The sequence below is a fragment of the Bifidobacterium sp. ESL0784 genome, from assembly GCF_029433295.1.
Classification (GTDB): Bacteria; Actinomycetota; Actinomycetes; order Actinomycetales; family Bifidobacteriaceae; genus Bifidobacterium.
This window is the reverse complement of the sequence record NZ_JAQTHV010000002.1, coordinates 346,029-403,699: the sequence shown is the minus strand read 5'-3', so window position 1 is coordinate 403,699 and position 57,671 is coordinate 346,029. Positions and strand designations below refer to the sequence as shown.

At 54.6% G+C, this 57,671-nt stretch carries 39 protein-coding genes, 2 tRNA genes and 1 pseudogene (2 of these 42 cut by a window edge); 25 read left to right on the top strand and 17 right to left on the bottom strand.

The genetic code is table 11. From position 1 onward, the window contains the following. The 4 genes from PT279_RS04155 to nrdF all read right to left on the bottom strand — a co-directional run. A protein-coding gene (locus PT279_RS04155; protein ID WP_277165736.1) for an InlB B-repeat-containing protein crosses the window boundary here: on the bottom strand, positions 1 to 521 show its 5' portion. 3,388 nt of this gene lie to the left of the window's left edge; only the first 521 of its 3,909 coding nucleotides appear in the window; it begins with the start codon at positions 519 to 521; the stop codon falls past the left edge of the window. Positions 522 to 970: 449 nt separating this feature from the next. Further along, positions 971 to 2,035 (bottom strand): 2,3-butanediol dehydrogenase, encoded by a 1,065-nt coding sequence (locus PT279_RS04150; protein ID WP_277165733.1) that lies wholly within the window; start codon positions 2,033 to 2,035, stop codon positions 971 to 973. 335 nt (positions 2,036 to 2,370) lie between these two features. After that, positions 2,371 to 4,146, bottom strand: coding sequence for an InlB B-repeat-containing protein (locus PT279_RS09270; protein ID WP_277165731.1), 1,776 nt, complete (start codon positions 4,144 to 4,146; stop codon positions 2,371 to 2,373). A gap of 332 nt (positions 4,147 to 4,478) precedes the next feature. Next, positions 4,479 to 5,531 carry a class 1b ribonucleoside-diphosphate reductase subunit beta gene (nrdF, locus tag PT279_RS04140; RefSeq protein WP_277165729.1) on the bottom strand — a complete coding sequence of 351 codons (1,053 nt, stop codon included), beginning with the start codon at positions 5,529 to 5,531 and terminating at the stop codon, positions 4,479 to 4,481. 486 nt (positions 5,532 to 6,017) lie between these two features. Between nrdF and PT279_RS04135 the strand changes: the two genes are divergently transcribed. Both PT279_RS04135 and PT279_RS04130 read left to right on the top strand, forming a co-directional pair. Beyond that, a complete protein-coding gene (locus PT279_RS04135) occupies positions 6,018 to 7,451 on the top strand; it encodes an amino acid permease (RefSeq protein ID WP_277165727.1) in 1,434 nt (477 codons plus the stop codon). Positions 7,452 to 7,466: 15 nt separating this feature from the next. Then, the gene (locus PT279_RS04130; protein ID WP_277165725.1) at positions 7,467 to 8,804 is read left to right on the top strand and encodes an aspartate aminotransferase family protein; all 1,338 of its coding nucleotides are present in this window, start codon (positions 7,467 to 7,469) and stop codon (positions 8,802 to 8,804) included. A 276-nt stretch (positions 8,805 to 9,080) separates the two neighbouring features. Here PT279_RS04130 and PT279_RS04125 read toward each other — a convergent pair whose 3' ends face one another. The 3 genes from PT279_RS04125 to PT279_RS04115 all read right to left on the bottom strand — a co-directional run bounded on the left by PT279_RS04125 (position 9,081) and on the right by PT279_RS04115 (position 13,656). Further along, positions 9,081 to 10,628, bottom strand: a complete 1,548-nt coding sequence (locus tag PT279_RS04125; protein WP_277165723.1) for a sucrose-6-phosphate hydrolase — start codon at positions 10,626 to 10,628, stop codon at positions 9,081 to 9,083. A gap of 157 nt (positions 10,629 to 10,785) precedes the next feature. Then, positions 10,786 to 12,147 (bottom strand): MFS transporter, encoded by a 1,362-nt coding sequence (locus PT279_RS04120; protein WP_277165721.1) that lies wholly within the window; start codon positions 12,145 to 12,147, stop codon positions 10,786 to 10,788. Between the two features lie 441 nt (positions 12,148 to 12,588). After that, entirely contained in the window at positions 12,589 to 13,656 is a 1,068-nt protein-coding gene (locus tag PT279_RS04115; protein ID WP_277165719.1) for a LacI family DNA-binding transcriptional regulator, read from the bottom strand. A gap of 229 nt (positions 13,657 to 13,885) precedes the next feature. Between PT279_RS04115 and PT279_RS04110 the strand changes: the two are divergent. The 5 genes and pseudogenes from PT279_RS04110 to PT279_RS04090 form a co-directional block, all read left to right on the top strand. Further along, positions 13,886 to 14,527: pseudogene (locus PT279_RS04110) on the top strand (HNH endonuclease family protein); the annotation flags it as partial. 308 nt (positions 14,528 to 14,835) lie between these two features. Further along, positions 14,836 to 15,885, top strand: coding sequence for an NAD(P)-dependent alcohol dehydrogenase (locus PT279_RS04105; RefSeq protein WP_277165717.1), 1,050 nt, complete (start codon positions 14,836 to 14,838; stop codon positions 15,883 to 15,885). Between the two features lie 218 nt (positions 15,886 to 16,103). Further along, on the top strand, positions 16,104 to 16,463 hold the full coding sequence (locus PT279_RS04100) for a DUF1516 family protein (protein WP_277165715.1): 360 nt from the start codon (positions 16,104 to 16,106) through the stop codon (positions 16,461 to 16,463). Between the two features lie 229 nt (positions 16,464 to 16,692). Further along, a complete protein-coding gene (locus tag PT279_RS04095; protein ID WP_277165713.1) occupies positions 16,693 to 17,067 on the top strand; it encodes a DUF1516 family protein in 375 nt (124 codons plus the stop codon). 102 nt (positions 17,068 to 17,169) lie between these two features. Beyond that, positions 17,170 to 17,242, top strand: a tRNA-Lys gene (locus PT279_RS04090). A gap of 90 nt (positions 17,243 to 17,332) precedes the next feature. On the opposite strand, the gene PT279_RS04085 is transcribed toward PT279_RS04090, so the two are convergent. Together PT279_RS04085 and PT279_RS04080 are read right to left on the bottom strand one after the other, a co-directional pair. Continuing rightward, complete coding sequence (locus PT279_RS04085; RefSeq protein ID WP_277165711.1) at positions 17,333 to 18,370, bottom strand: glycosyltransferase family 2 protein; 1,038 nt, start codon at positions 18,368 to 18,370, stop codon at positions 17,333 to 17,335. 154 nt (positions 18,371 to 18,524) lie between these two features. Continuing rightward, positions 18,525 to 19,277, bottom strand: a complete 753-nt coding sequence (locus PT279_RS04080) for a TetR/AcrR family transcriptional regulator (protein ID WP_277165952.1) — start codon at positions 19,275 to 19,277, stop codon at positions 18,525 to 18,527. 433 nt (positions 19,278 to 19,710) lie between these two features. Here PT279_RS04080 and ftsY point away from each other — a divergent pair, with 433 nt between their 5' ends. The 7 genes from ftsY to PT279_RS04045 all read left to right on the top strand — a co-directional run bounded on the left by ftsY (position 19,711) and on the right by PT279_RS04045 (position 32,290). Next, positions 19,711 to 20,943 carry a signal recognition particle-docking protein FtsY gene (ftsY, locus tag PT279_RS04075; protein WP_277165950.1) on the top strand — a complete coding sequence of 411 codons (1,233 nt, stop codon included), beginning with the start codon at positions 19,711 to 19,713 and terminating at the stop codon, positions 20,941 to 20,943. Between the two features lie 388 nt (positions 20,944 to 21,331). After that, entirely contained in the window at positions 21,332 to 22,627 is a 1,296-nt protein-coding gene (locus PT279_RS04070) for an ammonium transporter (protein ID WP_277165709.1), read from the top strand. Then, a complete protein-coding gene (locus tag PT279_RS04065; protein WP_277165707.1) occupies positions 22,627 to 22,965 on the top strand; it encodes a P-II family nitrogen regulator in 339 nt (112 codons plus the stop codon). The genes PT279_RS04070 and PT279_RS04065 overlap by 1 nt, the downstream gene beginning before the upstream one ends. A gap of 625 nt (positions 22,966 to 23,590) precedes the next feature. Continuing rightward, positions 23,591 to 26,599, top strand: coding sequence for a hypothetical protein (locus PT279_RS04060; RefSeq protein ID WP_277165705.1), 3,009 nt, complete (start codon positions 23,591 to 23,593; stop codon positions 26,597 to 26,599). A 108-nt stretch (positions 26,600 to 26,707) separates the two neighbouring features. Continuing rightward, on the top strand, positions 26,708 to 28,717 hold the full coding sequence (locus PT279_RS04055) for an isopeptide-forming domain-containing fimbrial protein (protein WP_277165702.1): 2,010 nt from the start codon (positions 26,708 to 26,710) through the stop codon (positions 28,715 to 28,717). 575 nt (positions 28,718 to 29,292) lie between these two features. Continuing rightward, positions 29,293 to 30,327 carry a class C sortase gene (locus PT279_RS04050; RefSeq protein WP_277165700.1) on the top strand — a complete coding sequence of 345 codons (1,035 nt, stop codon included), beginning with the start codon at positions 29,293 to 29,295 and terminating at the stop codon, positions 30,325 to 30,327. Positions 30,328 to 30,601: 274 nt separating this feature from the next. Continuing rightward, entirely contained in the window at positions 30,602 to 32,290 is a 1,689-nt protein-coding gene (locus PT279_RS04045) for an exonuclease domain-containing protein (RefSeq protein ID WP_277165698.1), read from the top strand. 193 nt (positions 32,291 to 32,483) lie between these two features. Here the strand turns inward: PT279_RS04045 and PT279_RS04040 are convergent, their stop codons facing one another. The 3 genes from PT279_RS04040 to PT279_RS04030 all read right to left on the bottom strand — a co-directional run bounded on the left by PT279_RS04040 (position 32,484) and on the right by PT279_RS04030 (position 34,576). Next, a complete protein-coding gene (locus PT279_RS04040) occupies positions 32,484 to 33,503 on the bottom strand; it encodes a hypothetical protein (RefSeq protein WP_277165696.1) in 1,020 nt (339 codons plus the stop codon). 239 nt (positions 33,504 to 33,742) lie between these two features. Then, positions 33,743 to 33,830, bottom strand: a tRNA-Ser gene (locus PT279_RS04035). Positions 33,831 to 34,174: 344 nt separating this feature from the next. Next, a complete protein-coding gene (locus PT279_RS04030) occupies positions 34,175 to 34,576 on the bottom strand; it encodes a glycerophosphodiester phosphodiesterase (RefSeq protein WP_277165694.1) in 402 nt (133 codons plus the stop codon). 640 nt (positions 34,577 to 35,216) lie between these two features. Between PT279_RS04030 and PT279_RS04025 the strand changes: the two genes are divergently transcribed. The 4 genes from PT279_RS04025 (at position 35,217) to PT279_RS04010 (ending at position 41,839) form a co-directional block, all read left to right on the top strand. Next, entirely contained in the window at positions 35,217 to 37,448 is a 2,232-nt protein-coding gene (locus tag PT279_RS04025; RefSeq protein ID WP_277165692.1) for an RICIN domain-containing protein, read from the top strand. Between the two features lie 144 nt (positions 37,449 to 37,592). Beyond that, complete coding sequence (locus PT279_RS04020; protein WP_277165690.1) at positions 37,593 to 38,309, top strand: glycosyltransferase family 2 protein; 717 nt, start codon at positions 37,593 to 37,595, stop codon at positions 38,307 to 38,309. A gap of 174 nt (positions 38,310 to 38,483) precedes the next feature. Then, positions 38,484 to 40,598 carry a DUF6020 family protein gene (locus PT279_RS04015; protein ID WP_277165687.1) on the top strand — a complete coding sequence of 705 codons (2,115 nt, stop codon included), beginning with the start codon at positions 38,484 to 38,486 and terminating at the stop codon, positions 40,596 to 40,598. A 107-nt stretch (positions 40,599 to 40,705) separates the two neighbouring features. Then, positions 40,706 to 41,839: an acyltransferase family protein gene (locus PT279_RS04010; protein ID WP_277165685.1), complete on the top strand. Its 1,134-nt coding sequence runs from the start codon at positions 40,706 to 40,708 to the stop codon at positions 41,837 to 41,839. Positions 41,840 to 41,942: 103 nt separating this feature from the next. On the opposite strand, the gene PT279_RS04005 is transcribed toward PT279_RS04010, so the two are convergent. Together PT279_RS04005 and PT279_RS04000 are read right to left on the bottom strand one after the other, a co-directional pair. Further along, a complete protein-coding gene (locus tag PT279_RS04005) occupies positions 41,943 to 43,061 on the bottom strand; it encodes an acyltransferase (RefSeq protein WP_277165683.1) in 1,119 nt (372 codons plus the stop codon). Between the two features lie 85 nt (positions 43,062 to 43,146). Beyond that, the gene (locus PT279_RS04000) at positions 43,147 to 44,271 is read right to left on the bottom strand and encodes a LicD family protein (protein ID WP_277165681.1); all 1,125 of its coding nucleotides are present in this window, start codon (positions 44,269 to 44,271) and stop codon (positions 43,147 to 43,149) included. Positions 44,272 to 44,417: 146 nt separating this feature from the next. Here PT279_RS04000 and PT279_RS03995 point away from each other — a divergent pair, with 146 nt between their 5' ends. Then, entirely contained in the window at positions 44,418 to 46,109 is a 1,692-nt protein-coding gene (locus PT279_RS03995) for a glycosyltransferase (RefSeq protein WP_277165679.1), read from the top strand. 1 nt (position 46,110) lies between these two features. After that, positions 46,111 to 47,046, top strand: a complete 936-nt coding sequence (locus PT279_RS03990; RefSeq protein ID WP_277165677.1) for a glycosyltransferase family 2 protein — start codon at positions 46,111 to 46,113, stop codon at positions 47,044 to 47,046. Between the two features lie 194 nt (positions 47,047 to 47,240). On the opposite strand, the gene PT279_RS03985 is transcribed toward PT279_RS03990, so the two are convergent. Together PT279_RS03985 and PT279_RS03980 are read right to left on the bottom strand one after the other, a co-directional pair. Beyond that, a complete protein-coding gene (locus tag PT279_RS03985; protein WP_277165947.1) occupies positions 47,241 to 48,536 on the bottom strand; it encodes a polysaccharide ABC transporter ATP-binding protein in 1,296 nt (431 codons plus the stop codon). Positions 48,537 to 48,567: 31 nt separating this feature from the next. Beyond that, entirely contained in the window at positions 48,568 to 49,395 is an 828-nt protein-coding gene (locus tag PT279_RS03980) for an ABC transporter permease (protein ID WP_277165675.1), read from the bottom strand. 112 nt (positions 49,396 to 49,507) lie between these two features. Between PT279_RS03980 and PT279_RS03975 the strand changes: the two genes are divergently transcribed. The 4 genes from PT279_RS03975 (at position 49,508) to PT279_RS03960 (ending at position 55,270) form a co-directional block, all read left to right on the top strand. Next, positions 49,508 to 51,805 carry a glycosyltransferase gene (locus PT279_RS03975; RefSeq protein WP_277165673.1) on the top strand — a complete coding sequence of 766 codons (2,298 nt, stop codon included), beginning with the start codon at positions 49,508 to 49,510 and terminating at the stop codon, positions 51,803 to 51,805. A 265-nt stretch (positions 51,806 to 52,070) separates the two neighbouring features. Beyond that, on the top strand, positions 52,071 to 53,201 hold the full coding sequence (gene mvk, locus PT279_RS03970; protein WP_277165670.1) for a mevalonate kinase: 1,131 nt from the start codon (positions 52,071 to 52,073) through the stop codon (positions 53,199 to 53,201). 167 nt (positions 53,202 to 53,368) lie between these two features. Next, positions 53,369 to 54,439: a diphosphomevalonate decarboxylase gene (gene mvaD / locus PT279_RS03965; RefSeq protein ID WP_277165668.1), complete on the top strand. Its 1,071-nt coding sequence runs from the start codon at positions 53,369 to 53,371 to the stop codon at positions 54,437 to 54,439. Between the two features lie 207 nt (positions 54,440 to 54,646). Further along, positions 54,647 to 55,270 carry a GtrA family protein gene (locus tag PT279_RS03960; RefSeq protein WP_277165666.1) on the top strand — a complete coding sequence of 208 codons (624 nt, stop codon included), beginning with the start codon at positions 54,647 to 54,649 and terminating at the stop codon, positions 55,268 to 55,270. Positions 55,271 to 55,526: 256 nt separating this feature from the next. Here PT279_RS03960 and PT279_RS03955 read toward each other — a convergent pair whose 3' ends face one another. Continuing rightward, positions 55,527 to 56,885, bottom strand: coding sequence for an MFS transporter (locus PT279_RS03955; protein ID WP_277165664.1), 1,359 nt, complete (start codon positions 56,883 to 56,885; stop codon positions 55,527 to 55,529). A gap of 379 nt (positions 56,886 to 57,264) precedes the next feature. Here PT279_RS03955 and PT279_RS03950 point away from each other — a divergent pair, with 379 nt between their 5' ends. Continuing rightward, positions 57,265 to 57,671: the 5' portion of a histidine phosphatase family protein gene (locus PT279_RS03950; RefSeq protein WP_277165662.1), read on the top strand. The gene runs 265 nt beyond the window's last position; 407 of the gene's 672 nt are visible here — the first part of the coding sequence; it begins with the start codon at positions 57,265 to 57,267; the stop codon falls past the right edge of the window.

The window sequence follows — 57,671 nt, the reverse complement described above, 5'->3', positions numbered from 1 at the left end:
GCTTGGCTGAAGATGGTGTTGACGGTAGCGTGCCCTGCTTTTGCGACGATTTTCGCTAGGTCGTTGTCCGGGAAGCATTGGGCTATGGTGCTTTCGTCTACGGTGCAGTTGTCTGTGTTTTTTTGCGAAGCTGGCTGGGCGAGAGGCGCTGTGTCGGCTTGCAGGGATGGCTGCGTTGCCGCCTGAGGTATGGAGGGTTGTGCCGGGTGCGGCTGGGCTGGCGTTGTGTGGGGGTCGGAGGCGGCAGGGGTCTGCGTTGTCGCAGGGGATGGTGCGGGCTGGCCTGCTGGAGCGGGCTGTGCTGCAGGTGTCTGGTTGTCTTTTTGGCTGGGCAGAGGTTGGTTATCCGTGGTTTGCTGGTGACTCTGAGTTGTTGTAGGTGCCGAATGCTGCGATGAAGCGGTTGATGGCTGCTGTGCCGAGTTTTGCGGAGGGGCCTGTGCTGCGCTTGTCTGGCTTGCTCCGGGAGGTTGACCTGTGCCGAATTGTACCGTCTGTGCCGAAGCGGTTGGTATCAGCATGGCCATACCTGTGAGCGCGGCTACGCTTGCAACGATTGCTTTACGGACCTTTTGACGAAATGCTTGTTTCCTTGTGCTCATAGCTTTCCTCACGTCGTTCTCTCTGTTCGACTGATGCAAATTCGCGCTACATCGCCGCGAAAATAGCATAATGTAATTAATAATATCTTAATGTAGTTACAAAATGTGTCAGAGAATGTGTTTATGGCTTTTTTTGAGATTGTAAAATGATGTAATTTTAATACATTTTTAACATAGAAGTTGAAAATATTATTCATCTCTATTGTCGGCGAATGTGACCGAATGCAAAAACGCCTCCGGCACCAGCGTCCCGAATCTGTGCTGCAAGAGATTGCGGTTGTGCTGGTGCCGAAGGCGTTTTGAAAGTTGGCTGGGCGGACAGGCGGCTTGCCGCGCAAGGCCCGAAAACCAAGCCAACGGATGAAACTTTAGAGCTCCGGGTCGATCATCACCTTGACCTGGCTCTTGTCGGTAGCGAGGGCCTTGATGCCTTCGATGGCGTCGTCAAGGCCGAGCTTCTTGGTGATGAGCGGCTTGAACTGGTCCTTGTTGGCGGCGATGATGTCGAGCACCGTGTCGAAGCAGTTCTCGTAGGCGAGCGTCGTGGTGATGGTGAAGCCCTGCATGATGACGTCGTCGGTGAAGTTGACGTTCAGCGGCTTGCCGAGGGCGACGAGTTGGACGGTGCCGTTGCGGCGGGTGACCTGCAAGGCGGTGTCGAACGTGGCCTGCACGCCGCCGCACTCGAAGGACACATCCACCCCGTCGGGGCAATCCTTGCGGATGATCGCGTTGACGTCTTCCTTGGTCGGGTTGAGCACATCAGTGAATCCGAGCTCACGGGCCTTGTCCAAGCGGACCTCGGAGACGTCGGAGATGTAGACGCGGGGTGCGCCGGCAATGCGGGCCAGAATCGCGGTGGTCAGGCCGATCGGGCCTGCACCCAACACTGCGACGGTCTGGCCGACGCGCAAGCCGGAGCGCTTGATGCCTTCGAAGGAGACGGAGGTCGGCTCGCAAATCGCGCCCAGCTCGTAATCCAAGCCTTCGGGAAGGTGATGCGCGAAAACGTCGTCGATGTTGGCGTATTCCGCCATGCCACCGTCGTCGGAGAAGCCGAGGAAGTTGCCGGCGCCGTCTTCGGCCACAACCTTGTCGCAGAAGTTGTAGTTGCCGGAGCGGCAGTTGGCGCATTTGCCGCAGGCGATCAGCGGCTCGACCGCGATGCCGTCGCCGACCTTGAAATCGGTGACCGCGCTGCCGACCTTGACGACCTCGCCGGAGAATTCATGGCCCAGCGTGATCGGGACGGTTTTGCCGGTCAGCGGGTGCGGCTGCGTGGGCAGGCCCCAGGCCACTGAATAGGCGTGGAGATCCGAACCGCAGATGCCGCAGTCCTTTACTTTGATTTGCACCTGATCCGGCTTCGGATCGGCAATGGCGACATCTTCGACGCGCACATCGTTCTGACCGTAAATACGAACAGCTTTCATTGTCTATTCCTTTTCTTTACGAAGGCTTTGTTGCCTTCGTCACAATATTTATTATAGAAAAAATGTTATTTAGTATAGACAATAAATTGTTAGCGTTAACAAATATTTGATATAACGATTGAGAGCATGATTCGGAAGTTTGGATAAGTGAAAAGGGCATCTAACAGACAAGAAAAGGCCGGGAAACAAAGGATACGGAACATTCTCAAATTCCGTCTTGTTTCTTGGCCTTTTGCGTTGCCGGATTAGAAATCCGAATCTTTGTCGAAAGGGGCTTCAAGCGATTCTGTTGTCTTGTGTCAGATTCTTGAATCGGGAGCACCGATCAATTGTTGTCAGAACTGCTTCTTGCGGCGACTCAGGACGATGCTTGAAGCGCCGGCAGCTGCAATCAGGGCGATGGCGGCGATGCCGAGAACGGCACTGCCGGTCTGGCCCAGCTGTGCCGGGCCACCTTTGGCGCCTTTGTTTCCATTCGCGCCGTTGCTGTTGTTCGCTTTGGCGTTGTTGTTCCCATTGGCGCCTGGTGCGGTGCCTGCAGCCCCTACGGGGTTCCACTTGGCGTGCAGGGTGATGTCGCTGTTGATCGGGGTGGCGGGATCGAAGTCGACGAGGTTGCCGTTGCCATCATCGATCTGCCATCCGCCAAAGTCATAGCCCGGCTTGGTCGGATGGGTGTCATCGTTGATGGTGCCGCCCGGCGTCACAGTCTGGTCGGGCACGGGGGTGCCGCCGTTGGAGTCGAAGTGCACGGTGTCCTCATGCACTTTCCACTTGGCGTGCAACGTGATGTCGCCAGTGATCGGGGTGTTGAAATCGAAGTCGACGAGGTTGCCGTGGCCGTCGTCAATCTGCCATCCGTCAAAGTCGTAACCCGGCTTGGTCGGATCGCTCGGCTTCGTGGCGTGGCTGTCGTAGGTCAGACCCGTCTGGTCGGGCACGGGGGTGCCGCCGTTGGAGTCGAAATGCACCGTATAATGGTCGGCGCGCCACTTGGCGTAGACGGTCGTATCGTGAGTGATGGGCGTGTTCAGGTTGAAATCGGTAGTGCCGTTGGCGTCTGTAGCCCAGCCTATGAACGTGAATCCGGGGCGGGTCGGTAGCGGACTGGGCTCAACGGCCCTGTGCTGATCCTGGACTTCCTGGTTCGAAGTGTTGAATTGGCCGCCTCCAATATTGAAGGTGCCGCCGTTGCCGTCAAATATCACGTTCCAGTTGCTGGTTTCCTTGGGCTGATTGATGGTCCCGGTATAGATGAAGCTCCTGCCGTTGAGAGTGAAAGACTGGTTGAGAATCAAGGAAATGCCTGTGGTATGCGCGGTCAGGCCGGTCCAAGTGACCTTGCCGGTAGAGTTGTCGAATGTATGAGAAGTATCTGGCTCGTAATCGATCGGCATGATCCAGCTGCCGTCGACACCCTTGGCGACGCTCAGGCTTCCTGTGGTCGCGGTCGTGGGCAGTGGGGTCGGTATGTACACCTGCTCGTTTTTGACCGAGAGGTTGGTGAGGTTTCTCAGTCCGGCCAGCGGCGTGAGATCCATGATGTGATTCTGGTCAATGTTGAGATCGTTCAGCATCGTAAGTCCGCTGAGCGGTGTCAGGGTGTCGGCGGTGTTGTGGCGCAGGCTCAGGGATACCAGGTTGTTCAGCCCGGAAAGTGGTGTGAGGTCGGAGACCGTGTTTTCATCCAAGGTCAGTGAAGTCAGTTCGGTCAGACCGCTTAGCTGGCTGATGGTGTCGATTCGGTTGCCGGTTACGTCGAGGATCTGCAAATGGGGCAGATGCTGAATTCCTTCAAGACTGGTGATTTTCGTCGATGCGTCGGCCAGCGAGTTGTGGGTCAGGCTGGTGATCGCGTTTTGATCGGCGGTGGTGAATGTATCTGTCACGTTTTTGCCGACTTTTTGAGCTACGGTGCTCGCGAGGTTCGCATCCGGGAAGCAACTGCTGATGCTGCTGGTGTCGGGGGTGCAGGTACGCGGTTCGATGGCCTGTGCGCTCGATGGCACCAGCATTGCCAAGGATGCCAAGGCTGCCGCAGCTAAGGTCAGAAGTTTGCCCCCTCTCGGAGCTGTTTGAGAGTGCCGTAACGATGATGTGTCCCTATTCACTGCTTTCTCCTTATCTTCTTACATTCTTGGTCGTTTATTCAGCACGCTTGCAAGCGTGAAATGCGCGTTGTTGAGCATGCCTATTAGTCAGCATAACATAGAATATTATTAATTATTATTTTGGGTTATCTATTTGATGAATCAATTTTTCTTCTAAAACCGCTGTTTCGTGGTTCTGTTGAAAATTTACGACGGACTGACCGTAGATAGATGGTTTTCGTTGCTGTGTCAGGTAAAACGCGGCCCGGGTTGGTAGTTGTAAACGCAAATTGCCCGACCACATGTTGAAACACGTGGTCGGGCAATTTCGTGAATTTTTGAAGGACTGAGGTTTAGAAGTCCCAATCCTCATCGTCGGTCGCCTCGGCGTTGCCGATGACGTAGGAGGAGCCGGAGCCGGAGAAGAAGTCGTGGTTTTCGTCGGCCGAGGGGGAGAGCGCGGCGATGATCTCGGGGCTCACTTTGGTTTCGGCGGCGGAGAACTTGGCCTCATAGCCGAGGTTCATCAAGGTCTTGTTGGCGTTGTAGCGCACGAACGCCTGCACGTCGTCTATGAAGTCGAAGCCTTCATAGACCTGGTCGGAATACTTGACCTCAAGATCATAAAGCTGGTTCAGCAGGTCGTCGGTGTACTTCTTGAGCATTTCCTGGTCGGCGGCGGTGCGGTGCTCGAGGTGGCGCTGGTACTTGTAGCCGGAATAGTAACCGTGGATGGCCTTGTCACGCAGGATGAGGCGAATCATGTCCGCAGTGTTCATCAGCTTCGCGCGGCTGGAGAAGTAGAGCGGCAGGTAGAAGCCCGCGTAGAGCAGCAGCGAGGAAAGCATCACGGCGGCGACCTTGCGTTTCAGCGGGTCCTCAGACTGATACTGCTCCATGACGATGCGCACGCGCTCCTGCACCAGGTCGTTGCCCACGGCCCAGCGGTAGGCCTCGTCGATCTGCTCGGAGGAGCACAGGGTGGAAAAGATGGAGGAATAGGAACGGGCGTGCACCGACTGCATGAAGGCGATGTTGGTGTAGATGGCCTGCTCGTGCTCAGTCAGCGCGTCGGGGATCTGCACGAGCTCGCCCACGGTGGCCTGCTCGGTGTCGAGTGTGGTCAGGCCGGCGAAGACGCGGACCGTGGTGGTGCGTTCGTGCTCGGTCAGGCTGCGCCAGGAGGGGATGTCGTTGGACAGCGGCACCTTTTCAGGCAGCCAGAAGTTGGCGATGAGGCGGTTCCAGACCTCGAGGTCCTTGTCGTCCTGGATGTTGTTCCAGTTGACGGGGCGGATACGCATGGAGTTCGGGTCCGCGCCCTTCGCGAAGGCCGTCGACCACTGCGGGGGTGTCAGCGAATCGGCCATCATCTTGTCATCAGCGAGTTTGACCTCGTTTGTCATGGGTGTTCCTTCTTTTGTGGCGTTCTGATTGTTAAAGTTTCGCAGGTACTCGCCTTACACTTGGGCCAGCTGCTCGCGAATACGTTTAGGAGGGTTCATTCTCCCGTATTCCGTTGACATAGAGCGGCCGGTTGCCGACGTCGACAACACTATATCTAGTGGTCAGGCAATGTGATGCCTCTATATATAGTAATCGGTAGGTTGTGGCTTCGCTTTACGGCACGCGGGGCGAAGTTGTGATGTAGCTAACACGGAATGCGATGTGGCGATCGTACAAGGAACCGGACGGCGAGTACTCTGCACTTGGGCGAAACGATGTGAATGCCGCCGAGACATATATCACTATGCGAACTGATGGTGCGTCATACGGATGGGATGAAGTACCTTGATTTGCAGAGCAGAGAATCGAAAGTGCACAGTAAGGCTGGCGCTATTAAATACGATTTGACATGTTTCGTTGACAATAATCAAAAATGAGGGTGAGTAATGGCGAGTATCAAGGAACGTATTTTCCGAAAAGAGGACCCCAGCGTCTATGAGCAGAAGGACGCCCATCTGAAGCGGACCCTGCGGGTGCGAGACTTTTTGGCCCTTGGCTTGGGGACCGTTTTATCCACGGCTATTTTCACACTGCCTGGAACGGTGGCAGCCCAGCATGCGGGCCCGGCGGTGGTGCTTTCCTTCATAGCCGCCGGTGTAGTCGCTGGTTTGGTGGCGTTCGCCTATGCGGAAATGGCTTCGGCGATGCCGTTCGCCGGTTCTGCGTATTCCTGGATCAACGTCATTTTCGGCGAGTTCTTTGGCTGGATTGCCGGTTGGGCGCTCTTGGCGGAGTATTTCATCGCCGTGGCCTTTGTCGGTTCGGGCTTGTCGGCCAATTTCCGCGGTCTGATCGAACCTTTGGGTTTGACATTGCCGAAGATGTTGGCCAACCCCTTCGGCACCGATGGGGGAATTATCGATCTGGTTTCCGTGGTCGCGATTCTCGCCGTGGCTCTCTTGATTTCCCGAGGAGCCAACCAAACCAGCCGTGTCGAAAACGTTCTGGTGGTTTTGAAGGTAATCGTCATTCTGCTGTTCATCGTGGTAGGATGCACGGCTATCAAGCCGCAAAACTACGTACCGTTTATTCCCAAGTACCATCCCAACCCTGATGGGTCGGCCTTCGGCGGCTGGCAGGGAATCTATGCCGGCGTCTCGATGATCTTCCTGGCATATATCGGCTTCGATTCCATCGCCGCCAATTCCGCCGAAGCCAAGGACCCTGCCAAGACGATGCCGAAGGGGATCATGGGTTCCCTGCTAATCGGCGTCGTGTTGTTCGCGGCCGTCTCGCTGGTTCTGGTCGGTATGTTCCACTATCCGCTCTATGCCAACAACGCCGAACCGGTGGGCTGGGCCTTGCGCAAGAGCGGCCATGTGATCATTGCCACGATCGTGCAGGCAGTGGCCTGCCTGGGTATGTTCGCAGCGTTAATCGGCATGATGATGGCCGGTTCCCGCCTGCTCTATTCCTTCGGGCGCGATGGTCTGCTCCCGCGTTGGCTGGGCAAGATCAACGAGAATCATCTGCCGAACAACGCTTTGCTTGCACTCACGGTCTTCGCCGTGATCATCGGCTCCATCTTCCCGTTCGCGTTCTTAAGCCAGCTGATTTCGGCCGGCACCCTGATTGCCTTCATGTTCGTCTCGCTGGGCATCTACGGTCTGCGCAAGCGCGAAGGTAAGGATATCGCCGAACCTGGCTTCAAGATGCCGTTCTATCCGGTGATGCCCGCCCTGGCTTTCCTCGGTTCTTTGATTGTATTCATCGGGCTGAGCAACGACGCGAAGATTTATGCCTTGGGCTGGTTCATCTTCGGTCTGATTCTGTATTTCTGCTACGGAATGAGACATTCCGCTTTGAACAACAAGAAGTAAAAAGGAGGAGAGAAGTTGGATAACAATCAACAGTTACTGGCTCAGGAAAATGAGGTCCTGTCTCCTGCGGTGCGTATCCAATATTTCGATATCGTCATCCAAAAGGCCAAGGGCGCGCTGCTGAGAGATGCCGACGGCCGTGAATACATTGATCTGCTGGCCAGCGCGTCGGCGACCAATACCGGTCATTGCCACCCCCACGTCGTGGAAGCGATCCAGAAGCAGGCCGCCAATCTGATCCAATACACGCCGGCCTATTTCGCCAGTGGCCCTGAGATCGAACTGGCGCAGCGCCTTGCCAAGCTGGCTCCGATGAGCGGGCCGGTCAAGGTCGCTTGGGGCAATTCCGGCTCGGACGCCAATGACGCGATCATCAAGTATTCGCGTGCCTATACCGGCCGTCAGTACATCGTCAGCTTCACGGGTGCCTACCATGGCTCCACTTACGGTTCGATGTCCATCTCGTCGGTCAGCCTCAATATGAGCCGCAAGATGGCCCCGATGCTGCCGGGAGTAGTGAAGGTGCCGTATCCCGACATTCATGAGCGTCTGCCGCACGAAAGCGAAGACGAGTTCGTCGAGCGCATGATTGCTGCCTTCAAGCTGCCTTTCGAGACCTATCTGCCGGCCGAGGAAGTGGCTGCGATCGTCGTTGAGCCGATTCAGGGCGACGGCGGCATCGTCAAGGCGCCGCAAAAGTATATGGACTTTCTCTGGCAATTCGCCCACGAGCACGGCATTGTGATCGCGATCGACGAGGTCAACCAGGGTATGGGCCGCACCGGCCAATGGTGGTCCATTCAGAACTTCGGCCTCGAGCCCGACCTGATGACCGTCGGCAAGTCCATCGCCTCCGGTCTGCCGTTGAGCGCCATCATTGGCCGCGCCGAAATCATGGACGCCTTGGGTTCTCCGGCCGTCACCTATACCACGGCGGGCAATCCGGTCACCACGGCGGCGGCGAACGCCACGTTGGATGTCATGGAGCAGGAGCACTTGGTCGAGCGCTCGGCGAAGCTGGGCCCCCAAGTCAAGGCCTACTTCGAGAAGAAACGCGAACAGTACGATTTCATCGGCGACATCCGTTTCTACGGTCTCGACGGCGGCATCGACATCATCGACCCCGAAACCGGGAAGGGCGATGAAGAAGCCACCACCAAGCTGATCTATCGCATGTACCAATTGGGTGTCATCATCATCAGCCTTCGTGGCTACATCCTGCGCTTCCAGCCGCCGCTGGTTATCACCGAAGACCAGCTGCAGCAGGCCTTCAAGGCCTTTGACCAAGCGTTGGCCGAGCTGGCTGCGGGCAAGTTGAGCCTGCCCGAGGATGCCGGCAAGATTGGCTGGTAAACAGGCTGCTGAGTCTCTTTAGACGGGCCGTTGACCTTGAGTGGTTGGCGGCCCGCCTTTTTGGCTGTTGATTTGCACCATCAGTTGCAGACAGGCCGCTGAGGGATGCTGAGTGGCCTGAATGTGGCAGAAATGGCTTGGGCTGAGCCATAATAATCGAGCCACTGAGAGATGCTAAAGGGCCGGAATACGGCGGGAAAATATTAATCCGCCGTATTCGGGCCCCTTGGGTTGAGTCAGTGGCTCATTTATGTAGTAAACCCGCTTAAGACCGACTTACTCCAAGCCGATGCTCTTGATGTCGTGGACGGTGAGCTTGTCGATGGCGAGGACGCCGGATTCGGAGGAAAGCTTGACCGCACGCTTGCCCTCGGACGGGTAGCTATAGGAGCTGAGCACATGCAGGCCGTCGTTGACATAGACCTCGACGGAGCCGCGATCGACGTAGACTTGCAGCTTGAGCTGGTCGGCGTCCAGTTCGGCGTCGGTGAGCTTGGCGGCACGATAGCCGCGATCGCCGCGGGCTGCGGCCTGGCGGTCGACGACCACGGTGCCGGCCTGCGCGTCATAGGCGACGTAGGTGTGGGAGCCATCGGGGGTGGCATGGACCTTGAGGCCCGCGCGCTCGGCGGTGGTGTCTTTCAGGTTGATGTTCAGCTCGATTTCCACGGCTTCGGCATCCTCGTCAACGAGCGCCTCTTCGTTGGCCTCGATTGGGCGGGCGACGTGGTCGAAGGTGTTGATGCGCAACTTCTCGATTTCCGGAACCGGCACGGTGTGCAGGTCACCGTCATCGCCGAGGAAGCATTCGCGGGGCAGGGTCATCTGGCCGCACCAGCCGTCGGACTGCATCGGGGCGCTTTCGCTGAACGGGCTCATCCAGCCGTACATGATGCGTCGGCCGTTGGTTTCGAAGGACTGGGGGGCATAGTAATTCGCTCCGCAATCGAGCAGACGGAATTCGGTTTCAGGCTTGAACGCCTCGCCCGGCTTCCAGGTACCGATCATGTAGCCGGCGTTATTTTCGTTGCGGTTCATGTAGCCGCGTGCCTTGGAGCCCATGGCTGAGAAGACGATGACCCACTTGGTGTTGCCGTCTTTGTCTTTCAGCGGGAAGAAGTCGGGGCACTCGAGCATGAAGACGTCCGGATCCGGATCGTCGTAAAGCACGTTCTGGAATTCCCAATGAATCATGTCGGTGGAGGTGTAGTCCCAGATCTGGCCACGGTGGTCGGCGGTGGAGACGCCGTGGACCAGGTGCCAGACGCCGTCCTGCTTCCAGACCTTCGGATCGCGGAAGTGGGAATCGACCTTCTCGCGCGGGCAGTCGATGACCATGCCGAGCTTGTTGAGCTTGGTGGCATCGTCGTCCTCGGCCTCGGCAAGCATCTGGACCTGCCACTGGCCGTCCGTGTCGTCCTTGCCGTTGTTCCAGCGGTGGCCGGTGTAATAGAACTTGAGCTTGCCTTCATCGTCGACTACGGCCGAGCCGGAGAAAACGCCGTCCTTTTCCTGTTCAAGGCTGGGGGCCATGGCGATGGGCTCGCGGCGCCAGGAAACCATGTCGGCGCTGGAGACGTGGCCCCAGTGCATCGGGCCCCACTGCGTGCCGTAGGGATGAAGCTGGTAGTAGACGTGCCAGCGGCCCTTGTAGTAGCACAGGCCGTTAGGATCGTTGATCCAGCCGCCGTTCGAGGCGATATGGTACTTCGGGTACCAGCGGTCGTCGCGTTCGAGGGCGAGCGTTTCGACACCGGCTTCGGCCTTGGCGAGTTCCTTGGCGTGATCGCGTATCGGGGTGTAAACGGGAGATTCAGTAGTCATCTTTGATGCCTTTCTCGTAACTATCATATGATGATTGTTTTTTATTCGCCACAAGGCCCCCACGCCTGAATTGATGGGTGCGGAGGCCTTGTGACGCTATGGAATTTTGCGGAAAGCACCGTGCACAACCAAATGCGTACGGCGCCGGATTAGCGAATCAGGCCGGGAGTTGGTCGCTGGCGGCCTCGGCCTGGATGGCCTCGCCTTCCGCCTCGGCCTTCTTGCGGTCCTTGATGCGTATGAACGGGTCGCCGCCCACCTGTTGGTTATCCCTCTTAATCACGAAGAATCCGTAAATCAGAGCGAGCAAGACGATGCCGGAGATGGTGAAGAAGGTCTTCTGCGGGCCGAGCGCGTCACGCAGTGCACCAAGCGGGTGCGACATGATGACCTGACCGACCTGGGAGGCGATCTGGAAGCCGACCATATACAGCGTCGCCGATAGCTTCGTATCGTAATGCAATGTGAAGTAACGGAAGGCGGGAAGGCTGAAGAGCGGGGTTTCGATGGCGTGGAACATCTTGACGATCGAGATCATCACCGGGTCGTGGAAGACGCCGCACAGGCCGATACGCAGGAACATGGTCAACGCGCCGAGCAGCAGCGAGTTGCGAACGCCGATGTGGTCCATGATTACCGGGACGACGCCCATCATGATTGATTCGCAGAACACCTCGGCAGCGTTGAGGACGGAGTACCATTCCGCGCCTTGGGACGGTGTGGCGAAGAGGCTCTTATAGTAGCTCGGGAACATCTGCTGGTCGAAGACCGTGTAGAAGGTGTTGGTGAAGAGCATGAAGATGATCAGTGCCCACAGCGAGCCCATGCCAAGCACGGAAATCATTTCCTTGGCGGTCGGGTTGGTGCGCGGTGCGTTCGGATCGGCTTCTTTCTTGAGCTCTTCCTTCTGCTCGGCCGGGCGCCAGAACAGGTAGATGCACAGCATGCAGATGCCGAAGAGCGAACCGAGCCAGAAGTTGTACATCATGCTCTTGTTGAAGAGGAAGCCAGCGATAAGGGCCACGACGGCGTAGCCGAAGGAGCCCCAGGCGCGCGACTGACCGTATTCGAAGCCGAAGTGACGGCTGTAACGTTCGGTGATGGCCTCGATCAGCGAGCAACCGGCCATGAAGCCTGCGGAGAGGACGAACGAGCCGAGCAGTACGCCGATGAACTTGGTGGTGCCGCCTGCCGAAAGCAGAGGCTTGTAGATGAATTGCGCGAACGGGCCGACGCATGCGGCGATGCAGGAGACGACGATTACCAAGCGGCGCTTGATGCCAAGGTTGTCTTGGATGATGCCGTAGAAGAACATGATGAACAATGTCACCAATGAGTTGATGGAGTAGATGGTGCCCTGCTCAGCAGCTGTCATACCCATGCCCTTGGGAGCCGGGCTGGTCAGCCAGATTGAGTAGAAGGACCACCAGATGCCCCACGAGCAGAAGAACATGAAGATACCGGTCGAGCTCTGTAGATACGAGGGGTTCCGGTAAGTCTTTGCTCCTTTGATTGCCATTTCGTCACCTTTCTTTTCGGCACCGCTGCCGCGCGATGCCCTTCTTACTTCTGTTCTTGCCGATTTTTGCGGCATTGCCCTAAGCAAGAAACTTACGACAAAATATAGGACGAGAATCGATTCACGTCAAACTGTAAATCGTTTCCGGCGTTTTCAGATGAATAAAAATTATCCGTATAGATTGTTGTTAAATACTTGTCTAATTATTGTGTTGCCATCTGGGGTGGCTGGGTCGCCGCGTGGGTGCCGCGTCGTGGTTTATCGTGTGTTCGGCTGGTGTGTTCGATTGAACCGGTATTTCGCGGTATCCAGTGACTGCTTTCGGCCATGAACGGTTGCGATTGCAAAACCAATCGGCAGGGTTCGGTGAAAGAGCCATTCCGCCTCGGCGTTTGCGTGCTGTGGCACGGCGATTGCTTATAGCCACTGGTTGCTTGTGGCTCAGCGCTTGCCGGCGGCAGTTCCTCGGTTGGCCACGGACCCGCGCTCGATCAGGGTGCAACGGATGCGTACCGGGCTCGCCGCGTCGAGCGGCGGGATCTGCGCGACGGTTTTCCTGTTGCGGCCGGAATCCAAATCGTGGCCCTCGATCATCGAAATCAGCCTGCGTGCACCCCAATAGCCCATTTCGTAATGCGGCAATGCGATGGTGGTCGGCTGCGGCTCGAACGTTTCCTTGATGATGCGGTTGTTGTCGATACCGACCACGGAGATATCGCGGCCGACTTCAAGGCCACGTTGTGCGGCGCATTGATAGACGTACCAAGTGCGGGCGTCGTTGAAGCAGAAGAAGGCGTCCGGCCGCTTGCGCTCGAAGAGATCGGAGACGGCCTTGAGCGCACCGCCGTTCTTGTCCACGTCGACAATGAGTTCCGGGTCTATGGGACGGTCCGCGTCTTTCAGCGCCTTTTCGTAACCTTTCAAACGCAACGATTCTGCCAGCAAACCTTCGCTGCAACCGATGTAGGCGATGCGTTCGGCGCCGGATTGGATGAGATATGCAGTGGCGTCGTAGCCCATGGCGACCTCATCGGGGACGATATACGGGATTTTTTTATCAGACGACGTGGCGTCGATGAGGACGGTGTGCTCGTGTGAGAGGGATTTGGGAACGTTCGAAACCCTGTCGTACATCTTGGCGTAGAGATACCCGTCCACGCCGTATCGTTTGAGTGCTGCGATTTCGCTCGCTTCGTTGCCGTTGCCGTCGGTATTGACCAAAAGCATCATGTAACCCAGCTCGCTGGCAGCGTCCTGAGCGCCCAGAATCATCTCTCCGGCGTAAGGGGTGGTGGCGATTTCCTCGCTGATGAAGCCAATGGTACGCGTGCGGCTGGTGCGCAGCGAGCGGGCGAGGGGGTTGGGGCGGTAGCCCATGGATTTGGCGGTTTTACGGATGTGTTCGGCAAGGTCTTTCTTGACGTGCCCATCTTCGCGATGGTTCAGTGCCATTGAAACGGCGGTCACCGACGCCCCGGACTTCTTGGCTACCTCTTTGATCGTGGTCATGGTTTGTATAATAACGTTCACCCGTGATGCGGCAGGGCTGAGGTGTTGCTGAATATCATTGACGAAACTTGGCGTTGGCTGCTAGTCTCGTCCGTGTTCGTTAGGGGAATATCAAAAGTTATAGAATGATGGTAATTAATTGGTGGGAATGAAAGACGCAAAACAAGTGCAAAAAACTAAGAAATCGCTGAGGGGCGTTTTGAGCGCTTTGCTGGCGGCGTTGTTCACCTTGGCGCTTGCCGTTAGCGTTACTCCCGATCAGGCGCTCGCGGATACCACTGCAGGGGATGGGCAACTGGCTACAACTGTGCTCGAAACGTTGCCGGTCAAGGGACGCGCACCGAAGACCGGATACAAACGCACGCAATTCGGGCGTGCCTGGGTCGACGTGGACCGCAACGGCTGCGACACCCGCAACGACATTTTGGGGCGTGACCTCAAAGATAAGAAATTCAAGGCCGGAACCAATGATTGCAAGGTGATGTCGGGTACGCTTGATGACCCCTACACTGGCAAAACCATTCATTTCAAACAGGGCAAGAAGACTTCGTCCAAAGTGCAGATCGACCACGTCGTTGCGCTTTCCAACGCCTGGCAGACCGGCGCGCAGAAGCTTGGTGCCGAGCAGCGCGAACAGATGGCGAACGATCCGTACAACCTGCTGGCCGTTGACGGAAGGGCGAACCAGCAGAAAAGCGACGGCGATGCCGCCACTTGGCTGCCGAAGAGCAAATCGTATCGCTGCTCGTACGTTTCCCGTCAGATCGGCGTGAAATCCAAGTACGATCTGTGGGTCACCAAGGCAGAAAAGGCCGCGATGCAGCGTGTGCTTGTTTCCTGCCCGACACAGGCGGTGCCGGTTGATGACGGTCCGTTTAAATAAAAACATAAGGACGTAAAAGGTTTTAAAGTAAAATTACGTAAATAGTGCATTTATGTATAGGTATTATATTGCCGATCCTTTGTGTGAGATTGTATACATCTCTTAAAAATATTGATATTGCAACGTTTTCAGCGTTTGCTAAACGAGTATCATAACTGTATAATTTCTTACGTTAATTCAGCCCCAGTGTTGGGACAGAAACGATAAGATAGCGATGTTTGAGCATTCCATTTCAATGCTTTGCAAGTAATTGATTGTTTATGCCTACGCCATCTCACCGATATGAAAGGACAGCTATGAAAGCCGTTGTATTTAAAGCATTCCAGACATTCCCGTCGCTGGAGGAGGTCGACAAGCCTACTCCGGGGCCTGGTGAGGTGCTGCTGAAGGTGGCCGGTGCCGGCTGCTGTCATTCCGATGTTTCCGTATTCCGCGATTACACGCCCGAGAGCGGTACCCATTCGAAGCCTCCGTTCATCCTCGGTCACGAGACCTCTGGCTGGGTTGAGGAGGTCGGCACCGGCGTCACCGGTTTCAAGAAGGGCGATGCCTATCTGGTTTACGGCCCCACCGGCTGCGGCCACTGCAAGCGCTGCGTCGCCGGCGAAGAGAACTACTGCGAGAACATGGCCACCAACAAGTCGCTGGCCATCGGCCTCGGACGTGACGGCGGTATGGCCGAGTACATGACCGTTCCGGCTCGTAACCTCGTGCCGCTGGGCGACGCCGATCCGATCGCCGCGGCCCCGCTCGCCGATGCCGCGCTGACCCCGTACCACGCCATCAAGGCTGCTCTGCCGCATCTGCAGGGCGGCGGCAAGTATGCACTCGTCATCGGCCTCGGTGGCCTGGGCCAGATTGCCATCCAGATCTTGAAGGCCATCACCGGCGCTACCATCATCGCAACCGATATGAAGCCGGAAGCCATGGCCAAGGCCGAGGCAAATGGTGCCATCACGGTCAAGGGCGATGAGAATGAGGTTGCCAATATCCGCAAGATCACCGGTGGCCATGGTGTTGACGCCGCCTTCGATTTCGTGGGCATCGCGCCGACCATCGCTGCTGCGCAGGCTGCTTCCGCCATCGATTCACGCGTGACCATCGTCGGCATCGCCGGCGGCAAGGCCTCCTACGACTGGTACAGCAATCCGTGGCAGCAGGAGCTTACCAGCGTCTACTGGGGCTCCATGCCTGAGCTGCACGAGGTCGCTGCGCTCTATCGCCAAGGCCTGATCACCCCTGAGGTGGAGACCTATTCAATGGACAATGCGCTCGACGCCTACCACAAGCTGGTCGACGGCAAGCTCTCCAAGCGCGCCGTAGTAGTCCCCCACATGGGTGAGTGAGCGGTAGCTTTATCGTCGCTAAGTGGGTGACGAGGTGTTTCTAACGAGCGCCTTGCCACTCGCTTTTTGTGAACGTAATTAGGCTTTTATGATTCGATCAGTAACGGTGCTGTTTCGATTCAATACGCCTTCGATGAGCAATGTTGATAGTGCGGGCCGGGTTCGATATATTGGGCTATAGCGTTATTGATAGTTTTTCTTGATTGCGGGGAGCGGATATGGTTTGGTCTTGGATGCATCTGGTTGTTGGAGTGGTGTTGATTGTCGCGGTGGCCGTGGGGTTGCTAGGGCCGGAGAGAATGACGAAATTCTGGGCGATGATTGCTCGCGTCTGCTATATCCTCATTATTTTGAGCGGTATCTTCCTGATCGTGCATGCTTGGCCGCATATCACGGTGCTGCTGGTGGTGAAGATCATTCTCGCAATTGCGCTCATCGCGCTCGCGGAAATCGGCTTCGCGAAGAAAAGCAAGGATACGGCTTCGGCTGTGGCCATCTGGCTGCCGATTGTGCTGGTCATCGTGGTCATGGCGGTCGGCCTTGTGGTCTCCCACGGCTTCCCGCTTGTCATGCTGTAATAAGGCAGGATTCCTGAAAGAAACAGCCGAATAAATTTCTTGAAGGCGAAACGTCACTGGTTGGCGCTTCGCTTTTTCGTTTCTATTGCATATGTTTAACATGAAGTTTTGCGACGGATTTGGTGAAAATCCATTCAAAAATCATCATAATGGCATGTTTTCCTGTATAAGCTGACTGAGAGATCGCTATGGAGCGGTTGCCAGTTGCCGGAGGAACGGGAGAAGAGACATGCGTGTTTGGCGTTGGTTGCATATTATTTCGGCGGTGGTGGCGATGGCCGCGATGATTATCGGCGTGCTTGGGCCGCAGAACATGGTCGAAGTTTGGGCCGGCGTGGCGCGCGTCTGCTATATCGTTTTGATTGTGAGTGCAATCCCGACGATACCTCACGCCTGGCGCGCGAACTGGCCGATGGCCATCGTCAAAATCGTTGCGGCGATCGGGCTTATCGGTATGTGCGAGGTCGCGTTCGTCCACCGTCTCCGCGGTGCCGCGCCGCTGCAGACGCTTTGGATGCCGCTGCTTTCCGGCGTCGCGGTTTTTGTGCTTGGTCTTTGGCTCGCGCGCGGCAAGCATCGTGGGAAGACGCCGGCGACCAAGTAACAGCCTTATTCGATGATTCTTGATCTTCGCAATGCCGCTTTTGTTGCGACACGCAAAACCCGATACGCAAATCGAGAAGTAACTGTATAATGAAGTTTTGTTGCCCCTCTGGCTCAATGGTTAGAGCAGCGTCCTTTTAAGTCGTGGGTTGTGGGTTCGAGTCCCACGGGGGGCACTAGTTAGGCACCGTCGTTTGGCGGTGCCTTTTTCGTTTCTGCTTCGCAACTGCAACAGAAGTTTAGGTAAAACAGAAGCCAGCTGTAGTTTAGTTAAATCCGATAATGTGTTCGGCTACGTAGTAGCCCATGCGGATGAGCCAGCGACCGATCGAGCCCGGCAGATTGATGGCCCGAGAAGGCAGCTGCCGGCGTACGTCGCGGGCGATGCTCGGCGAAACGGCGCGTTGGTTTTCCCAGAGTTCGCGTTTGATCTGGTAATTCGCAGGGTTGCGCGAAAGAATCAGGAAGACGCTCGCCACCACAGACTCGATGGAAAGGAAATGGATCATATAGCGGTAAAGGCCGTCGGGAACGGTGCCGCGTTCCGGCGTTGCGGCCACCATCGCGCGGTTGACGCGCACCAGCTGGGCCACGCGGCGAATCATCACGTCGGTCTGCACGCTTTGCCCATCGCGGCCGATGAAGTAGTGGTAAAACGGCGTGCTGATGTACATCAGCGATTTGACCCACGGGAACGGCTGGTAGGCGTAGATGAAATCGACATAGAACGTGTGCTCGGGCAGCTGGGTTTGCGCCGCTCTCAGGACTTCGGTACGGAAAATAAGCGCGTGCATGATCATGTATTGCGCAATGCCGAAGTGCTTGAGGTCGTCCCAATTCAGGCGTCGGTCCGCTTCCATCACATTGTCGAATTTCACGACGTGCTTGTGCTTCTTGCCGACCTTGTCGTAGACGTAATCGGTGACGAACATGTCGATCGGATCGCTGGCGTCGCGCTGCCGGCGCATCACGTCCATAAGTTCTTTGAGTGATTGCGCACCCACCCAATCGTCGGCATCGACGACTTTCAGATACATGCCCTCCGCGTTCGCCATGCCTGTGTTGACCGCGCCGCCGTGGCCTTTGTTTTTCTGGTGGATGACGTGAATGATATCCGGCTTTGCCGCCGCGAGGCGATCTGCAAGTTCCGGGGTGCCGTCGGACGAACCGTCGTCGACGATCAGCACCTCGATGTCATCGCAGTCCTGATTGGCTGTCAGCGATGAAACGCAACGTTCAAGGTAGGTGTCCATATTGAACGCAGGTACTACGAAAGTCAGCGTTTTCGAGCTAGTTTGCGGCATGTTTCCTCGTTTTGGGTATTCGCGGCGTTGGTGCTACGGACAAAAGCCAATTTAGCATGCAAACCCGAGAATGGCAGATGGTTGTGCGTGATTTGCGACACTCTGACGATTACGGCGCATGAAAATATCGTTAGTTGAAAATAAATATTGCCGTTTATTTTTTCATATTTTCAGGGTCATCGGAACTTTCGGCGTCTTCATTGTCGGCATTTGCCTGTGTAGAGGTGCCGGTTCGATCGCCGGCGTCTGCCTGTGTCTCGTTGCTGTCGCCCCTCTGGTCGAGGTCGTTTTCGAACTGCAGTTTTGGCTTGGCCTCGAGGCGCGAAAGTCCGTGCCAAGCGAGGTTGACGATATGTGCGGCGAGCTGCTCCTTGCTGATTTTCTTTTGGTTTGCGGCCCAATACTGGCCGGTGAAGACGGTCATGCCGACGAGCATCTGCGCGTAATACGGCACGCCTTTGGCCGGCAGCTTGTGCTGCTTGAACGCCTTGGTGAGGATTTCCTCAACCCGCAGGCTCACGTCGCCGAGCAACGAACTGAACGAACCCGCCGGATCGGTGGTAGGGGAGTCGCGCACGAGCACGTTGAAGCCCTCCGAATTCTCCTCTATATAAGTGAGCAGCGCCAGGGCTGTGCGCTCCACGATCTGGCGCGGATGGGTGTCGCCTGCGGAAAGCGCGTCGATCAACGTGCTGGTCAGCTTCTGCATCTCGCGGTCGACGATGACGGCGTAAAGGCCTTCCTTGCCTCCGAAATGCTCGTAAACAATGGGCTTCGAGACTTTTGCGGCTGCGGCGATTTCCTCAACGCTCACCGCCTCGTAACCTTTGGCGGCGAAAAGCCCGCGGCCGACGGTAATAAGCTGTTCGCGGCGTTGGTATGAGGTCATTCTGGAAGCATTCGACATAGTTATATTGTAAAGTGCCCGGTTCACAACGTTGCCGATTCCTTGATTCTGAGGATAAATGAGTGTATTCGAAAAGCTTCTATCGGATTGGGGGTTCAAAATCGCCAATGTCCCGCTTTGAATAGCGCTGAGACCGATACCGATGAATTTTGAGCTTCCGTGCTGTGAAAAACGGGAATATGGATTTTAGAACGTTGATATTCCGCGGATTTAGAATTTGGACATTTCCGATTCGTAGCAGGGAACGGAAAAATCGACTATGGAAAGCTTCATCGCTTCAGATTCATGTTTTAGATTACAAAACCATTACAAACGATACTGTTGAATACCTTATTTCTGCTCGGGTTTTGAAAAGTTGCGAAACTTTGCTGCAGGTTCGAATGCGTCGTGCCTCGCCAATAATCTTGAAGCCATGACTCTTACTCTGAATCCGATGCTTATCGTGGTGGCGCTTGTGGTCGTCGCCGTCGTGCTCATTGCTGTGGCCGTGCTGGTGGCGCATTCGCACAAGAAGAATGCTGCAAACGCGCAGAATGCCAACGTTTCCGAAGATGCGAAGAATGGCCAGGAAGCCAAGGATCAAAAGGATTCCGGTGATAAATCTCCGTCTGAAGATGAATCGGGTGCGAAGACAGAAGTAGTGGAAAGCTCTCAGCCTGAGAAAGCAACAGGACAGGATTCGGCCAAGCGAGGTTCCTCTGACGAAGAAACCACGACGAAGTCGGATGTCGAAATCCCGGAGCCTAAGGCCTCACGTGTTGTGCGTCTCAAGGAGAAGCTCAGCAAGTCTTCGAATCCGTTCGGCAAGGCGCTCTTCAACATCCTCGCCAAGGACCAGCTTTCCGAGTCCGACTGGGATGATGTCGAAGACACGTTGCTGCTGGCCGATGTCGGCAGCGAAGCCAGCGAAAAGCTCGTGGACGAGCTGCGCAACGACGCCCGCATCACCGGCACCTCCGACCCGAAGGCCGTGCGTGAGGCCTTGCGTTCCAAGCTCATCGATATGGTCAATTCCCAGCCTGACCGCGCGCTCAACGCCGACAAGCCCGATGCCAAGAAGCCGAGCGTCATCATCATGGTCGGCGTCAACGGCACCGGCAAGACTACGACGGCCGGCAAGCTTGCGCGCCTCTTCGTCTCCGAAGGCAAGAGCGTGATGCTTGCCGCCGCTGATACGTTCCGCGCCGCCGCAGCCGACCAGCTCGAAACCTGGGGGCAGAAGGTCGGAGTTCCTGTTGTTCGCAGCGAAAAGGAGGGCGGAGACCCCGCTTCCGTGGCGTTCGATGCCTCCAAGCAGGCCAAGGAGAAGAACGTCGACGTGTTGATTATCGATACCGCCGGCCGCCTGCAGAACAAGGCGAACTTGATGGACGAGCTCGGCAAGATCCGCCGCGTCACCGAAAAGAATCTGCCGGTCGACGAGGTGCTGCTCGTACTCGACGCAGTCACTGGCCAGAACGGCATGGCGCAGGCCAAGGTCTTTGCCGAAGCCATTGGCATCACCGGCGTCGTGCTCTCCAAGCTCGACGGCTCGGCCAAGGGCGGCATCGTCATCTCCGTGCAGCAGGAGCTCGGCGTGCCGGTCAAGCTCGTGGGCTTGGGCGAAGGCCCCGACGACCTCGCCCCCTTCGATCCGGAAGGTTTCGTCGACGGCATCCTCGCCTGAGTCGCACGAATCGTAAACAGGCGTTAACTAACAGCAGCCGCGTGCCCTCCTCAACGGGTTGGCGTGCGGCTGTTTGCGTATTGGTTTATCGCTTGTGTTCATTTGGCCGGCGTGAAATTCGAACATTCGACAGGTGTTACAGGAATTTAAGAGCATTCTGGTTCGATTTTTGTGCTTGAAATGCTGACGAAATAGCGCGGGAGCTGGTTGTATCGCCCTGAATTATTTCCGAGTGGAAGTAACCATTGTGTTTCGATAGTGTCGCGGGTTTTACATCACCGTAATCTCGCGTCAAACTTCTCCTTACGTTTCCCGTGTTTCATAGCCCCATACGGTTCAGGGCGCGTCGGACCCGTCGCGCAGGCGAGCCGGAGAGGGGAAACGCGAAATGGATACTGGAAATGCCGCATGGATGCTGATCTGTGCTTCGCTCGTCTTTCTGATGACGCCCGCGGTGGCGTTCTTCTACGGAGGCATGGTCCGCCGCAAAGCCGTGCTGAACATGCTCATGCTTTCCGCGGGTGCGCTCGCGGTGAGCACGATAGTCTGGGCTTTGTGGGGCTGGTCGATTTCATGGGGCGGCAAGGACATCGGCGGCATCTTCGGCGACCCGACTTCCGGCTTCCTGCTTGGCGACACGATGAAAGCAGGCAAGGACGGCGTCTTCACTGCCACTGGCCTGACACCGAACGGCAACAAATACCCAGTGAGCATCGACGTTGCCTTCCAGCTCGCTTTCGCGATGATCACCGTTGCCCTGATTTCCGGTGCGCTCGCGGAACGCATCAAATACAGTACTTGGATGATCTTCGTGGCCATCTGGATCACGCTCGATTATGCGCCCATGGCCCACATGGTCTGGAACGGCGGTCTGCTTTCGCCCAACGGCCCGATTTCCAAGTTTATCGGCGCACCCGTCCATGATTTCGCAGGCGGCACCGTCGTCCACATCAACGCGGCCGTCGCGGCGCTGGTCATCGTACTCTTGATCGGCAAACGCAAGGACTTCGGCAAGGCACCGATTCGTCCGCACAACGTTCCGTTCGTCATGCTCGGCGCGTTCCTGCTCTGGTTCGGCTGGTTCGGTTTCAACGCCGGTTCCGCCTTCTCGGCCAACGGCACCGCCGGTTACGCGTGGGTGAGCACTTCGCTTTCCGCAGCCGCGGCAATGCTGACCTGGGGGTTCACCGAAAAGATTCGCACCGGACATTACACGGCGGTCGGCGCTGCTTCCGGTATGGTCGCCGGCCTGGTCGGCATCACTCCTGCAGCCGATGTGGTCTCGCCTCTCTGGGCCATGGTCATCGGCGCAATCGTCGGCGTCCTAACCTGCCTGGCCTGCGGGTTGAAGTTCCGCTTCGGCTACGACGATTCCCTCGATGTGGTCGGCGTGCACGGCGTCGGCGGCCTGACCGGTACCATCCTCATCGGTTTCTTTGCACAGGGCACCGGCCTCTTTGCCGGCGGTAGCTGGCGTCAGCTTGCGGTGCAGGTGGTCGTCGCGCTCGCCGCGGTCATTTACTCCGCCGTGGTCACTTTCGTCATTGCTTTCGTATTGCAAAAGACCATTGGTTGGAGGGTGAACGAAAACGAGGAGTTGACCGGCGTTGACCTTGCTGACCAAGGCGAGAGCGCGTACGATTTTGTAGGTAAGGCCACGGCTCTCCTGAAGGAGATGAAGTAATGAAACTGATAACAGCGATTATTCAGCCACAGAAATTCGACGAGGTCAAGGACGCCCTTGCGGCCGCCGGCGTCGAAGGCATGACGGTCAGCGAAGTCAACGGTTGCGGCGAGCAGCACGGCTACACCGAGGTCTATCGCGGCGCCAGTTACTCGGTCAACCTCATTCCCAAGATCCGTGTGGAGGTGGCGGTGCGCGACGCCGACGCCGATCCGCTGGTCGACATCATCGTGAAAACCGCGCGCAGCGGCAACATCGGCGACGGCAAGGTCTGGGTCCTCCCGCTCGATTCGGTCACCCGAGTCCGCACCGGCGAAACGGACGTCGACGCCATATAGGGGAGACGAGCTCGGAGCAAGATGGTGAAAGCATTGGTTCAGTTGCTTGAAAATTAAAGGTTACCAAGGCATCGGTCAGTTGATCGGTGCCTTTTGCGTTGCTGGCATAGGAAAATTTGCTTGCAGTAATAAAACGTTTGATGTTTTATTAGCAATATCACATTTTAAATAACACAAAACGAAACATTTTATGTTCAATTGATGTGTTTATATAGCATAAATATGCATCAAGAAATATGTGGAAATACCGACAAAATAAATAGTTTTATATAAATAACAGTGTTGTTAACCATGGTTCTAAAATGAGACAAATATCATACTGATGTTTAAATATGTCTAATTTTCCTTGAATCCGCATGTCTTATGGAACACACAGACTGGTATGCGTTTATTTCCTCGCGTGATGCTTAACCGGTAAACGCGCGTATTGCCTGGAACGACAATTTGATGGATTGAACTTGAAAAGAATGAAATTTATACGCATATGCGAATAAATATAAAACTTTAAATTTCGATGTCATCCGATGTTGGGGAGGTGATTGCGATGAAGTCGAACGATTTTATAAATAAACAAATATCTGAAAAGCCAACCGCAATCTCGCATTTTGGCCATCTTTTTTTGGCGGTGGCCATCGCAGTGTCGCTGCTGCTGGGATGCGCGCTGAGCCCGAATATCGCCGCTGCGGTTTCCGGTAATGTCAATACGTTCGCGCAAAACGTTGTGGCACAGGACGCAACGGCGACCCAAAACGTCGCCGCAACGCAGGACGAAGTGGCGAACCTTGCTTCCGGTAATAACGAGGCTCCTGATGCCGGCAGCGATGTGACGATTGACGATTACCCTGCCCTGTGCGTTCAGGACGTCACCAGCACGGTTCCCGCGGACAAGCGCGTGGACTGCAAGCCGAAACTTTACAAGTTCCTCGCCAACAACAACAAGATGCAGGGCGATGGTGTCGACGACGAACTGCGCATCGACTTCGTGCTGCGCATGCCGCACGGGATGGTGAACCCCGATTGCGTAGCGGTCAAAAACGCCTCAGATTACGGCGGCAACGGCAAGAGCAAGCCGAAGTATACCAATGGAGAAAACCCGAACGTCGACTGCGGCATGCAGATGCTGGTCTCGCAATCCGGCGCGCCCGGCACCAACCCCTCCACGCAGCTGACCAGTTTCCCGTATCTCAACACCTACGCCGGCGACAGCGATCGCGCGACGGATGCGGATGCGCAGCAGGCCGCCGTCAACTGGGCAAGCAACCAGGGTGAGTTTTACACCATCCACAATATCCTCGTCTCCGGCGATTATGACTACCTCACCATTTCAATCGAGGGTGACCTCTCCTATACCGGTAAGACATTGGACGCGACCAACGTCGGTGGCACCGAATACGACCAATACGTCTACGCGGTGGCCGCGCCAGGCAGACAGATGAGCGGCAAGACGCCGGTCAATAATTACAGAACGTATTACTATTCGTCTCTCGATTCGCGCTATGTCACCAATATCAGCGAAGGCGTGCCCTCATATATGTACGCCAACCAGTGCGCTTGGGGGTCGGGCACGGCCGCGCAAAAGGTGCAGCAGTGCAACGGCCCCGCCTCCCATATCGGCTTCGACGCACACCCAACCCTGTGGAGCGGCGGACAGGCCAACTGGGGCTTGGTGACCGACTACGGCTTCCCGAGCCAGAACACCGGCGCGGGCGTGGCCCCGGCCAACTCGTTCTTTGTTTTCTGGTACAACATCGCCGGCCGTTGGAATTCGGCTTACCCGTGCTCTCGTAATACGTCGTTCTATTATCAATGGTTCGGCCTCAGGGATGGCAAGGATTGGGTGCCGGTGAAGTCGCTGACTCCTACCGCGGTGCGCGTCGACGGCCAGCAGGCCTATACCGATTACGGCGGCAACGACAGCTATGCGGCACTGAACAGCCCGAATAACGCCGGTCATAACTACAACCCCAACCATCTGATGGTGCCAGGGGCGGGGACCAACCCCAATGTTCTGCAGGACGGCAAAGGCGATATCGATTTTGGCGCCATCAAAAAGGCCGACAAGCTTGACGGTTACTTCAAGCTCGTGACCTGGCCGATTACCACCAATCCCGACGTCAAGGACCAGAACAGCGCCGCGGCCTACGAAGGTTGCGTGGTTCAGAACGCGCCGACCGGCGGGCAGACGCTGAGTGTCCACGACGCTTACAACCCGCTTTACAACAATGCCGATCCGGCCCATCCGCTGACCGTCGAGGAAGGCATGTCCCAGGAGGAGACCAACAGGCTGATGTCCACCGGCTGGACCATTGACACCGCGTTCGCCGACTACAGCATTCCGCGCCCGGATCGCCCGACAATCAATCCGTTCGATGGCTATGTGCCGACCAGCTCGCGCATCATTACGGGCACGGGTATCCCCGGCGACACAGTCACGGTTTTCGCCGAGGACCAGTCGCATATCATCGACCTGAACAAACCAAACGACCCCGCAACCCGCGGTATCAGAATCGGTTCCGTCCCCGTGAACGCCAAGGGTGAGTGGTCCATCCAAGACAATCGCAAAATCGATACCAACCTGCAGCACTCCATCCGCTACCATGCCTGGCAAACCGACAGCAACGATTTCAAGATATCTTCGCTCTTCTCAGACGTCGTCCAGGGCAATTTCCTGCTAGAAACGAACAAGAACCCTGAAATTAAACAGCTCAAGGTGCCGCACACGGTGCGCAACAAGGCCGGTAAAAGCGAGATGCCGGCGGACGCGAAGGTGAGCATCAAGGGGTCTGTGGAATCGCTGCACGCCAATGATTCGCTCAAACTGTACGCGGTAGCACAGTCCGGCCCGATTCACCATGATACCGTCACCGGCCAGCCCTACGACGATCCGAACAATCCGCAGCCGCCTGCCGATGCGTATCTGTTGAAGGATTTCGGTCCACTTGACTCCGCGCACCAGACGCAGCAGCAGCGTGGTGAGCACTGGTTCACCGATTGGAGCTGGCAGGGGTCCGTATCGACTTTTATGACGGGCAATAACATCGGCAAGATTCTCTATACGATCGTCGCGGTGCTCAAGAACTCGGACACGGGCGTGTGGTCCTTCGGTCAGGTGCGCAACCAGCTGATCGACATGTATCCAACCGCGGTCCAGGTCACATCCATCAGTCGTGAAGACGGCATCGACGGCATCGTGACTGATACGGCCCACACCGGCCTTGACCCGACTCCGGTCAGCAAGCTCACGGGGATGGAGGGCAACCATGTCACCGTGACGTGGCCGGATGGCAACGAGATCAGCGTCACTACGGACAAGGACGCGAAATGGCATGTCGATGTTCCGACGTTCATGCCGCCGGGCCGCTTGACCATCACTTCGATGGACCGTGCCGGAACGCTGGATTTCATCTACAACATCAATACGCTCGCCGAGATTTCCGGCAACGAGCCAGGCAACCAGTCCGATGCCGTTACCGCTTCGCTGAACGGACCGGAACCCGTTTCAGCGTTGCCGTTCACCGGTTGGCGTCGGTGGTGGCTGCTGGTCGTCGCCGCCGTGGTCGCGCTCGCCAGTGCGGCAGGATACGTCTACCTGACCCGATTCAAAAAGAAAGTCGGGGCGCACGCCAAACGATGAGTTCGTCATCGGTATTTAAAGATTTGACCTGACGAAACCTTTGGAAACGAAGGCGACAAGGGCCGATAACCAATATCCGTACCAAGTGAGGAAAGAAAGACAAGGTATATGAGTTTCAAAACCACCATGCACAGGCTTGCCGGGGCTGCGCTTACCGTCGCCACGCTGCTGGCTTTGGCGCCGTTGGGTGCCGCAAACGCAGCAGGGGACGGGGCGCTTTCCGTGCCGGCCGCCGTTGCGGGATCGTATACGGGCGAGACTATCACCATTCAAGGTGACAAAGCCATGATCTCCAACCACAAGTTCAAGGTTGTGCGTATCGGCACGTATGTGAACGCCAAGGGTACCGTGAATGAGGACGGCAACACAGGCGTGCTGAACGCCGTGTCCGTCGGCACCGACCCGCAAATCGGGGCCGAAGCCGAAACCGCATTGAAAGCCGTCAAAGGCGGCGACGCGGACGTGCAATATCAGGGCAATCCCGTCGGCGAGGTCGCAGCCAAGTGGCTCGGCTTCACAGCTCAGGCGAACGGCGACACGACAAACGAAGATGCCACCTCAAATAGCGGCAGCGCCGAGAATGCTTGGGACGGCAAGCTTCGCCAGTTCGTCAGCAACGTCTTCTACAGCGCGAAGTTTGCGAGCCTGCTAGGCTCAGCTGAAGTAAAGTCCGCTGTCCCCTCTGATTTGGGCGACAAGATGACCATGACCATTTCCGGCCTACTGCCGGGTATCTATATGGTCGATGACGTCACCGGCGAGGCAGACGTGACTGGCAAGGCCGGCGCAGCCGATCCGACGACTGCCGGCAATTCCATTCCGATGCTGGTGAGCACCGCCATCACTTCTGGCGGCGTGATCTACAACAAGATTGGCTCCACGGGCGAGACGCTTGGCTTGGTCGATATGAAGAACGACGCGCCGACGGTCAGCAAGGAACTGGATTCATCACAAACCAACAACGCTTCCATCGGTGGCGAACTGCATTATAAACTCACCGGCAGTGTCCCGCTGACCACCGGTTTCCGCCATTATATCTACACCATGGTCGATCGTCCTTCTGGGCTTGGCCTGCATTATGTCGCAAATTCCGAGAAAGTGATGGTCGGCACCACCCAGCTTGATGCCGGCAAAGGCGATTACAAGGTGACCCCGCACGCTGCAGCCAACGGCCAGTACCAGAACATTGACGGCGACGATTCCACCGATTACGTGGTCTTCGACCTCTCGCCGAGCATCATGAAGTTCCATTATCGCGACTCGATAGTCATCACCTACACGATGTCGATTACGGACGACGCCGACGGTGGCCCGCTCGGCAACGGTGTCAAGCTTAGTTATTCGAACGATATCAACAATCAGCCCACCGCCACGGATTCGAACGGATCCACTGCGGCCACCATCGATCCTTCCACCGGTAACGTGACCGGAGGCGCCGGCAACGGTTCTGTCTCCTCCAACTCCACTAGCCCGCAGAACCCTGCCTCCCTCGCAACTTTCCGCAAGTTCTCGGTGATCACCAAGCCCAAAGTGGCATGGGACGCGGCCAAGGACAAAAAGGAACAGGACGCCATCGCCGGGTTGAAGGGTGTGAAGTACGAGCTGTCTGCCGTTGCCCCAGCTTCTCAGGCCAAGTCCGGTGAAGCGTCTGCCTCCGATGGTCCGCTCAAGTTCATCAAGTTAGGCGACGGGCATTATAAAAAGGTCGCGGCTCAGAACGCCGGCAACACAACTTTCGTCAAGGACCTTGAGGTCGGCTCCGACGGCATACTCACCTTCGATGGCTTGGGCGAAGGCGATTACTCCGTCAAGGAAGTCATCCGTCCCGCCGGCTACTCCGACACCTTCATGCCGACTTTCAAGGTGCATGTCAAGGCCGACGCGGCCAATGCCGCGAAGTCTTCGTATACCAACGAAAGCGACACCTGGCATTTGGTCGAGGCGCATGCCACGGCGGTTTCGAGTGAAACGCCGATTGTTGTTTTGGCCATCACTTCGATCTCGCAGCTCCCGCTGACCGGTGGCGCGGGTATTGTCCTCGCGCTACTCGTCATCGTGCTATTGATGGTGGCCACTGCCATGCTGGTTTTCGTCCGTCGTCGTTTGCACGAGGAGTAAAACTCGACGGAGAGCCGGAGTATTCCTGGCTCGTGATTGGCATAATGGTTAAGAGCACAGCACGGAACTGCATACTTGAACAAGTTGGGGTTTCCGTGCTGCGGATTCGTTGTATCTGCCAATTCGAAAAATGTTGAATCGTTGGAATTCCAACGATTCTCGGATGAGTAATATCGCGGGCGATAGCACGGAAGTTCAGATTGACTAAGCTGCTGCTTCAGTGCTCGTTTTTCGTGAAGTATCGTCGTAAGAGGCAGCACGGAACAAGAAATCGACTGAAAAGTTATCTTTGTGCTGCAATTTGGCGAATATTTCGGGAATTCAAAAGCACGGAACTGCGAATGAATCAGGAATGTTGCTTCAATGCTGCATTTTTAGATTCTCGTAATTTTCAGATAGCCAAGAATTGTTAAAATTCCAACGTTTTTCAAATTTACAGATTCCCTGTTGATAGCGCGGAATATGAAAATGCCGGCGATATGCGTTGAATGCTGGGTTTCAGTGCCAAATTCTCGATTTTTCAAACCGATTACTTTATATTCATCCACCGGGCAGTCAGGTATTGGAGGCTGATCTTGCAATTTAGCGATTTCGATGCGATGCTGCGCGGAGAAATTACTCAGCCCAGCCGCTCCCGCAAGATTGCCATGCGTATCGTCGACGTGCTGCTGGTGTGTTGTGCCGTTTCGCTGGTCGTTGCCATCGCGTGGTTCCCGACGGTTTGGACGATTCAGACGTATCGGCAGAGCAGGCTGGTCGACGATTCCGTCAGTCACGTCGAGCGTTGGCCCCGGGGCAAGGTCGTCGGCGAATATCATCGCGCGCAAGCCTATAACCGACGTATAGCAGCTTCCGGCCAAAAGACGTTGGGGGAGTTTGCCGATCCGTTTGCGAGCGGTGGATTTTCGGGTTCGTCCTCAGCCAAGCCGAAAACGCAAAGTGATGATGATAGTGAATACCAGAGTCTTCTGAACGCCGGCGACGGAGTGATGGGCAATGTGCGCATTCCCAAGATTTCGGTGAACATGCCGATTTATCACGGTACATCTGACGGTGCGCTGCTTCACGGCGCCGGACACCTGTACGGTACGAGCCTGCCGGTCGGCGGCAAATCAACGAATGCCGTGTTAAGCGGCCATCGCGGCCTGAGCAGCGCTCTGCTGTTCACCCGCCTCGACGAACTCAAGCGAGGCGACATCTTCTATGTCCAGACGCTGGGACGCACGATGGGCTATCGCGTCACTGGCATCCACGTTATCGATCCGCAAGATACTCGCCTTTATCGCGTGGTGCCCGGCCGCGACCTGGTCACGCTCATGACCTGCACTCCCTACGCCATCAACACTCAGCGCCTTATCATCACCGGCACTCGCCAATCCATTCCCGACCCAATCCCCAATCCCAACAACGCCAAAGGAGATCCCATGCTCATCGCCATCCTCGTTGCCCTGGCCGTCCTCGTCGTCGGTCTCGCCGCCGTAACCCTCACCCGCCGCAACTCTGCCACCGTCCGTGCCCGCGCTCGCCACCGCTTAGTCGACCCGGCCCCATCTTTGTCCGTTTTCCCCCGCAACTTCTCCGAGATAAGTCCACAAGATATTTTGTATTAGTTCCAATTGTTTCCGGTTTAATGTTTCATAAAGACTCAGTAAATTTGTAACGAATAAAATTGTAACTGTCATTTTGGGACACGCCGATGACACGCTTTTGTTGCAACGAATTTGTTTCCAAATTTATTTTTTCTATTGATTTTGGCTCCGGCGCCAGATAATATATTTTATACAACGTAGACAAGCTCCTGGTTCGCTAGGGCAGGGTCGGAGTTTTATTGAGGGGTATTTGCTTTCGAGCAAATGCCCCTCTGCTCTATCCAATGGAGAGGCAATGAAGCAGCGTGCAACACTAGACCGGCAGATTCAGATTCTCCATGAGCATGGAGTAACCTTCGAAAAAATGGACGAGCAGAGAGCCAGGAGCTTCTTAAGCGCGAATTCGTATTTCTTCAAAATCAAGTCGTATGAAAAGAACTACCAAAGAATACCCGCAGAGCAGGGCTATCAGTATGACGGTCTTGACTTTGGTTATTTGGTCGAGCTCTCGCTCATTGATTTCGCGTTAAGTCGACTTGTGTGGTCATTGTGCTCCAATATCGAGCACTCAATCAAAGTAGATTTTAATAATCGACTAATGGGAGATAATGATCCGGATATTGGAGAGAAATGTGTGCGCCGTATGTTTCACGGAGACACGCCACCTCTTCATCACGACAACCCCTACACCGATGATTTGGTTGTAAGCTGTCACAATGAATTTGTTCCATGGCAATTGTGGGAATTGCTTGGGTTCAAAGATCAATTGGCGCTTTACGATACTTATTATCAAATGAAAGGAAGCCCTCTTCCTAAAAAGCATTTGTTGTTTATTGTACGGAAAATGCGGAATGCGGTTTCGCACGGCAACTGCCTTCTGGCTGATATGAATCGGCAGGTTCCGGCTCGTGCGAATAAGCAGGAAATCTCTGGCGCGAAGAATGGTAGCGGCAACAAGATTCAGACAGATGTTGAAGTCACCAAAGCTGCTTTGCAAATGTGCGATAGAAAACTGAAAAACAAAGGGACCGCAAATCAAGCATTTCGTAATGCGTTAAACCGTCTTGTAGTAAACAATTATGCGGCTGTTCTTGTATGTCATCTCGAGTTTGTACAGAGTGCCTATACTTTGAGACACGCATGTGATGAGGTTGGCAACTTTTTAGGCCGAGTCAATCTTAGAAGAGCTCAGTATTTTGGAGATTTTGGGGCTAAGCAGCCAAGGAATATGTTGGTTAATTCCACGTTAGAGGCACTAATCACCCTTTCAAAGGGGTATCTTCGCAAAGCCAAGAAAAAGGCCGAAGAGCTCGATGCCAGTGACCCTTATGGCGGACACAAGGAAACGGCTGAGAGCGTATTAAGGCACTTGTCGAGAAAGAATGAAGATATTGCTGCTCTACAGGCAGAATGCGCTGCTTTGGAAACCAAATATGCTTTAATGCAAAATCCTGATAGCCTTATCGTTTCCGATTACGTAGCTTTAGATTTTGAAACGACAGGATTTTCGCCGAAACATGACCGAATTATTGAGCTTGGTGCGGTACGTGTACGTGACGGAAAATTGTGCGAGCCGTATTATTCGCAGCTGGTGAACCCGCAAATGAAGCTTTCTGATGACGTTAGCAAACTTACCGGAATCACTGACCAGATGTTGGCCGAGGCGTCGACGATAGATAAAGTTCTGCCAGATTTTATTGACTTTATTGCTGGCGATGTTTTAGTCGGTCATAATATTGTGGCATTTGATATGGAGTTTCTGAGGAATGAAGCTATAAGGTTAGGGCTTGTGGTTCCATCCAATAAAATGATGGATACCCTTGCATTGAGTCGGGTTTTGCTCCCGCATGAAGAAAAGCATCGGCTTCTTGATCTTATTCGGCGATTTGGTATCGATGACGTTGAGAAGCACAGAGCTTGCTCTGATGCGGTCCAAACTGCGAAATGTTATGAATATATGAAACTAACATTGCTGGAATCTTAAGATATAAGCGTTACTTTGCACATTAATGTATCAGCCTACTGAAGAATAATATTCATCAATAAGGCATGATGGTGTTAGTAGACATGCCGTGCAAGATGCGTCGGAAGTGTAAGAAATGTGTTTTTCGGCGCAAAGAAAACAGGTTAGGTGGTTGTGCCCGTGCTCCGGGCCCTTGTCTTGCCTGCGTTATGGGTCAGTTCATCCAGCGTAGCCGTCCACCTTTTCTTGCCATTCTGCAAGTGAGTATATCTGAGTCTCTGTCTGAATGTCCTGTTGCACCTTCCGGTGTGCAGAATGCGCCACGGTGCACTTTTCCTTGATCGCTGGGCTTGGGCCCTGGGTCTTGCGAAGGTCGCTGAGGTTGTGATTGGAATCGTGGCTGTTGCGGCGTCTGCGGTTGTGAGGCAGTACTTCCTGACGGAGGTGAAGTTGTTTGTTGCTCTTGTTGTGGTGCGTTTTCAGGGGCGATATTGGCAGGATTTGATTCAAGCGTAATGTTTGTGACAGCAGTCGTATTATCGACTTGTTTTACTTTCCAGTTTTCGGCATCGAACAATGATATGTGAAGGAGATTGGAGTTTGTGTCGATTAGCTTATAGACATCGGTGTTATAACCTTGAGCAGTAAGCATGTTTCGTGCATTGTCCCATGATTGGCCGTTCAGATTGTCGGGAATATCAACGTGTAAGACAATTGTTGCTGGCACTTCATTGTTGTTTATGGTTTTGACAGTATACAAACTCGGTTTATCGTTGGTCTGCAGTGTGAGAAGACTGCCGGACGTGTCTTGAAGCTGGTAATCATCGTGCTGATAGGCTTTTTCATTAAGCGCATCTTGGGCTTCCTCCCAATTTTCACCTGTGATTGTTGCGGGCACGTCGATATGTAGGGTGATGACGGGTTTGGTTCTGTTTTTAGTTGTGACCTTTTTGACGATGTATTTGCTGGATTGGACATTAGTAGGTGTTGGCAAGGGTTCTTCGTTAATGTCCTGCAAGTCGTAGCTACGGCCATCGGTTTTTATTCCGGCGTTGTGTAGCGTCTGTTCGGCTTTATCCCAAGTTTTGCCTTGAATGTTCGAATAAGCGTTTACGCTATCTGTATTCTTTCTGTCTTGGTTTTTGAGCTCAAAATATGACTCTATTCCAGTCCCAATAACCACTGCTGACACAATAAGAATGAGAAGGTTTCTAAGTACATGCTTGGTTTTCATGGCGGCGGCCTTTGAGTGATAGCGGGTACTAAATAAACAAGTGTAGTCATCGCCATGTTTTCTGTGTGGATTAGTTCATAAAGAACACTGGAATTGGAAGATTGCATGCCGCTGTTGGTATCCCTGAGCCCTTGTGGGATCTTCGATGCCTCGTAGGATTACGTCGAAAAGTGGTGGGGTGAATTCTTTTTGGCATAAAAAATCCCGGAAACCTTGATATTTCAAGCTTTCCGGGCTGCTGGCGGAGAATACGAGATTCGAACTCGTGAGGCTGTTACACCAACACGCTTTCCAAGCGTGCGCCATAGACCACTAGGCGAATTCTCCAGCATGCACATTGCCAAGCCTGCAAGCAGACCTCACAACACACAACTTAAATAAGATACCATGAGCCCGCGAGCTTCGCAAGCAATTTTGGTGTCGGCGTGGCGGTTGGAGATTTGGCCGGTTGCGTTGAATGCAAATATCGTGAGATAACGAGACGTTGAAGTGCGTTGAGAATAAAAGCGAAGATTTGTCTGCAAAGTAATGGATATTGTCGATTCACGAGAATTTCCCGCCCGCCTGCCAAACCGTTATGAACGAACAACGGCACGTTTCGGAACCGAAAATCAGCTCGAAACGTGCCGTCGCTATTACAGATATTAAATGAGATTGAAAATTACTTACTCTCAGTCTTCCTTGAACTTGATGTCGAAGTTGCGCTCATAGTGCAGGAACATCGTGGCGCCGTATCGATCGACGTCGCGGTGGGTGAAGAGCATACGGATCGCGAAAGCGGTCTGAGCGTCGTAAGGAAGCGCCTTGAAAGCTGCGTGAGCATCCCAGTTCGGCGGCGCGATGGCCTTGTCGGGGACGTAGGCATAGCCATATCCGTCCTCGTCGATATAGCCCATAAACGGCAAATCCCAAGCGTTATGGTCGGTCAATTCCTTTTTGAAATCCTCGACTTTGGCAAGGGCGTCATCCCCGATACCGAATTTGCGGGCTACCCTGTTGGCCTCTGCGGTCTTTTCGGCTGCGGTTTCCCCATACAGCGCCGGATCAACGACGATGGTTTTGTCATCTGCCATGATGCATTCCTTCCTATCGACTTACTTGCCAATAGATGACGGGCTATTTTTGTTCGATGAATGTTACAATGAACACTCTTTTCGCAAGAACAACTCGTTCAGATTGTTCCGACACTTTGGTGTGCCGACTCACTTAGTGTAGCACATGACAATTGGCGCGAGATTCTGTGTTTTGTGGAATTTGCCAAGGTGGCACTTATTTGCTTTAATTCCGACAAAATATAATCAATTGGTGGTTTAGGGCTCAGTAAATGTGTTGAAGATAACATTTAAAATGTTCTGTTTTGGGTTTACTGAAGTTGGACAGCATGTTGGGGATTGCCACTAATCAAACACACCCGGCAGAGTCCAAGAGGGAATAAAAGATGATGATTCCTGCTCGACTGCGATTAACTGTTATGATTTCGCTAATATTTCTGCCGTTTGCCCGCCTTTTTTATCAGCGGCATTACCATTGCATTAGATTGGACAGATTTGCTCTTATCGAAGGGGCAACGTCCGTTTTGTCGGCTAAAAGAATGAAATGAAAGCAAAAAAGATGGTACATGTGTCAAGTCGGGAGCCATTGCGGGACGCGTATGGAGCAGGTGCGGGCAAGGCTGATTCCCGATTGACATCAATGGATTTGAAGGGCGAAAAGATGAAGAACAGGCTAGTGGGCGCGGCCACCAAATTTGCGGCCGTGCTGGCGGTTCCGGCGTTGGGGCTGGCACTGACCGCGGTTCCCGCGCAGGCGGCGAGCGACACGAACCTGAGCGGTTTCGATCAGGCCGGTCTCGGCTCCGCTACATCTAGTGTATCCAACGGTGGGCAGCAGAGCGGATTTGGCACCAAAACGATCGGCGATCAGAAGGTCTCATCGGCCACTGCGCCAAAAGACGCGATGCCGGACAACCCGAGCCAGAAGTTGCCGGACAAGGTCAGTTCCGCCATTCCTGACGATGCCACGGTGGTTTCCAAAGATGTGGCCGTGACCAAGGACGGCCAGGTCAAGAACGTAGAGACGGGCAAGCCCGTGACCGATCCGAAGGTGGTCGGTACGCAAGATACTCCGCCTGACCCGTTGGCCAAGACCAACGGTAAGAAATTTATTCCGGTAGAAGCCAGCGAGGTCAAAAAAGCCGTTGAAAAAAACGGCGGAGATGCCGTTGCGAAGGGAGGCAACGATTCCGGATCGTCTTCTTCGAATGTTGATGCGGCTTCCGATATTGGAACGGCAAAAAAGACGTCCGGCAGAGTACAGAATGTCGGCTCGTGGGCGAGCCAGTATGGTGCCCATTGGGGGTCGTACAACGGAACTGAAGCGTTCTTCGATGGTGGAAACAATCTTTTTGTCCAGCAGGCCAGAGGTGTGGTCGACGTCTCTGAACACCAAGGCACCATCGATTGGCAGGCGGCCAAGAACGATGGTGTCGAGGGCGCCATCATCCGTATAGGATTTGGTTGGAATAATCGAAATGATTACCAAGCCATACGCAATATCAATGAATGCAAGCGTTTGGGTATTCCGTTCGGCATCTATCTATATTCGTATGCTTACGACAACAATGGTGCATGGGCTGAAGGTCAGGACACAGTCAAGAAGTTACACGATGCCGGAGTTTACCCTGGCGACTTGAGCTATCCGGTCTATTATGATCTTGAAAACTGGACCTGGACAGGTCATACGCCACCCACTGACCCTTGGGTTTATGACGGCATCGTCAACACATGGTATGGCTGCCTGCAGAATAGCGGCTATAACAATCTGTCTGTGTATTCCTACACCTATTATCTCAATACGTCGCTGAATACCAACAACATTCGGTCCCATACCCGCTGGGTGGCAAGTTACGGTTCGCGCACCGGCTTTAATTACTCCAGCAACGACCGTGGCTGGCAGTACGCGGACAACGGCTCAATTAATGGCATCGGCAACGTGGATCTCAACGCTTTCGGCAACTATTACTATGCGGCCGGCGCCATGTCGCCCGCTGAGATTTTGTCACCTAGCCGGAGAGTTGATGATATTGCAGAAGGTGACTATTTCATCGGTTCGGACTTCACCGATAGGTATGTCGACGTAGGCCAATATAGCTATGCGGACTGCGCGAAAATTGGGATTTGGACGCCTACCAATGGCTTGAATCAGCTTTACCATATCAAGCCTTTGGGTGACGGCACCTATTCGATTGTGGCGAAGCATTCCAATAAAGCCATCGATGTGTATTCAGGCTTCAGCAACAACGGCGCGGATATTATCCAATACACCAGCAATGGTGGGGTCAACCAGCATTGGCGCTTCTACAGGGCCGGCGATGGTACGTTGTATATCGCCTCCGGAATGCCTTGGGCCAGCGATAAAGTCCTCGACATTTATGCGGGCAGTTCCGATCCCGGTACCAAACTGGAACTGTGGCAGGCCAATTCCGGCTGGAACCAGCGATTCAGGTTGATGAAGGCCAATATGCCGAGTGGCCCGCAAACGCTCAAGTCCCGTTCCAGCTCGAATCGTCTCGATATTTGGAGCGGCAGCACCGCCGATGGCGCCAAGGCTGAAATCTGGACGCCGAACTCAGGCGGTAACCAGATGTTCTATTTTGCCGATCTGGGCAACGGACGATACGGCATCCGAGCGCTTCATTCCGGCAAGTATCTTGATATCGCTTATGGCTGGACTGGTGACGGTGGTTCCGTCATTCAGTATCCGTGGCATCAGGCCTATAACCAGGAATGGTATTTCGAAGGGGATTCGGCCGGCAGCTACGCGATTAAAAGCGTGATGAACAACAAGGCCATAGATATCAAGGGCGGAAGCACCAGTCCGGGATCCGAGGTCATCACCTATCAATATATGGGTCAGGGCAATCAAAAATGGTGGATCGGACGCTAGATGTGACTAGCTTCGGGGCTTTGGCGGTCAGAGCCAAAAAGTTGCAGGATTTCCCGTCGCATGTATGTATTGCGGACCAAGTGTCGGTTATCTTATTTTGCTTTATAATGGCATAGGTATCCGAAATCCGAAAGAGAAAACGCTATGATTCTAGGAAAGACAGTGTCGCTCGTTATGCCATGCCGTAACGAGGCCGGGCATCTGGCCAAGCTTATCGAGCAAGTTCCGGATTTCTTCGACGAAATCATCTGTGTGAGCAACGGTTCTACGGATAATACCGTTGAGGTCAGCAAGGCGTTGGAAAAACGCTATCCCCGTTTCACGCTTGTGGAAGACAATCGTTCTGCGGGTGGTATTGGCTATGGCTTTGCCCATATGACCGGAATGGCAACCGCGACCAGTGACCTGATTGTCTGCGCGGATTCCGATGGAACATACCCCATTGACGACGCCCCGCAGATTGTGCGCCAGATGAAGGAACGGAACCTGAGTTTCGTCTCCTGCTCGCGTTACCCGGACCATAGCATTCCTTTCAAACTCCAGCTTGGCGTTCGGGCTTTGAATATCGAGATTGCGGTCCTCTACTGGTTCCGTATCCACGATTCCCTTTCGGGGATGTGGGTGTTTAAACGTTCCGTTGTATCGCGACTTCACCTTACCGAAGGTGATTGGAATCTTTCGCCGCAGATTAAAATCAATGCGAAGCATTATTTGGGCCCAGGATTTGCTGAAATCAAGATTAAGCAGAGGATTCGTCAAGGCGAGTCCAAGCAGGATTATCTCAAAACCGGTTTGCACCACGTTCTTTGGATAGCAAAGAATAGGTTTGTGCGTCGCAAGACTGTCCAACCGGCGGATTGATTCTGATTACGGTATGCAAATATTCATTATTGGCAGCAATAAGTATCTGCATGTGAATCAGGCTTCATGATTTTGCCGGTAAATAAAGGAATGGCAACTGTCAGGTCATAATGACTGTTCTTGATATAAATAAATGGATAGAATAATGGCCGCGGAATGTAAAGGCAGCGAACGATGGAGCAGGGCGAAGTGAAGAGCGGTTTGGTCGCCAAAATGAGTTCTGAAAGCGATAGTGGTATCAAGAAATATATAGTCCCTATCGTGTCGCTGCTTGCCGCAACGCTGATTCTGGTATTTGTGGTTCCTGGGCTCGGCGTAGTTGAGCAGGCAGTGGGGTTACATGCCATTCTGAACAACGCCATCAACAGCGTCGCGTCCGCCGGAGCCCTTGCAACGTTTGCGGCATGGCTTGTTTTCTTCATGCTGTATTGGAAAGGTGCACAAGCGATATCACGGCGTCCGCTGAGGGAAAGCTGCATATTCGCTGTAGTGTCATTGCTGTTGTCGGCCACGGTCTGCTTCACTGGCACTTGGGCCACTGTGGATGGGGAACATACCGGTTTCCCTTGGTATTCCAGTGGGACGTATCCGTTCGGCAGACCTTCGTTCACATTCTTCTTCACGATTCGTCTGATCGCCATCGGTTCGTTGTTGCTGATGGCATGGGCATTGATCGCTGATGCGCTTGGGCGCAGGCGTAACAATGGCATCAGAGCGTTCCAGGCCTCGAATGAAAATCCGGAAACCAAGACCTCAGGTTTCGTCAAAACCATGAAACGATATGTGCCTTCTTTGCGTCTGAACGTGCGCAGTGTCGCGATTTATACCGCATTGGTGACGATTTGCTGGTTGCCGATTCTCTATATTAATGGCCCGGTGATCGTCAATATCGACACCGTGCTTCAGCTCATTCAAGGCAAAGGTTCGAGGATTTGGGACCCGATGACGATGCAGTGGCTGGACGGCTATGTGCTGCAGGATCATCACCCCGTTTTCGATACGTTGATCTATGTCGGTTTTGACCGCTTGGGGCTGCTTCTGGGTCATGAGGTCGTAGGTTTGCAGATTCTCACTGTTTTGCAAGCGATAGTTACGGCTTTCGCGGTTGTGTTGAGCCTCGCTTGGTGTTTCAGCCGAGTGAAGAACATACCGGCGTTGGTTCAGGTTTGCGCTGTTGCGTTCATTATCTTCGTCCCGACGTTCTCCACGGTTTCCACTGTCATCGTCAAAGACAGCACTTGGGCTCCGATCTTCCTTTTGTGGGCGATTGCCTTTGCGGAATTCATCTACCGTAAGCAGTCGCAAAAACCGGTGAGCTGGAAATTCATCATCCTGTTTGTAGTCTTGGCTATTTTTGCCGGGCTGACCAAGAAACCGTCAATTTACATCACCACCGGTGCCACGTTTATCGTGCTGATTTTCATGAGCGGGCGGTTCAAGACTTTGGTTGCTACGCTGGTGCCGGCAGGAATATGCCTGGTATTGATTCCGGGTTTGCTGTTCCCCGCGATGCATATCGCTCCCGGTGGCGTGCAAGAACCGCTGTCCATACCGATCCAGCAGGTCACCAAAGTGCTGATTGATCATCAGGACCAGCTTTCCCAGAAAGATTTACGTACCATATCGAAGGTTCTCGATATCAAGGAAGCAAAGAAAAATTGGAACCCATTGAGCGCCGATTTTGCCAAGCACTATGGCTATAAGCCTTCATCGACCAAAGCAGACAGGTCGGCATTCGAGAAGTTGTGGATTGCGTTGGCCTTCCGATACCCTGGATCGTATATCAATGCAATATCCTACGTCCGCACTCCTTTCGTTCTGGGCCAGACATATTACCAGACTGGACCTGTCAGGTGCGGTTGGGACGGAGCCGGAACGAACCATGTGAAGGTGCTGCCTGAGTACAAAGACTGTGCGCTTTCTAAACAGCAGGAGCATCTTGGTAAGCCTTTCGTCAACGTGATGAATCATGTTCCGCCGTTCTCCTTGCTAGGGGCTGAGGTGCTTTACGTGGTCTGGGTCCCGTTGCTAGCCTTGGCCTTGGTCATCGTCCGTAAGCGTTGGAAATCGCTGTTGTATTTCGCTCCGGTGCTCATGCAGTTGTTGGTCCAGTTTATGGTGCCTTCATATCAGAACCGCTATACGCTGGGGCTGCTGTTCACGGTATTCCTGACCTTGGCGATACCTTTCCTGAGCTGCGGCCATTCGGCAGAAAAGACCGACATGGCGAAGGGCACCGTCGAAGCCGGCGAAGCACAGCCAGACCAAACAGTTCGGCAGAACGGATAATCGGCATTGGCTGTTTGCCGATGGTTGCGGGTGCCGTTATCGAACTGTATCGGCGATTATATAGAATATGAGCGTTTAGAAGGTCTTCAACCAAGGCGGGAAACATTTTGGAACGCAAACAACGTATAGCAGGATATGATCTGGCCAAAGCGCTGTCGATGATTCTCGTCATCCTTCTGCATGCTTCGTTCTATACCTATGAATGGCCGAATAATGCGGCTGGGGATTTGCTTCTGGCACCGGACGCAATCTGTATTCCCTTGTTCTTTGCCGTCAACGGTGCATTGCTGTTGCCGAGACCGTTGAACATGAAAAAGCATGTCCACAAGCTGGTCGTCATGGTGGTGATCATGGAATTGTGGAAGCTGCTGGTCGCCTTGTTCTTCGTATGGGCAAGCCGACCGCATGCGTTCACGGCCAAGGAATTCGTGGGTTATATGCTAGGCGGGATCTTGGGTGGCAACCCCACAGGTCACTTCTGGTTCATCAACGCGTTGATTGCCGTCTATCTGATCTATCCGCTGATCAAATGCGCCTATGACGCCTCCTATGATTTTGCCTTCAAATGGGTGACGGTGGCACTCGGCTGTTTCTGCATCATCATTCCGACCCTGAGCTATCTGCTGAACATACTGACGGTGGTCTCGAACCGTGATTTCAGCTTCCTATTTAACAACGTCGATGAATACAACATCTTCGGCAAGTACGGATATACGTTGTTCTACTTCATGCTCGGCGGCATGTTCTCGAACCCGCGCACCAAAGAAAAGGTAGCGCAAGCAAAAGGCCGTGTGAACAATCGCGTTATCGTCTCCGGCATGGTTGTTCTGCTATTGGTGTGCTTCGCTCTGAACTTTGGAATCAACCAGTTCGGCCGTTCGCTCAAAGGCACACAATATGAGTCCTTGGGCTATCCGAGCGGTTATCTGATGCTGAGCACCTGCGTTGCCGCGATGCTTGTCTTCGCGTTCCTGCTACCCGTGCATGTGCCCCAGTGGAGCGAGAGGCTGGTCACCATATTGGGGTCCAGCACGTTTGGCGTCTACATGCTGCATGTGCCGATATTGGTGCTGGTCGGCAAGCTTCAGCACCATGGTCTTGCGATGGGCAACGTACTTCCGGGCTGGCTGATGCCCTTCTGGAACGTGGTGCTAGTTCTGCTGATTTACGTGGTTTGCGTCATCATCTCGCACTGGGGCGCGAAGATCCCGGTGATCGGCAGGCTGTTCACCTTCAAGTGATAGCGAGCCTGGTTTTCTTGGGATTTTAGGCGGTAACTTATTTGTCGAATGCCTTGATTGCGGTGTTTACCGCTTTTGAAAGAGCTCGCTAATCATCGTCAGACTAGTGTTTCAGCGCAAGGATTCTGCGTTCCAGCGGATGTACGATAAGCGTGTCGAGCAGGAACGCGATCAGCGAGGCTACCGCGTAGACGATTAGCACACTTGCAGCCCAGATTAGAATCTTCGACCAAATGGAACTGGGCACGGGGAATAAGCCCGTCACTGCCGGCCAGATTAGGTGGTACAGGAACATGTTCTCATGCAGCAAGTAGACACCGAATGTCGAAGCTGCCAGTTTGAGTGTGAAAGTTGCTAATGCGTGCGGAACATGGCTCATGTCGATTCTGTTGACCAGAATGAAAATTGCTGCGCCGATGATCATAGGCAGGAATTGAATTCCTGGCCGTGCCTGATTGCGCCAGCCAAGCAACGTTACAATTCGTGAACCGCTCATAAGCATATGATTGAACAGCACAAGGAAAATAGTTGTTGCGATAATAGCTATCCAAAGGTATCGGGTCTTCAACAATTTGCCATGCGAAGGAGCGTATTTGCGTATCCAGCCGCCCACCATATAACCGAGTACGGCATACGTGACATCGTTCCATGCTCCGGCTCGTCCAAAGAAAATGACCCAGATTCCGAAGACGGCGAGGATTCCGATAAAAGCGTCTATATAACGTTCGGAAAGGTTTTCAAATAACGTATTGAGGAATGGCAGAAGCAGCAGCATGCAAATATAGGCTGTAATAAACCAATAGGTTCCATAGAAGAACGGAACTATTGTGGCGCACACCGTGCGGATCAAGCCCTCGCCATGGAATGAAGTTGTGATGTCCTCGGGAAGTTTGACTGCAAAAGAAGCAGCAATAACCCCTGCGAGAACTAGTACACCGTAAATGAACATCTGGAACCATGTTTTGAATATCCGTGTCCAATTGAATTTTTTATTGACAAGAAAAAACCCGGAAATAATGAAGAAAATTGATACGCCTACTTGCCCGTACTGCACGACTAGGTAAAATAAGGAGGATTTCCATCCCGGTTTGTAGACGGATTCGTGGTCGGCGTTGAGCATCCATGTAATGTGGAGCATTCCGTGGCAGGCGACGATCAGGAGCATCGCGAAAATACGAAGCACCTCGACGTTCAGGTTGCGTGTCTGTTTAGTTTTTCCCAAGATTCCTCAATGATTGATCAACCGACATTATTGCGTATTCGATACTCGACAGAATACCTAGAGACAAGTATAAAGGCGTCTGTTCTCAGGCTTGATCGATAAGCCGGTGCATCGCTGCAACGCTCTGTTTCGACTCGATATAGTCGTCGGCAACGTGCTCGTGGGAATTGGTGTCTTTCGGGATGGCCATGTAATCGCCGTAAAGCCTCGAAAGGTATTGTCTCCAAGCCTTCGGCACGGGAACTTCGAGGTTTCTGAAATGCAGATGGTCGACGGGCATCCATTCTTCGATTGGGTAAGGTCCGGAAGGGTGTGCGTCGTCGATGTTTTCTGGTCCTTCGACCAGACACGTGGCTCCCTCTTGGTCCGGGAGGATGTCGCACGTCTGACCGAGTTTTTCCAATTGCGCGTCGAGCACCGCCTCGAGCTGCGGGGCCAATGGGTCAGAGCTCGGCAGATATGGGTTTTGGGCCCACGCCGTGTCGTTGAAGTTCCCGCGAATTTCGGCGACGAAACTTCTTCTTTGCTCCGTACCCGCGTTCCAGACCTGCTGCGGATCGCCTTTGGCCCAGTCGAGGGTGAAGAGGTCGATGAAGCAAGGATTGTCTTCGTCGGCGGAACGGAAACGTATCTGTTTACAGGGAACGTACCAGTCCCAGAGGACGGTGACCCGGAAACGTCCGTCTTCACGCGTCACTTGTTCGAGCTTCCGCAATTGGTCGCGCGTGATATAAACGTCGATGTCGTCGTCCCAAGGAATGAAGTCCTGATGGCGGTAGGCGCCCAGAATGGTGCCGCCGCTGCCCCAATAAAGAATGTCGTGCTGTCGGCAGAGGGCATCGAATTGCGAGAACAAAGCCGCTTCGGCGTCTTGGAACAGTTTGTGAATGCCGGTCGGTTTGGGCAGTCCGCGGAAGAACCGCAACTGCGCCTGCTCAACGCTTTCGCTGTCGTGACGGAATATCTGCCAATAGAGCATCATATCGCGGTCTTGCTCGTAGGCATGCTCCTGCTGTGAGGCCTTCTGAAAATCCTCGAGAAGGGATATGAGCCGTTCGTTTTGGCCTGCAAGGCTTTGCGTTTGGGCTTCAAGGTCGCGGACCTGTGCTTCGAGATTGTCGATTCGCTGGTTTGTGCTGGTCTCGAAGGCGTGGAACGAGCGCGAGGAAGGAGGCAACAGACGTTGTTTCATATTGGTAACTAGGCCCATCGTTGTCTCCGCTTCTCACTTGATTGTTGGTTTCAGCATAGCGCAAAATGTCCATTTTGTCGTTTTACATTTTGAGAGTGCAAAATATTGGTAGCCATATCCGGTGAACGCACGTTTTTAAACGCCTTCGAGTATCATTGGTCATTATGTGTGATTTTTTTAGGATTTCCGCAGGAGATCAGGGCAAACTCGACTCGCTCAGTGAACGGTTGCGGCGCCTTGTTGTGGGGGCGATGAATTACAACGCGTTGATTCAACCCGGCAGGACGCTCGTCTTCAAGCTGTATATGGGGCAGAAGTGGCAGTACCCGAGGCTGACGGATCTGACCACGCTTAACGGCCTGCTCACCCGCGAGGCCGGGCTTGAGCCATTTGCGGAACTGTCCATGACCTCAACTGTCGAGCCCGGGTCCGCATATCCTCCCCAATATTTTGATCAGGACCAGCAGGTCGTTGACACGGGTGTTCGCTATCTGCTCTTGACCCCCGACGACGCGACGGACAAGGATGTGGAAAGCAAGCATCCCAACGATGGCCCCAAAGCCAAGCTTTATAACGCCCTTGAGCTGTCGTTCCCCACACAGTTCGACGTTTTCCGCGACACCAAGCGCAGCATCCGCGAATATCTCGGCAGAAAGCCCGTCAAACCGTGGATTCCCCGGACTGTGGAAAGGGAAAACGCTTGGTCCGGGCACCATCATCCGGTTGTGGAGATTAAACCAGGCAAGGCTCCCGCCGGTGCGAAGAAGGCGGTCATCATCGCGATGCACTGGTTCCAGGCCGGTGGCGCGGAACGTTGGGCCTTGGAAACTGTGAAACTGGTCAAGCAAGCCGGCTTCTACCCGATTGTCATCACCGACAGGGACGGCCACCAGCCTTGGATCACACGCCCTGAGTTCGACGACGCGTTGCTGCTGCCGCTTACCGCGCCTTTGCAGGAGCGTCCCGGCGACGCCCCGTTGTTGCGTGCGCTTTTTGAGCATTTCGACATCAAAGGGATCCTGATTCACCATTGCCAGTGGATGTATGACAGGGCGTGGTGGGTCAAGAAGTACTTCCCGCGCACGAAGATTGTCGATTCCCTCCACATCGTGGAGTATTTCTTCCGTGGCGGCTATCCGCACGAATCGGCGATTCGTGACCAATGGATTGACCTCCACCACGTCATTTCGCCGCAATTGCGACATTGGCTGGTCGATATTCACCATCTCGACGCCAAGAAGGTCGTCGTGGCTCCTCTGGTTGGATTGACTGCGGACAGCGAGAAAGCGAAATTCAAGCCTCGTGATACCGGCAAGCCATTGACCGTTGCGTTCGTCGGTCGCATGGTGCGCCAGAAGCGTCCTGAAGCATTCATCCTTACCGCCCATGCGTTGCAACGGGCTTATCCCGGCAAGTTCCGGTTCATCATGCAGGGCAATGGCGATATGGATATTTTCGCCGATACCCTGATCAAACGCTACAATCTGGGCAAGGTCCTCGAACGGCGCTCCATGAAGGTCCCCGTGGCGAAGACCTACGAGGATGCCGACGTGCTGCTGGTTTCCTCGATCAACGAAGGCATCACGTTGACGACGATCGAGGCGCTTTCGGCCGGCATTCCCGTGATTTCCGCCGATGTCGGCTCGCAGTCCACGCTGGTCCCCAAGCAGGGGCTTCTGCGGCGTATGACGTCAAAGATGGTGCACGATGCCAAATCCGCGCTGGCGCACCTGGCAAACAGCGAAGACGATCGGAAACGGCTGTGGGCGGCTGAGGAGAAAAGGCTGGAGGAGTTCTCGCAGCTCGAATCGGCGGATGCTCTGTTCGCACGAATGCTTAAGGGATGGAACAAGTAAAATGGCTGAAGACAAACGAAAAATAGCCGCGGTCGTGGTAACCTTCAATCGTCTTGACAAACTCAAGACCGTGCTTCACTGCCTGGAGACGCAGACCCGTCTGCCCGACCAACTCATCATCGTCAACAATGCGGCGACCGATGGCACCGACAAGTATTTGGAAGAGTATCGGGCGGATTTCAAACTTGGCGATAAGATCCAGCTCGATATCGTCACCTTGCCGAAAAATGTCGGCGGCGCGGGCGGTTTCTCGGCCGGTATGCGCCGTTCCTATGAGCTCGGCGCCGATTTCGCCTGGATCTTCGATGATGACGGCTACCCGCAGCCCGATGCGTTGGAAAAGCTGGTTGACGGCTACGACGCGGCCTCCAAGAAGATGGGCACCGATATTCCCTTCGCGTGTTCACTGGTCAAGTTCATCGACGGCACGATTTCCGAGATGAACAACCCGGTCACCACATGGGACTGGGGAAGGCTTATGGCCCAAGGACTCAACATCGCGCTCGTCAGCCGTTGTTCGTTCGTTTCCGTGCTTATCCCTCGCTGGGTCATGGAGGATTACGGCCTGCCGTACAAGGAATACTTCATTTGGTTCGACGACGCGGAATACACCATGCGCATCACCAAGGCGTGCCCCGGCATCCAGGTGATGGACAGCGTCGTGCTGCACGATATGGGTTCCAACAAGGGCGTCAACTATTCGATGATCGATGACAAGAACATCTGGAAATTCGAGTATGGCGCTCGCAACGAGGGCTCTTTCCATCTTCACCACGAAGGCGTTTATCAGTATGCGCGCTTCGCCGCGATGGTGAGGAACAACATGCATCGCGGTCATGTGGCCAAGCCTTTGCGCAAGCGGATCTATAAGAAACTTCGCGAGGCGTGGGGCTTCAATCCGCAAATTGACTATCCGCAGGTCCCGGCGAAACGGTAAACGCATTTGTCGCAATGCCAACATTGGCGCGCCCCTTGAAAGTTCGATGACAGGGGCACCGGCATTGAAAAAGAATGGTTCTGAAATCTTCAAGCATTTCAGAACCATTCTTTATATCAGGTCGTAATTAATCGTAATTAATCTTATCCGGCTGTGACTGTCTGATTCAAGAATCTGACGGTCATTCCGTTGCGTTACCTCGGTGAGCCCACCTGAGTAATCTGCATGACCCTGTCGTTGATCAGCGCGTAATCCCTGTTCTCTGAATCCCTGATGGCGAATGCGCAGGAATTGGCGTCATTGGTAAACGCCACCATATCCGTCGTGTCGGGGTTCTTTTTCGAAAGCGTACGCAGTGAGGCGACCAGCCTGAAATCGCCGTTGTTGAACAGGTTAAGAGGCATCTTGAATTCGACGGTACGATGTCCGTGTTCCGTATATTTCAGCGTTTCCGAGCCGGTATCGAACGCAACGCCGCCGCGACGCAGGTCGTGCAGCGCGATGGCGAGGTAAAAGTCCTCAGGCTCGTTGAAGTCGTATTCCACCTCGAAGCGGAACGTGTCGGAACTCTTGCAGATTTGATGGGAAAGCGGCTTCACCTTGAGCACGGGGCAGCGGCTGTTGAGACCGTCGGCGTATTGGCCGTTCTTCTGTTCGATTTCCTTCTTTTCGGCCTGAAGGTTCTCGAGAGTGTACTGGTTGGCGGCTTCCTCTTTGTTGCCGTTGACGATGATGTCACCGTCTTTGATGAGGATGGCCTTGTTGCAATACTTTTTGACCGAATCCATGGAATGGGTGACCAGGATGACCGTCTTGTTCGGGTCCTTTTTCACTTCGGTGAAGTAGTCGTCGCATTTCTGCTGGAACGCCTCGTCGCCGACGGCGAGCACTTCGTCGAGCACCAGAATGTCGCCCTGGGCTTTGATGGCCACGGAGAACGCCAGACGCACCTGCATACCGCTGGAGTAGTTCTTGAGTTTCTGATCCATGAAGTCGCCGAGTTCCGCGAAATCGACGATGTCGTCATACATGCCTTCGATCTCTTCGCGGGTAAAGCCGAGCAGGGCGCCGTTGAGGAAGACGTTTTCGCGGCCGGTCAGTTCGGGGTTGAAACCGACGCCAAGTTCGATGAACGGCACTAGTTTGCCCTTGACTTTTACCGTGCCGCCGTCGGGCACGTAGATGCCGGAGATGATTTTGAGCAGTGTCGATTTTCCGGATCCGTTGCGGCCGACAATGCCGAAGAAGTCCCCTTTGTGGACGTCGAAGGTGATGTCGTTGAGCACCTGCTGCTTCTTGTAGCCTTTGATGCCTTTCGTCCAGTTGATGAACGCCTGCTTGAGGCCGGTCGCCTGTTCGGTGGGCAGCTTGAAGTATTTGCCGACGTGGTCGACCGAAAGTACGACCTCGCTGTTTTCCTTGGGCTTGCCCAAAGAATCGATAAGGGAGGAGTCCTTGACGGAATTGGATGAATCGGTTTTGGAAACCATTGATTTTGAAGAAGTCATCATGCCTCGCTCACTACATGATTTCCGCGAATTTGCGGCTGTACTTACGGAAGACATACACGCCGAGCACCAGGAACGCGAACGAAAGGATATAGGGAATCAGGCACACCAGCGGGTTGTGGATCTCGCTCCAGATGATCTGCACGTTCTGCGGGTCAATGAGGTTATGCCGGGCGTCCTGGAAGGTCTGGGCTATCGGGCTCATCAGCATCAGCTTGGCGATGATCGGGTAATTGTGCTCGACCATGGAAAGCGGGTAGATGATAGGCGTGGCGTAGAAGACGACCTGGCTGACGACTTCCCAGATATGCTGGATGTCGCGGAAGTGGACGTACATCGTGGCGAGCAGCAGGGCGCAACCAAGCGCGAAGATATAAAGTTCGATGAGGTTGAGCGGCAGGAGCACCACACGCCAGGTGAAATGCGCGCCGTTGACGACTGCGAAGATCAGAATGACAACCAGGTTGATGCCCAAGCTGATCAGGGCGCCGCAGGTTGCGGAGACGACGATGATGTAGTTGGGGAAATGGATCTTGCGCAGGATGTCACCGCGATCGACGATGGAGCGCAGGCCGGTGCTGGTCGCTTCGGAGAAGAACTGCCACAGGCAGTTGCCCATCAGTAGCACGACAGGGTATTGCGGGGTGCCGTCGGTGAAGTGCAGGAAGCGCACGAAGACCATATACATGATACCGAACAGCATGAGCGGCTTGATGACTGACCAGGCGATGCCGAGGAAGGAACCTTGGTATCGCAGCTTGAAATCGGTCTTGACCAGCTCTTTGAGAACGACCCACGAATAGTGGTATCTATTCTCGAGTTTTTTCGCTAATGTCTTCACAAAGGTCTTAGTTTAGCAACGACTATGGGATTATGCTGGGAAAACGAGCAGTTTTGCATAAGGTTTACGTAGTTATCGCATATTCTGCCCCCGCGAAGTTATACTGAAAGCTATGGCTCAAGCAAGTTCTGCACAAAAGCAATGGGACACGGTCAACCGGGTGGTGTTCCCGATTGACGATCGGGAGTCCGTCATGCCGCTATATGCGGTGCGATGGACGAGGCCTCATGTCCCGGAATCGGTGTTCGACAGCGTTTCGCAGTTGCAACGTGCCGATGTGGCCTCATTGAACCCCATCGGTTTCGATAAGACGATGCGTGAAGCTACCGCCGATGCAGGGGCCGCGCGCGACGAACTTTCGGATTTCATGGTGCTTTCCCGCCGTTCGGCTCTCCTTAAGCCTGGTGCCCATATATCTTTCTGCACGTATTTCAACGCATTTCCGGCGTCGTATTGGCAGCGCTGGACGAGTGTCCGTTCAGTCAGGCTCGTTATGCAGGTGTGTGGTGAAGGCGAAATCAATGTGTTCAAGTCGACCGCGCGAGGTCTGTTTTCGACGGTCAAGACGCTTGAGCTCCATAGTGACGATGATGATAATACGGTTGATGGCTTGCAAGCCGATCAATCGCAATCGGATAATCCGTATACCGGTCATTCGGGTCATGATGCTTTGCGGATTGTCGATTCGCAAGCAGAGGTTATGACCGATCTCGGAAACGGCTGGAAGCAGATAGCTCTTGAGATTCCGCTTTCGGGTCTGTTGGACGGCGGGTATTTCTGGTTCGACGCGTATTGCCGTCCCATTATGGGCAGCGGTAGGTCTGGGTTCCCGGCTTTGACGATTCGTAACGTGGGTTGGCAGGTGCCGATGGCTGATCTGCCGCGCTGCGAGCAAAAGGGGCAAGATGGTCCGGATGCTCAAGGTGCCGATTCCGACTTTGCGCAAGCCACAGAGGATGATGAGAACAGCGATCGTGATGGCCGATATAGCGCGAGTGTTGTGTTTGCCTATGAAGCGACGCATCCCTCCTGTTCCATAGCGATTACGACTTTCAACCGCACTCCTTACTGTCTGCGTCAGCTGAAAGCCATCGCCGGCGAGGGTGAGCTGCGCAAAAGGCTCGACACGGTCTACTGCATTGACCAAGGCAGCGACAAGGTCTGTGAACAGGACGGATTCGACGAGGTCTCTGCGGACTTGGGCAGTCAACTTACTTATATCCAGCAGGCCAATATTGGCGGTTCCGGTGGATTCTCCCGTGGTATGCTAGAGTCGATCGACGCGGGCCGAAGTGCCTACACGATTCTGCTGGACGACGATGCCATCATGGAGCCGGAATCGTTACTGCGCTCGATTCAGTTCGAGGATTATGCCAAACACCCCGTTTTGGTGGGCGGCGGTATGTTCCATCTCGACGACCGGACGATGCTGCACGTGCAGGGCGAACGTTTCGACCGCGGCAGTCTGAGGCCGTGTCCGCCGGCCGGAGCCAGTTATAATCACGATTTCGCCGTTTCGCCGCTTCGCGATTCGCCGGAACTGCATGCGCGTTTCGATTGCGATTACAGCGGTTGGTGGATGTGCCTCATCCCCAATTCGGTCATTCGCGAGATCGGCCTGTCGCTTCCTCTGTTCATCAAATATGACGATGTGGAATACGGCCTGCGTGCTCGCGAACACGGTTATCCGACGGTCGGTCTTCCCGGGGTCGCCGTCTGGCATCAGGGCTGGCACGACAAGGATATTTCGCGCACGTGGGAGGAATACTATGCGCAACGCAACCGCTGGATCTGCGCACTGCTCCACTTCCCGAACGCCGGGAAACGCTATGTGTTCCGTATGATGTACGAGGACGCCCATCTCGGCGTCAAACTGATGTATTCAGGTATGAAGCTGCACCATATGGCGCTGCGCGACGTGATGCGCGGGCCAGACAATCTCGTTGATACGCTTTCGACCAAGTTGCCTGATGTTCGTGAGGCACGAGAAGGATTTGATGATAGCAGGGTTTCTCAAGATCTCGAGGCGTTCCCTGCTCCTGTGGCAGTGTTCGAGAACCTACGTCCGGCATTATCTGGTGATGAGTTCGCCAAAGCCGCAGCAAAGGAAGTGGTGAAAGCGGTGTTTTCGCGGCAGGACGGGACTCACGATGCCGCGCCTCAAGTTGCGATGAAGTCCAAGGACGCGGTCTGGCCGTCGTTCGATGGGGTGAGCTCGGCTTTGGTCACTACTTCCGATGGCAACGGTGCGGCGTGGCTGAAACGCGACAGCAAGCTGTACCGCAGGAATCTGCGTGAATGTTACCGAATCGCCAGATCGCTGGTGCGGCGCTGGGATTCGCTTGCAGATTCCTATCGTTCCGCCGATTTGTCGAGCCCTGATTTCTGGCGTGTAATTTTTTCTTCGTAATTTCACCGCCGTCTTTCCATTATCTTCACGCTCGTTTGCGCACAGTTCACAAATCGATTTCTAGACTCGGGAATCGGTAGGCAATTAATGCCGATATTGGTGGCGGAAAACCGCGATGAGCGATTGATACGCAATGCGTAGACACGTAACAGGTTTTGCTCCTCAATCGCCAAGTCCGCTTTGGGCTCGGAATTGCGATTTATCGTTGCCGAAAGTGTTGAGGTATTGATGGTCGTTTTAGATTTTTGAAAGGTGATGGCTCAAGATGGTGCACATGGGATATGGCGAGACCTGGGCGAAGGTCATTCTCATGGGCGAGCATTCCGTGGTCTACGGATATCCTGCCGTCGCCGCCCCGTTGCTTTCGTTGAAGATGCGGGCTTGGGTCACGCCGGTTGTGCAGACTCAAAATAATGCTGAGAATATTTACGGTACTTCAAAAACGGCGAATCGTTACGGCTCGCAGCCTTCTCGCACCGTCATCAGCGATTTTCGCCATTCCTCGGTTATGGATTCTTCGCAAACCCCTTGTGGCACGCTGAAAGCGTTGAATTATGAGGGTTCGCTTTCCGATGCCGGAAGTCGTTTCGGCGGTCTTGAACGCGCGGTGAAGGTCGCCACGGAATTCGCCGGTTATCCCGGTCTTGCGTTCGACGTGGTCACAGACAGTTCGTTCCCCGCGGGCCGTGGTATGGGTTCTTCGGCTGCAAGCGCAGGGGCGGTGATTCGCGCGATTCTCGACGCCTGCGATGTCAAGACCAGCGAAGAGCAGATTCTGAAACTTACCAACGAGGCCGAGGTCATCACACACGGCAACCCTTCGGGTCTTGACGCGGCGACGACATGCTCGCGCGATTTGGTCGCCTTCGAATCTGGCGATATCGAGAAGATGCGCGTCGATATGCCGGCTTACTTGATCATTGCCGATTCCGGCATTGCTGGTAGCACGCGCGAGGCCGTCGGCAACGTCCACAAAGAGGACGAACAGGACCATGCGCATGTCAAGTCCATCATGGATGAACTCGGCGAACTGGCCCGCGCAGCCGAGACCGATCTCGAGCTGGGAACGGTGCGTATGCTCGGCGAGCGGATGAACCGTGCGCACGGATTGCTCAACGAGCTCAACGTCAGCCACCCTCTGGTCAATCATCTGGCCGAAGCGGCGCGTGTGGCCGGGGCCAGCGGCGCGAAAATGACCGGTGGTGGCCTGGGTGGTTGCCTGATTGCGCTGGCCGCCGACGAACAAACCGCCGAAAACGTCAAACGTGCGTTGCTCAACGAAGGTGCTCGCGAGGTCTGGATTCATCCTCTGTTTGATCAAGACGCGAATAAAAAGTCTCTTGCGGGCGATGAAGTCGAGAATCGTTACGGCAGCAGGTCTTTCGTAGCTGTGTGATAAAGCGCAGTAGGCGAGTTTTGCGCAGTAGCAGATTCATGAAATAATAAGATTTGATGGTAATGAGTAATCGAATTCTGCGGGTTTGGTAGATAGTCTCGCATTTGTATAATCTTGCCCGCGCAAGCGGAATAAACTCTTCAATTGTGAAGGTCAGTGTATCGGATATGACGGAAACGCGAGAGTCGCAAGGGCAATCGTGGGCTGTTTCGCATGTGAAATCGACGAAGCAAAATGCGGCGAAAAAGGCCACTGCCGTCGCCAACGCCAATATCGCACTGATCAAGTACTGGGGCAAGGCGGACGAACGCCTGATTATTCCGCGGGCTTCCAGCCTTTCGTTGACATTGGATGGACTTTCCACACGCACCACGGTCGAATTCGGTGAGCCGTATACTGCGGATAGCCCGGATACTCAATCGATTACCGATTCCTTGACCATTGACGGCAAGGAGCAGCAGGGGCCGGCGCTGACCCGTGTTTCGAAATTCCTTGATATTGTGCGAGACGAGGCGGGTCTAAAACTGCCTGCACACGTGACTTCGTCCAACACCGTACCGTTTGGTGCCGGGCTGGCCAGTTCCGCGTCGGCGTTTGCGGCACTCGCGGCGGCGGCCTCGAAGGCGGCCGGACTTGAATTGAATCCACGAGACCTGTCCCGTTTGGCCCGCCGTGGTTCGGGTTCTGCCTGTCGTTCGATTTTCGGCGGACTGGTGAAATGGAACGCGGGAGACGATGACGCGAGCTCGTACGCCGAGCCAGTGGATTCCGGCAATATGGACCTGGCCATAGTCGTGGTGTTGATAAGCAGTGCAAAGAAGCCGATTTCCAGCCGTGAGGCGATGCGGCGCACCATCGCCACTTCGCCGCTTTATGACGCGTGGATTGATTCCTGCGGGAAAGATCTGGACGATGCGCTCGCAGCGATCCGGGTTGGTGATGTTGGGCGTCTCGGCGAAATCACCGAGGCCAACGCTCTGGGCATGCACGCGGCGATGATGGCTTCGCGTCCGGCCGTGCTCTACTGGCTTCCGCAGACGGTTGCTGCGCTGAACGCTGTCGCGGACATCCGCGAGACGGGCTTGGGTGCATGGTCGACGATGGATGCCGGCCCGAATGTCAAAGTGCTCACGGACGGCCGTGATGCCGAGCGTGTGGCCGACCAGTTGCGTGACCGCTTACCGAACTGTGAGATTGCGGTTCACCGCCCTGGTGCTGGTGTGCGTTTCGAGGCGTAACCCCCATGTCGATGGGGATTACTTTCTAAAGGTTAGAAGTATTACGAAATTTCCGATACGGGAGTCTTGAGAACTTGCTGTAGTTGAGTTCGATTAATGGTATTCCGCTTCCGTTGAAGTTTATTTATGCGATTCCATGCGATGAATCAGTGGTAATTATGCATTCTCGCAGACACTTGGCAGGCGCGAGTAGTTAAATGGTCTTTTGTGAAAAAGCTTATTGAACAACTCGTGAAATTCGGTATTGTGGGCGTCATCGCCGCCGTGATTGACTTCGGCGTGCTGAATCTTCTGGTGGCTGCTTTCCACATGAACAACGTGATCGCAAGTACGATCTCGTTCCTGGTTTCCTTGGCGTTCAATTATTGGGCGAGTATGAAATACGTGTTCAAGCGCCGCGCCGACATGGCCCGCTGGATGGAAGGCTCGATTTTCCTCGCGGCGGCGGTAGTCGGGCTCGGTATCAATGACCTGATCATCTGGATGAGCACGTTGGGAATGGCAGCCAACGCGGCCGTTGCGCAGCATGCGATGTATATTCTGCGCACCAATATCGGCAAGATCGTCGCCACTGTGGTGGTCGCCGTCTGGAACTTCATCATCCGCAAGTGGCTGCTCGACGACCGTTCCGGGCAGAACGGCGAGGCTAAGAATCAAGCTGAATCCGCAAATGAGCAATCCGGTACGTCCGATATGGCGAATGCTTCTCCAGCCGCTTCTGACGGCACGGCCAGTGCCGTCCCGACTTCCGCAGCCAAACCGAAGCACAAAACGTTCGCCCAAAAGCTCGGCGAGTGGTCGATAGCTCACACCCCGAAGGGTTGGCAGTAGGCCTTTTCGTTATTGTGCGAATAATTAGTCTGTGATAATAGAAAAATACGTCTTTTCCCGCACTAAGTAGGGTATAGGTGCGGGAAAAGACGTATCTAGCGCGGCTAATTAGGACTTTCCCCGCACAAATGTGTGTGGAGTGCGGGGAAAAGACGCATTTAGGGATGTATGAAGTATCGGCATGCGCGTGGCGTGGGATACGAGCCGATGAATCTGTTCACCCGGTCTGACGTGCTCACACCTCTGAGCTTGTGCCTTAAACCTCAACCTGCGTGAGCATCGGGGTTTCGGTGCTTTGCTTGATCTGCCTGAAGCCGGTGAAAGACAGGACAAGCGAGGCCAGGGCGAGGGCGGTGACGACGAGGAAACCGCCGTGGGAACCCATCTGGTCGATGAAAACACCGGCGATGGCCGAGCCGGCGGAGCCGCCGATCGAGTTCATCGCACTGGTCCATGCCATGCCTTCGGTGAAGCGGGTCGGCGGCACGAGGTGCAGCATCAGCTGGTTGCCGTTGATCCACGTCGGGGCCTGGCAGACGCCGATGATCAGGTAGATAATCATGATCGTCCAGATATTATGCGCGAACATGAATGAGCCGATTCCGAGATCGACCACAATAAGGCAAAAATAGAAGCGTTTCCACAGCGGGATCGTCCAGTTCTTGGCCCCGTAGAAGATTGCTCCGATCATTGACGAGAACGAGAAGCACGCGAAAACGAAGCCCGTGTACTGCTTCATGTTCTGTTCGGTGGCAAACGAGATGATGGAAATCGACGCAGCCGACTGGAAGGCGCCGAGGCCGAACCAAGTGACGCACATCGCGATCAGGCCCGGTCCCCAGATGGACTGGCCGGATTTCAGCAGGCCGGCCTTCTCCTCCGCGGCTTCCGCACGGCCGCGCAATTTGGCGGCCTTCAGTGCTTCGCGCTCGCGGTATTCCTTGCGGGAGATGCCGGCTTTGCGGGCCAGGTCGGTCTGCGAGGGCGGTTCGGTGGAAAGTTCGGTCAGGAACATCAATGCGCCAACGATGACGCACATGCCGGTCACCGAAAACGCGAGCACGCCGGAAATTACGGCCAAAGTCGAGGCCAACGGATTGCCGATGACCCACATCGCCTCGTCGAAAACGCCGGAAAGCGAAAGCGCCCGGTCGGTGCGCACACGGTCTCCGCGCAGCAGATGCGTCCAGCGGCTGCGGGACATCGCGCCCCATGGCGGGATCGCCGACATAAACGGCACGATGACGAACAGTATCCAGGACGGAACTCGAGCTGTAATGCATGAAACAAGCGCGGTGGCGGCGACCACCCAGACGATGATGGTGGGAATGGAAACCTGTCGCTGGCCGAATTTGTCGACAAGCTTGCCGAGTATCGGGCTCATGATCGCCAACGCGATGGCCTGCACCGCGCTCAGCGCACCCGCGAGCGTGTAGTTGCCGTAATAATGCTGCACGGAGATGGTGATGGTCATGCCGACCATCGGGAAGGGCATGCACGCGATGACCGAGCCTACGGCGAAGCGCGCGGTGTGCGGCATACGCAAGAGTTCGGCATAGCCTCCGAAGAGGCGGTGGGAGGCGTCTTTGATGCCGGATACGGGAATAAAGCGCATGGCTTTAGCAATTCCTTTCAAAATGTGTGGTGGAAGTCTTGCGGCTGATGGCAGCAGGGAAATCCAAGCCGGTTGTGCGCGGTTCATGCGGTTTTTTCGCGGGAATCGGTTATGGCTCAGATGGATAAGAAATATTGTTTGTTCTCTACTCTCAGCCTCGATACTTTAGCGGTCATGCACCCCGACGCGCGGTGAATTTAGCGGTAAACGAAGAATAAAATGTAAATCTTTTGCAAACGTATCTTTGGCGTTATTTGCTGCCTTCGATTCCGGTAAAAAGTGTCTTACGTGCCCAGCCGCTGGTACCCTGTTATTGGGTAAAGGGCATCGTGATTGGCGATGTCCGGCACAAGTCATTCGTCACCGGGAAAGGCTGTTCATGTCGTCAATCGCGTTGCAGACCACGTTGCATTTCGTCCGCCACGGCAAGGTCGAGAACCCCGGTCATCTGCTCTACGAGCGTCTTCCTGACTTCCATCTTTCGGCTTTGGGGTTGCGCATGGCCCAGGCCAGCGGACGGTATATCGCGGCCAACGCCCAAATGAACCAAGCGGTGGCGCTCTATTCCTCGCCCTTGGATCGCACCCGTGAAACCACGCAGGCGATTCTGGCCGAACTCAACCCCGTGCGCCTTTCGCGCGGGCAAGAGGAGCTTTCCATGGAAACCGACCCCCGGCTTATCGAAGCGGGCAACGAATTCCGCGGCCTGCGTATCGGTTACGGCAAAGCCGCGTTGTGGCGGCCGCGAAACCTCAAGCTGCTGCGCAACCTGTGGCGACCGAGCTG

Coding starts and splice junctions, on each gene's coding strand:
- PT279_RS04000 (WP_277165681.1), bottom strand. CDS start 44,271: ATGGGCCTAGTTACCAATATGAAACAACGTCTGTTGCCTCCTTCCTCG.
- PT279_RS04045 (WP_277165698.1), top strand. CDS start 30,602: ATGAAGCAGCGTGCAACACTAGACCGGCAGATTCAGATTCTCCATGAG.
- PT279_RS04055 (WP_277165702.1), top strand. CDS start 26,708: ATGAGTTTCAAAACCACCATGCACAGGCTTGCCGGGGCTGCGCTTACC.
- PT279_RS04040 (WP_277165696.1), bottom strand. CDS start 33,503: ATGAAAACCAAGCATGTACTTAGAAACCTTCTCATTCTTATTGTGTCA.
- PT279_RS04015 (WP_277165687.1), top strand. CDS start 38,484: ATGGAGCAGGGCGAAGTGAAGAGCGGTTTGGTCGCCAAAATGAGTTCT.
- PT279_RS04085 (WP_277165711.1), bottom strand. CDS start 18,370: ATGCCGCAAACTAGCTCGAAAACGCTGACTTTCGTAGTACCTGCGTTC.
- nrdF (WP_277165729.1), bottom strand. CDS start 5,531: ATGACAAACGAGGTCAAACTCGCTGATGACAAGATGATGGCCGATTCG.
- mvaD (WP_277165668.1), top strand. CDS start 53,369: ATGACGGAAACGCGAGAGTCGCAAGGGCAATCGTGGGCTGTTTCGCAT.
- PT279_RS04105 (WP_277165717.1), top strand. CDS start 14,836: ATGAAAGCCGTTGTATTTAAAGCATTCCAGACATTCCCGTCGCTGGAG.
- PT279_RS04125 (WP_277165723.1), bottom strand. CDS start 10,628: ATGACTACTGAATCTCCCGTTTACACCCCGATACGCGATCACGCCAAG.
- PT279_RS03990 (WP_277165677.1), top strand. CDS start 46,111: ATGGCTGAAGACAAACGAAAAATAGCCGCGGTCGTGGTAACCTTCAAT.
- PT279_RS04025 (WP_277165692.1), top strand. CDS start 35,217: ATGAAGAACAGGCTAGTGGGCGCGGCCACCAAATTTGCGGCCGTGCTG.
- PT279_RS04065 (WP_277165707.1), top strand. CDS start 22,627: ATGAAACTGATAACAGCGATTATTCAGCCACAGAAATTCGACGAGGTC.
- PT279_RS03985 (WP_277165947.1), bottom strand. CDS start 48,536: ATGGTTTCCAAAACCGATTCATCCAATTCCGTCAAGGACTCCTCCCTT.
- PT279_RS04095 (WP_277165713.1), top strand. CDS start 16,693: ATGCGTGTTTGGCGTTGGTTGCATATTATTTCGGCGGTGGTGGCGATG.
- PT279_RS03975 (WP_277165673.1), top strand. CDS start 49,508: ATGGCTCAAGCAAGTTCTGCACAAAAGCAATGGGACACGGTCAACCGG.
- ftsY (WP_277165950.1), top strand. CDS start 19,711: ATGCTTATCGTGGTGGCGCTTGTGGTCGTCGCCGTCGTGCTCATTGCT.
- PT279_RS04080 (WP_277165952.1), bottom strand. CDS start 19,277: ATGTCGAATGCTTCCAGAATGACCTCATACCAACGCCGCGAACAGCTT.
- PT279_RS03995 (WP_277165679.1), top strand. CDS start 44,418: ATGTGTGATTTTTTTAGGATTTCCGCAGGAGATCAGGGCAAACTCGAC.
- mvk (WP_277165670.1), top strand. CDS start 52,071: ATGGTGCACATGGGATATGGCGAGACCTGGGCGAAGGTCATTCTCATG.
- PT279_RS04030 (WP_277165694.1), bottom strand. CDS start 34,576: ATGGCAGATGACAAAACCATCGTCGTTGATCCGGCGCTGTATGGGGAA.
- PT279_RS04115 (WP_277165719.1), bottom strand. CDS start 13,656: ATGACCACGATCAAAGAGGTAGCCAAGAAGTCCGGGGCGTCGGTGACC.
- PT279_RS04135 (WP_277165727.1), top strand. CDS start 6,018: ATGGCGAGTATCAAGGAACGTATTTTCCGAAAAGAGGACCCCAGCGTC.
- PT279_RS03955 (WP_277165664.1), bottom strand. CDS start 56,885: ATGCGCTTTATTCCCGTATCCGGCATCAAAGACGCCTCCCACCGCCTC.
- PT279_RS04150 (WP_277165733.1), bottom strand. CDS start 2,035: ATGAAAGCTGTTCGTATTTACGGTCAGAACGATGTGCGCGTCGAAGAT.
- PT279_RS04100 (WP_277165715.1), top strand. CDS start 16,104: ATGGTTTGGTCTTGGATGCATCTGGTTGTTGGAGTGGTGTTGATTGTC.
- PT279_RS04020 (WP_277165690.1), top strand. CDS start 37,593: ATGATTCTAGGAAAGACAGTGTCGCTCGTTATGCCATGCCGTAACGAG.
- PT279_RS04120 (WP_277165721.1), bottom strand. CDS start 12,147: ATGGCAATCAAAGGAGCAAAGACTTACCGGAACCCCTCGTATCTACAG.
- PT279_RS04070 (WP_277165709.1), top strand. CDS start 21,332: ATGGATACTGGAAATGCCGCATGGATGCTGATCTGTGCTTCGCTCGTC.